This window comes from Halorubrum alkaliphilum (genome assembly GCF_017873815.1).
Lineage (GTDB): Archaea > Halobacteriota > Halobacteria > Halobacteriales > Haloferacaceae > Halorubrum > Halorubrum alkaliphilum.
This window is the reverse complement of record NZ_JAGGKQ010000005.1, coordinates 57672-114504: the sequence shown is the minus strand read 5'-3', so window position 1 is coordinate 114504 and position 56833 is coordinate 57672. Positions and strand designations below refer to the sequence as shown.

The window sequence follows — 56833 nt, the reverse complement described above, 5'->3', positions numbered from 1 at the left end:
GCGGCGACCGTGACGGTGAGCTCGTCGCCGCGATCACGAGCGGCGCGAACCGGCTCGACCTCGACGCCGCCGCCGAGCAGTTCGGGGTCGAGGAGGCGTCGATGGGCGATCCGGACCGGATCCGCGAGACGATCGGATGGAGCATCGGCGGCGTCCCGCCGATCTGTCACGAGACGGCGGTTCCGGCCCTGATGGATCCCACGCTTCAGGAGTACGAAACGGTGTACGGCGCGGCCGGCACGCCGAATGCCCTGTTCGCGATCGATCCCGACGAGCTCGCGGCACTCGCCGATGCGACGATCATGGACGTGACCGAGACAAATTAATAACACCGCCTGACTTAGAGCGTCGTTAATAATAACCAAAAGAAAGAATATAATAACACTTATTCCCGGTAACGCCGTATGACCGTGTATGGAGAGGGAATCCCGGTTCAACGCATCGCGTCGGCGAGTACTCCTCGGCACTGCTACGCTCGGTACCTTGGCGCTTGCCGGCTGTGCGGACGATGAAGGGGACGAGCCGGACGACGATCACGACGAGGACGATCATGACGACGACGACCACGACGATGACCACGCTGATGATGACCACGACCACGACGGGACCTCGTCGATCGCCGAGTTCGAGCTACTCGATTCCGACGGCGAGGACGTCCTCGCGTGGGTCCACGACGACCACTGGGACGGTGGTCTCCCGACCATCGAGGAGGGCCATAGCCTGACTGTGGAAGCCAATGTGGAGGATGAAGAGGGCCACGCACTGGATCTCGGCGGCGACGCGACCTACGAGATACGAGCGGAGGTCTTGGACGCGGCCGCCGACGGGGTCGTCTCGCTGGATAACCACGGGGACCACGTCGACATCCACGGCGAGGAGGAAGGGGTTACCGAGCTCGAGTTCATGCTCTGGCACGACGACCACGCCGACTACACCACCCCGCCGATCACGGTCCAGGTCGCCCACGATCACGAGGACGGTCACGAACACGGCGATGACGGCGACGTCGACGAACTCGAGATCGTCGATCGCTCGACTGACGAGGTCGTGGCGAACGCCCACGACGGCCACTGGGACGGGTCGCTCCCGGGCGTCTCCGTCGGCGACAACCTCTCGCTCGGCGCGAACTTCTACGACCACGACGGCCACGAGTTCCACCTCGGCGGGGACGAGGAGTACGAGTTCCGCGCGCGCCTTGCCGACGGGGCCGACGAGCTCGTCACCTTCGAGTTCCACGGCGACCACCTCCACGTCGAGGGCGAAGAGGAGGGACATACTGATGTCGTCTTCCAGCTCTGGCACGACGACCACGCCGACTACGAGTCACCGGCGGTCCACCTCGACGTCGTCGCCGACGACGAGGAAGTAGGGTCCGGCGGGTACTGAGCTGTTTTATTAACTTGTAGAACTTATATAACAACCCATTTATTCACACGACACATGAATTCGGATATGACGCTGTCACGTCGAACGCTGCTCAAGACCGGTCTCGGAGCGGCCGGGATGGCGGGCCTCGCGGGCTGCTCCGCGGCTGGGGGATCCGGAGATCCCCGCGGCTACGGGGCGTTCTTCACGCTCTGGGACTGGGGAAACGAGGTCGGTGGCGACGAGTTCCCGCTCGAGAATCCCATCGATGTCGGCGAGATGGGTCACGGGTGGGAGCCCGAGGGCGACCTTCTCCGAAACGTCGCCGGAACGGAGCTGTTCGTCTACCTCGACACGCCCGATTTCTCATGGGCACAGACCGCTGCGGACCAGATCCGGGACGATTACGACGACGTCCACGTCGCTGATGTCATGTCGGGTCTGGAGGGCGATCTGCTTCCGTGGGACGGCGGGGACGACGGGGACGACTCCGACCGAACTCCCGACCGCGACCACGACTGGGATCCCGAGACCGTCGAGGTCGCCGAGTTCGACGTGATCGACCGCCGAACCGGCGATTCAAGCGCGTACTGGCACGGCGGCCACTGGCACGGAGCAGTCCCCGATGTGCCACTGGACGGATCCGTCGTCGTCGAGGGCGTCTTCGAGGACCCGGAGGGGCGTGTTCTCCCGCTCGGCGAGGACGATCCGTTCCAATTCGGCGCACGCTTCTTCAGCGGCGCGACCGAGGACCCCGTTTCCCTCGACACACAGGGGGATCGCGTGGAGATCACTGGAGACGCTCTCGGGCGGACCCAGTTCGTCTTCGAACTCCGCCACGACGGGACGGTGCTCTGGGACACCGAGGCCGACGCGATCAGCGTCTCCGTCGTGGAGGAGCTGGCCGGTGCGACGGAGTTCGTCGATCCGCACGTCTGGGTCGACCCTGTGTTGGCCGGCGAGATGGTCGAGAACATCGCGGACGCGATCGTGGAGGTCGATCCCGACAACGAGGAGACCTACCGTGAGAACGCGGCCGCGTATCGGGAGCGACTCGACGCGGTCCACGAGTCGTTCTCGGAGATGACGGCCTCGGCTGACCGCGACGTCGCGATCCTCGCCGGTCACGACTCGTTCGGGTACTTGGAGGAGCGATACGACTTCGAGCTGTACACTCCGGTCGGCGTCTCGCCGGAGGAGGAGCCGAGCCAGAACGACATCGCCGACGCCATCGAGTTCGTGAACGAGCACGACATCGATGTCGTCCTCTACGACCACTTCGAGTCGCCGAATCTCGCGGAAACCATCGTCGAGAACAGCCAAGCCACGGAGACGGCGACCGTCACGCCCGCAGAGGGAACGACTTCGGAGTGGGCCGATGAGGGATACGGATGGGTCGAACAGATGACGGAAGTAACGCTCCCGTCGTTCGCGCGAGCGTTGGGTGCGGAGTGAATCGGCGGATTAGTCGGCGGCCGGCGGACGGATCATCCCCGTCGACCTCCAGTGGGACAGTGTGTCGTACGGTCGCCGGCGGACCTAAAGAGGTAAGTCACGACGCTTCCAAGCGGGGTCGTATCCAGTGACCCCCGTCGTCGAGCTCGATTCCGTTTCGTTCGCGTACGGCGACTCGGTCGCCGTGAGAGATGTCTCACTAACGATCGAGGCGGGTGACTTCCTCGGACTCGTCGGTCCCAACGGCTCCGGGAAGACGACGCTGCTCCATCTCATGTTGGGCCTTCACACGCCGGACGAGGGAACGATCCGACTGTTCGGCCGGCCGGTCGAGGAGTTCGATGCGGGCGGCCGCGTCGGCTACGTCTCCCAGCAGGCGACGAACCGTGGCGGCACGATGCCCGTGACGGTCCGCGAGTGCGTCACAATGGGGCGGTTCGCCCACGTGGGGCACGGCCGACTTACGGAGGCGGATCGGGACGCGGTCGCGAACGCGATGGAGACGGTTGGAATCGTCAACCTCGCGGACCGGCTGATGACGGAACTCTCGGGCGGGCAGAAACAGCGGGCGTACATTGCCCGTGCGCTCGCGTCCGAGGCCGACCTGCTCGCGCTCGACGAGCCGACCGTCGGCGTCGACGCGGAGTCACGGGACGCGTTCTACGCACTTCTCGACGGTCTGAACGACGAGGGTATCACAATCGTCCTCATCGAACACGACATCGGCGTCGTCACCGATCGTGCCGACCACGTGGCGTGTATCAACACGGAGCTGTTCCACCACGGGGACACGGAGTCGTTCGTCGAGAGCGACGCTCTGGAAGACGCCTACGGCGCGACCGGACAGGTCGTCCACCACCATCACCCATGAGCGGGGCGGACGGCGCTCACTCCGAGTCCGACACGCGAGTGGCGAATCCCGCGACGCCGGCCCGTGATTCACGCCATCTCGTCGAGTTGGCCGGCGTCGGGATGACCGCGCTCCTTGCCGCCGTAATGGTCGCGTTTCTCGTCCTCTACTGGGCGCAGGACCTCCCGGTCGCGAGCGGGCTGTACGACGCCTTCCGCTCGTTCGGCCGGGACATGGACGCGGTGCTCGGTACGAACGTATTCCAGCACCCGTTCATGTGGCAGTCGATCGCCACCGGCGTGTTGATCGGCGTGGTCGCCCCCCTCGTCGGGTCGTTCCTCGTCCATCGCGAGATGGCGCTGATCGGCGAGACGCTCGCGCACACCGCCTTCGCCGGGGTCGCGCTCGGGTTCCTCGTCAACGCGACCACCGCGTGGGACGGGCCGGTGTTGGTCGTCGCGCTGGCGGTCGGAATACTCGGCGCGCTCGGCGTCCAGTGGCTCACCGCGCGGACGAACACGTACGGCGACGTTCCCATCGCGATCATGCTCAGCGGGAGTTTCGCGATCGGGACGCTGATCGTCAGCTACGGTCGGGGACTCACCGGGATCAACATCGAGGGCTACCTCTTCGGGAACATCGCGGTGGTGACCGTCGAGGGCGCGCGGCTGATGGGGGCGCTGTCGATCCTCGTCGTCGGCGCGGTCGCGTTCACCTACAAACAGCTGTTGTTCATCACCTTCGACGAGCAGGCGGCCCGGGTCGCGCAGTTGAACGTCACCGGGTACAACACGCTGCTCATCGTGTTGACGGCGGTCGTCGTCGTCGGTGCGATGCAGGTGCTCGGCGTCATCCTCGTCGCGGCGATGCTCGTCGTCCCCGTCGCCGCCGCCTCGCAGGTCGCCCGTAGCTTCCGGGAGACGACGTACCTCTCCGTGATCTTCGGCCAGCTGTCGGTCATCGGTGGGTTCGCCTTCTCGATCAGTCAGGGGCTCCCCTCAGGCGGCTCCATCGTCGTCGTCGCCATCGCGATATATCTGGCTGCGATCGCCGTCTCCGGGTTCTCGGTGAAAGCGATCTCGACGCGCGGGTGACCGCTGATACCGACGGCGCGGTGACGGGGCGGCCGCCGCACCCGGTTTCCACAGACCCTTATGTCGCGGCCGCGACGATCGGATATGGGAGACACAGAGACCTACACGGTCAGCGGTCCCGACGGCGACGAGGAGTCCTTCGAACTGCCTGCCGGCCTCGTCGACGTCCTCAGCGAGCAGGGCGAGCCGTCGACCCGCGTCGTCACCGACGTCGTCGTCCAGGCGATGGCACAGCAGGCACACGTGATCGCCCACCACAGCGAGGGTGAGGTACCCGAGGACATCGCCGAGATGAACGAGACGGCCGCCGAGTTATTCGAGGAGCGCTTCGGACAGTCGCTCGAGGACGCGCTCGGCCACTCGCACTGACTCGCGGTCCCGACACACCCACACGCCGACCGTCCGACCTTTTTATACCGATTCCGTTCCGGTGAAACCCTCAAAAGTCCGTTTGGCGTCGGTCTGGATCAGTGAACTGCGTCGCCGCTCGACTCCGAGTGTGCGTTTCGTACGGCGTTGCGTTGGTTGTTTATAAGCGATCGAGTGGTGTTGCGAGCGGCTGTTTATAAACGGTCGAGTAGGTGGTGAACGACTCCAACGCACCAGTCGTTCTTCACCGACTGGCTATCCTGCTACCTTCGCGGCACTCAGCCGAGCACGACGACGTCGACGTCGTGTGTCTCGGTTCGTTCGTCGCTTTCGGCATCCGCTCGACGGACACTCGAGTCGCGCCGGCGGCCGATCGGGATCGAGACCGTTCCACCGACGGCTTGGCGGACCTGCTCGCGCCACGTCTCGACCGCCTCAGCGTGTCGCTTTCGCCGCGTTTCGAGGTCCGAACCGGGGCGCTCCGCGGTCGTGTCGTCGACCTCGGGGTACGCCGGGATCGTCTCGACGAGCTCGCGGGGATCGAGGTGGATCGGCCCCGACGAGCCGTTTTCGTCCCCGCCGGCTATCCCCGACCCGCCCTGCTTCGCCGTCTCGACGCGGTGGATCCGCGCGCGCATTCGTCCGGCGTACGGCGGCGTCACCCGGAGCACTACGGTTCGGTCGCTCCGCAGAGTCGCCTCCAGCGCGTTCGCGACGTCCTCGCGGTGGACCGCCACGGACCGGATCCGGGTCGGATCGGTTTCGGGTCCCGGCTCCCCCGTCATCGACGGATCACTCCTCCCCCGGCGACCACCGGGCGTCCGAGAGCGTTCGCTGGACCGCCTCTTCGCCGACGGCGGCCGCGAGGTGTTCGAAGCCGCCGCGGACGCTGCGGTCGGTCGCGTTGGCGACGAGCCGCGAAACGATGAACTCCGGCGTCGACTTGCCGAGCGTCCCGAACCGCGGCTGGTAGTCGACGCGCAGTTCGAGGTCGTTCGTGAGTCCCTCGGCGAAGATGCCGTCTATCCGCGCGGTGTCCGGTAGCGGACTGAGATCCTCAGCGAGGTGCGTGACGTACACGCCGAGTGCCCCGCGGTCGACGGTGAGATCGACGAGCCCGTTCAGGAGGTCCGCGGCCCGGCCAGGCTCCGTGATCGCCTCGAACTCGTCGACTAACATTAGCGTCCGACCCTCCTCGACGAGCGGGGGGACGACCGACCGCAGCGTCGACTCCAGCACGCCGGCATTAAAGGAGGCGTGCCGCCGGTGGAACACGATCCGGTCGAACGTTCCCACCTCGGCCTCGTCGGCCGGGACCGGGAGTCCCATCGACGCGAGTAGCGTCACCGCACAGACGGTCTCCAAGAGGGTCGTCTTCCCGCCGGAGTTGGCCCCCGTAAGCACGCTCACCCGGTCACCCGAGGGCGGCCGTTCCGAGTCAGCCCTTCCGCCTCCAGTTCGCCCGGCTCCATCCCAGCCGTCCGCGTCGAGCGCGTGCTCGCCGACCGCGTACGACACCGGCTGGACCGGCTCGTCGATGAACGGGTTTCGGGCGTTCCGGACGGCGACGCCGTCGTCGACGAGCCGCGGCCGGACCATCCGTCTCTCGGCCGCGAACCGCCCGAGCGAGAGGTCGACCGCCACGTCCGAGACGGTCTCGACCGCGCGGGCGACGTCGCCGTCGGCGTCGCCGATCCGGTCGCGAAGGTCGGCGGCCACGGTCGCCTCGCGTTCCTCGACGGCGGTCTCCAGCTCCTCGACGAGCCCCCGGAGGGTCGCGGAGACGAAGTCGGCCGCGTCGAGCGCGTCGTCCGGTACGACCCCGCGGACCGTTGCGGGCTCGACGCCGGTCTCGGTCGCGACGTGGTCGACGGTGGCCGATTTCAGCGCTTCGAAGTCTCGAAGCGACCCGTCTCGAACGGCTTCCAGTACGTCGAAGGCGGCGTCCGAAAGCTCGCGTGCCGCGTCGAGACGTTCGCGCCGGCGATCAAGTTCGTCGTCGGCACCGGACGCCACCGTTACGTCGTCGCCGTCGATCGACCCCCGAACGTCGCCGAGGGCCTCGGCGGCCTCCCGGAGCCTGTCGTCGTCGAGCGCGTCGAGGGCGTCGAACGTCTCGCCGGTGAGCCCGACCGCTCGGAGCGCGAGTGCGGTCTCGACGGCCGCGCGGTCGGTACCGCCCGCGGCGTCGTACTCCGCGAACGCCTCCTCGACGCGCTCGCGGTCCGCGTCGCTCAGCCCGGACCACGCGTCGCGGGCGGCGACGACACGGTCGAGCCGCTCCTCGACCTCCGGGCGGTCGAGATACGGCGTGAGCACGCGGATCCGGTCCGCGGCGTGGTCGGTGAGAGCGTAGCCGGCCGCGAGCGTCAACAGGTCGTCGTACACCGCGCGCGTGTCGCTCGTCGCGAGGACGTCCATCGCCGCCGCGCCGTTCGCGCGCCGGAGGATCCGAGTCGCGCGTCCGCGATGGAGTCCGGCGTCGACGAGTGCGCGCACGTCGGCCGACTCGATCGCCTCGACCGCCCGCTCGGTCCCGAGTTCGGCCGTCAACAGCTCGCTCGTCTTCGGGCCGATCCCCCAGTAGTCCTCGAGTCGCATATGTCGGTGTGTCGGCGCGGCGGCTTGGTGTTTTCGTCCCGACCGCTCTCTCCGTCAGTCTGCGGTCGCCGCCGCGCCCGACTCCACGCGTGACTCACGGAGGTATCCCTGTAGATACGCGCCGAGGAACATCCCGGCGACCCCGTAAAGGATGACGACGTTGCCGATCCCGAGGCTGGCGTACGCCGCGCCCGGGCAGATACCGGAGAGTCCCCAACCGACGCCGAACACGCCGCCGCCGACGATCACGTCCCGGTCCATCGATTTGAGTCGCCGCCCGAACCGTTTGCCGGTCAGTGGTGCGCTTCGACCCGACAGCGTGAGCGCCCAAAAGGTCACCCCGACGACGACGCTCGCGCCGCCCATCACGAACGCCAGTCCGAGATCGCGGAACTGGAGGAACTCTAAGACGATCTCGGGACGGGCCATCTGGCTTACCGCGAGACCGACCCCGAACACCGCGCCGCCGATGAAGACGAGCGGGAGGAACAGGGGATGGCTCTCGTGGTCGGCGACGACGCCGGCACCGCTCATGGCGTCACCCCCGCGGCCATGACCAACTGTGCGACGCCGATGGCGACGAGCATGAATATCCCCACGTTGAGTATCGACGTCCGAGACCCGGAGCCGACGCCACAGACGCCGTGGCCGGAGGTACATCCCTTTCCGAGTCGCGTCCCGATCCCGATGAGGATCCCGCCGACGAACAGCCGCCACGGCTGGACTTCCGTCGTCCATCCGAAGTCGCCGAGAGCGATCGAGTAGCCGGCCGCGCCGGCGACGATGCCGAGCGTGAACACGACCCGCCAGTCACGCGAGGAGACGAATCTTGGCCGTTGGAAGCGTTTGAGCTTCGAGGCGTACGACAGCGTCGATTCGAGGAACGTGCTCGCGCCGGCGTGTATCCCGGTGCCGAGGTAGATGATGACTGTCCCGAGTCCGATGAGGATCCCTCCCAGCAGGTACTGGGTGATGCCCCGCGGGAACAGGGCATCGACGAGCAGGACGGGTTCGTTCATACCGTTCGTGAGCGACGCGGCGGCCTAAACCTCCCGCTCCCGGACCGGAATTGCCGGTCTCCCGGATCCGATCCGCAATGCGCGACCTCGGTCAGTCGACCGTCGTCCGTGCTTTCGGCTGACCGTCATCCATGCTTTCGGCTGACCGTCGTCCGCACTCTCGATCACTTATCGTCCACGGCGCTCCCAAACCGGTCGGTCGTCCTCGCGTGAGTCGGCTCCCCTCGGATCGGAGCCGTCGGAGGAGTTCTCGATGCGGACGCGCTCGCGCAGCGCCGGGAGGAACTCCTCGGGATCGACCCGGATGAGCGTCTCGTCGAGCGCCCGGAGTCTGTTGTTCGGTCGACCCTTATTTATCGGGACTCTAATCGATTCGATGATGCCTCGGTTCTCAAGAGCTCTTCGAGCGTCGCTGAAACGCTGTTTCTCGACAATATCGACGTCATCGGCCCACTCCCGAACGTCGGTGAACAGGTGGTCGTGACGGGCTGCCAGCGCGACGAACAGCGTCCGATCGTCTATTACGTCCGATCGGTCGAGACACGCCGGGTCAAGGTCGATCGAGTCGAGGACAGTCGCGAGGTCGTCCGCGAAGCGGTCATCGAGCGTCTCGCCGGCCGCCGCGAGTAACTCGGTTCGGCCGGGCATCCGGATCGAGGTCGGGTCCGCGCGCCCGAACCGTCGGGTAGCGGTCCCGTGGGCGGCGGCTGCTCGATCCGGTTGCGTTTCAGTAACCAGCGTCCGACGATCGGGAGGACCCGCGAGCGCGTCGACCCGGTCGGGCGTCGCGAACAGCGGTCGATCGGGACGAGATCCGCTCGCCGTTCGGATGTCGATCTCGTCTCGACTGCGGGCCTCAACGACCGCCGTGCCGAGCGCGAAGGTCCGGCCGAGTTCGTCGACGACGCCAGGCGGACAGGCGATCCGCCACCGACCGCCGTCCGTGCGACGGCGAGCCGAGACGACGGCGGGGAGCAGATCGAGACCGACGCCGACGGCGACGAGATCGGGTCGCCCGGCGAGCGTGTCCTCGATATTCTCCTCGACAGGGACTGACATACACGAACTGGCGGTCGGTACCGGATGAACGTTACGGCGCTCGCGCTATCACGAGATAGCCTGTGTGACCGACGCCACCGGTGGAGGGACGAGAGCCGCGGTCGGAGAAGTCCATCTCGCGCTGGATCGTTTCCAGCGTCTCGACCTCCGTTAGTCCGGCTTCCCGAGCCGCCAGAACCACCTCACGAGTCCCCTCGACGAACGGCGAGTAGACGGCGAGATGGCCGCCGGACACGAGGAGATCGGTCGCCCTCTCGACGACCGCGGGCGCGTCGCCCGTATCGAGCGTGAGAACGTCGAACGGGTCGCTCTCCGCCAACGTGTCCAGCTCCTCGGTGAGATCGCCGGTTCGGACCTCGACGTGCTCGTCGACCCCGGCAACCGTCATGTTCTCACGGGCGACGGCGGCGAACTCGGCGTCTATCTCGTAGGTTGTCACGTCCGCGCCGACCCGACCGAGGTGTGCCGAGAGGATCCCGGTTCCGGTTCCAGCGTCGAGCACGCGGTCCCCGGCACTCACGCCGGTAAGTCCCATTACGAGCCCGATATCCCGCGGCATCATCGGCGCGCCGGTCCGCTCGAGGTGGTCGAACAGGTCCGGACCGCGGAGCTCGCGAACCTCGAAGACGGTGCCGAGATGCGTCTCGACGCTGTCCCCGGCGGCGACGTCCTCAGGGATATCCAGCACGCCGAGGTCGGTGCCGAACTCCGTTCCGGGTTCGAGGAGGTACTCGCGGTTCCCGTGGACCAGCAGATACGCGGCGTCAGTCACTCGAGTTCCGCGATGGCGGCCGCAAGGTCGCCGTCATGGGATTCGAGCGTCTCTCGGGCCGTCGACTTCGGAACGCCGGCGCGCTCGGCGACGAGCGCGACATCCTCGTCGGGGATCCCGTCGTCATCCGCGGGATCGGCACCGGACGCCGTGGCGTCGTCGCCGGCGGCACCACTCTCGATCGCGTCGGCAGCTCCGCCGGCACCAGCGTCGGCGACCTCCTCGGGTTCGCCGACGATCTGGTAGGTCTGCTGGCCCTGCGCGTCCATCTTGGTTACCTGCGGGCCATCGAAGACGAGGTCGCCGTCGGCCGTCTCGACGACGACTCGCTCGGCGTCGAGCTCCTCGACGTCGATCCCCATCTGTTTCATCATCTGTTTCATCTTCCGCGGGTTCATACCGCCTCCTCCGAACATACCCGGGGTTTCGGCCGCGCGATACAAAAAGGGTGACGACACGCGTCGTCAACGGGCGTCCCGCCACTCGTCGATCCGCGTCGTCCCGGACGGATGGTTTGATGTCGTCTCCCGACCGATAGTCTCCCATGTACCTCGCGGACCACACTTGGCCGGACCTTCGTGACCGCCTCACCGAGGAGTCGACCGCGATCGTCCCGCTCGGATCGACGGAACAGCACGGCCCGCATCTCCCTCTCGCGACCGACCACCTGATCGCCGAGGCGCTCGCGACCGCCGCGGCCGAGGAGACGGGGATCCCCCGAACGCCGACCGTCGACATCGGCGTCAGCCCGCACCATCGACAGTTCCCGGGAACGCTATGGGTCGACCCGCCGGCGTTCCGCGACTACGTCGAGAGTTTCACGCGCAACCTCACGTACCACGGGATCGATCGCGTCGTGTACGTCAACGCCCACGGCGGCAACGTCTCACACCTCCGGGAGGTGGGCCGACGGCTCCACGAGGACGGGACCGCGTACGCGATAGAATGGATGTGGGACGAGTCGATCCCCGAACTCGTCGACGACCTCTTCGAACACAACGGCCCGCACGCCGGCCCGAAGGAAACCGCGATGATCACGCACATCGCGCGCGAGTTGGTCGATACGGAGCAGTTCGAGAACGCCCGTGACGGCGGTCTCGTCGATCTGGCGGACTCCGATGCGGTCGTCCACGGCGCGCGGACCTACTACGATGCGATCGACAACTCCGCGAACGGAGCGTTCGGTGACCCGACCGACGTGACCCCTGAAAAGGGCGAGCGGCTGTTCGACGCCGCGACCGACCAGTTGGTCCAACTCGTCGAGTGGCTCGACGCGCACGAACTCGAAACGCTGCTGCCGGAGCCGCGCGTCGACTGACGAGTACAGATCGGGCGTATCGAGGCCGTCAGAGTATAAAAAAAACCCGCTAGCGACGCCGTTCGATACTCACGCCGGTCGTCGATCGGGATCCGGAATTCACTGAAGGAGCGTTGAGATCCGGAACGCTCGCCACAGTTGGACGACCGTCACGGCCGCGAACACCGCGAGCGACCCGCTGGTCCAGAGTATCGGGTCGATCGCACTAATAAGGGGAGCGTCGAGCTGGGCGGCCAACACGACGAGCAGCGTCACGACGCCGAGCACTTGGTACAGCTCCGTCCACGTGACGCCGTAGCCGGAGATGACTTCCATGTAGCGTCCCACGTCGCGCGCCCCGCGACACGTCCGGACTTCCTTGCGCGTCCGGTCGTATTCGACGACGCCCAGCTCGTGGAGTCGCGGGAGGTGCGTCTGGTGGAGCGAGGCGTACACGCTCTCGCGGACGCAGGCGGGTGCCGGACTCGTTCCGGTCTCGGCGGCGGCTATCGCCTCTGAGAGCTCCCGGACGGTGACCGTCCCGCCGCGGGTCCGCAGCTCGCGGAGCGCGTTCTTTCGGCGGCTGTTCGAGAGGAGATCGTGGATGACGGTCTCCGGGAGCGTTTCGGATCGGATCTGCATTGAGCGGTATAACACCTCGATACCGGGAGCCACGACTGGAGGGGAGATATCTATGTACCGCGTACTGGTATGTGTCATGATACCACGCCTGTGCTTGAGTCGCCGGTAGCTCTCCCCACGCGATCCGGTAGGGTGGCTCGGACGACACGACAGGCACACCCACACGCGAGCGGTATGGGTCGCGAACCGCGGCGGTAGGCGACACCCCCTCGGGCAGTACCGGTCCCCATCCGGATCGGGAACGTGGGATCTGATCGCTCGAAAACACCCGTTTCAGTCCGAACGTGTCGTTAGTCTCGTCGATGGCGGCGTTAGGATCCGACGTGTCGAGTCGTAACTATCCCCCCTTCCGCTAAGGAGGGGGTACTGGCAGTACCGCCAGCGACCATCATGACTAACGACGACACCACTTCGGACTTCGGACTCTCGCGGCGACAGATGCTCGGCGGACTCGGCATCGTGGGCGTGGCCTCCGCGGGTGCGGGACTCGGAACGACGGCGTATTTCAGTGACGAGGAAAGCTTCGAGGAGAACACTCTCACGGCGGGCGAGCTCGATCTGTTCGTTCACGTCGACTACTCGGAGGACCAGGGCTCGTTCGCACAGTATTCCACTCCCGCAGGTACGTTCATCAACGGCGGTTTGGCCGGTGTGAACGGTGAGGATACCAGCGGAGTCGTCCCCGGCGAACCGCTCAGCATCCACGTAGAGGACCTGAAGCCCGGCGACTCCGGCGAGGGGGAGTTCTGTTTCTCCATCGTCGACAACCCCGCGTACATGTGGATGTGCGGGGAGTTGACCGCGAACGACCAGAACGGAACGAACGACCCCGAGGAGGCCGCCCTCGATGAGCTGTTCGGCGAGATTCCGGAGGACGGCCAGCTCGCGGACGCGATGGAGATCACCGTGTCGTACTGCGACGAGGACGGAAACACCGGCGCGGAGATCATCTCCGGCTCGCTCGCTGAGGTAATGGCAGCGCTCCAGACCGGCGTTTCACTCTACGGCGACGGCAACCCGGACCAGCCCGTGGCGAACCGCCCCGCTTTCGACGGCGTCGAAGAGCCGTTCGTTGACGGTGAACCGAACGTTCACGAGACGTGCGTCTGCTTCGAGTGGGAGGTTCCCACGACGGTCGGCAACGAGATCCAGTCAGACTCCGTCGATTTCAACTTCGAGTTCTACGCGGAACAGGAGCGCCACAACGACGGGACGAACAACCCGTGTGCGGACGAGTCGTACGCGGCGGACTACGTCAACCGCGACGGCATCAGCCAGCCCATTCCGGACGGCATCGCCCGCGTAGACGTCTCCTACGGCGACGAGCAGGTCCTCTACGGGATCACCTTCGACGAACCCGCCGGGAGTCAGTACAGCCTCGCCGACCCGAACTTCGCGGCCGCCAACTTCTCGATGCCGTTCGACCTCGACGACAGCGGCAACTACGACTACCAGGTCGCCTGGAACGCAGAGGGCGGGGATGACTTCCTCTACTCCGAGGTGGACGGCACACCCAACTGGGAGAAGGACGTTGGACCGTGGTCGCCGGTTCCGTCGACGATCACTGCCGTTAAATTCGGTTCTCAGGCGGTCATCGCCGTCCCGCGATCCGACCTCGAAACCGGCGGCAACGACTACGTCTTCGGCTTTGGCGCGAGTGCCGGTGGTGAAGCGCCGTCCGTCGGTATCCCCGTTGGCGGCCCCTACAACGCCAATGACAACTTCACCAGTAGCCAGAGCGGGCAGAGCGCGACGCTCCAGTAGCCTCGCCTGACCGAGTTCGGTGGCGCGTCATCGCCGAACTCACCTTCCCACAGTGGCGTCCGACGGTTCGACTCCGTCGGTGGGAGTTCCCCACAGGGGATGATACACAATGGAAGACACAAACATCGGACTCTCGCGGCGTAAAGTGCTGGTCGGACTCGGGGCAGTCGGCGTTGCCTCCGCGGGTGCGGGACTCGGAACGACGGCGTTCTTCAGCGACGAGGAGTCGTTCCAGGACAACACGATCACGGCCGGGCAGTTCGAGCTACACGTCACCCAGTCGACGCACATGGTCGACCAAGACGGGATCGGCCCGGACGAGGGGAGGTTCGACGAGATGCTGGCGGCCGCCCAAGCGGAGGACGAAACGGTCGAAGTCCTCGACGGGTTCCTCGACATCGAGGACGCGAAGCCCGGCGACTCCTACAAGTACTGCTGGGACATCTGTGTGAAACACAACCCCGGCTACGTCCAGATCACGCTCGACGGCGATGAATCGACCGGAAACGACAACGGCGTCACCCACACCGACGCCTCCGGCCTGCTCAGCGAGTACATGCTCGCGGTCGTCACCATCGACGACCAGCAGGCCGGCGACAGCGAAGAGATCGTGTTCCAGGGCACTCTCGGTGGCCTCATCGACGAGTGGGACGAGGGCGGTCTCGTTCACGCGCTCGCGACGACTGAGACCGATCCCGAGACCGAGGAACAAGTCGAGGTCGTCGAGTACTGCCACCTGCCGTGTGAATCCGACGTCGAGGACGCCGAACTTGCCGAGGACACCGTCGAGGTGTGCGTCTACCTGTACCTCCCCTCGCATGCGGACGTCGGCGAGGATGTCGAAGTCGACGGGACCACGTTCGCGGTCGATGCGTCGATGTCGCCCGGCAACCTCGTACAGGGTGCCTCGTTCAGTGGTGACGTTCACTTCGCCGCAGAGCAGTGCCGCCACAACGACACGCCGTTCGAGAACGACGTGGAGGACGAGAACGGAGATGACGAGAACGACGATCACGATGATGACGACGACCACGACGACAACGATGACGAGCTGGTGGACGACATCACCCCCGAGTGATCGGATCGGCTGACACGTAGACGAACAACTTTCGACCAATCATACACCAATGACAGACGACAACACCAACAACTTCGACCTCTCCCGCCGAAAACTGCTCGGCGGTCTCGGGGCTATCGGCGTCGCGAGCGCCGGCGCGGGCCTCGGCACCACTGCGTTCTTCAGCGACGAGGAGAGCTTCACGGACAACACGATCACCGCCGGGGCGGTCGAACTACGGATGGACTGGCAGCAGAGCTACTACACCGGAATTGACGGACAGGAGCCGGACGACCACACCACGTGGGAGCCGATCAACGCCTACCCGGATCTGGACGGCGACAACCTCCAAGACCCGATATACACGCGGTTCCAGCTACAGGATGACCCGACGCTTGTCGGCCTCCCGGTGGACGCGAGCGACGAGGAGATCGAGGCCGGCTACCGCGGCCAGTTCGCGAGCTTCGACGGCACGGAGACCGACGGCACGGGCAACCACGAGTTCGTCGGCCCCGTGATCGACCTCGACGACGTGAAACCCGGTGACAAAGGCGAGATCACGATCAGCAAACACGTCTTCGACAACCCGGCGTATCTCTGGGTGAACGCGAGCAACTACCAGCACACCGTCGGCGGGCTGAACGACCCCAAGCGCGAGGCACTTCAGGAAATATACGGAGACGATCTGTCCGACCAGGAGCTCATCGACGCGGCCGACGCCGAGATGCAGTTCGCCAAGGAGATCGACGCCACGCTCTGGTACGACGACGACTGTGACAACTTCTTCGACGAGGGCGCTGGTGCCTGTATCCAGCTCGTCGTCGACAACACGGATTCGATGGGGAGTCAAGCGCCCGGTTCGACCGATGAGCTCAAAGACGAACTCCTGATCGAGGCACTTGAGGAGTACGTCGGACGGCTCGACACCAAAGACGGTGCGGAGTCTTCCGACGGCGACACCAGCCCGTTCAGCGTCGGGCTGACTAACTGGACGACGGAGACGGATACTGTGCTCCTTCCGACCAGCGATGTTGACGACATCATCGGCAATGATGGCGGGAGCTACGACGACTCCACTGGTCTCCAGACGATCAACTACCAGTCACTTGACGGGGGGACCGATCTGCCGTTAGCGATCGAAGCCGGTGCGGACGCACTGAGCAACTGCCCGGAAGACGAAGACCGGATCATGGTCCTCGTGACGAACGGGATCAACGTCGACCCAGGTGACTTCCTCGCCCCGGCGAGCGCCAACCTCCGACAGAACGGCGGTGAAGTCGATCGGTACCTCGTCATCGGCTTCGGTGTTCTCGGGGACGATATCAATACCCTTGAGCAGATCAGCACGCTCCCGGGCAACCACAAGTTCATGCTCGTCCCCGATCCGGACATCGACCAGGCGATCAACGGCCCGGCCGACCCAAACACGGACCCGGTCACGAGCGTCGCCGAGGAAATCGGCTTCACCGCGGGCGGTGAACAGGCGATCTTCCAGGGCTCGCTGTACGATCTACTCACGGAGGGGGCGGACATCACCGACGACGGCTTCGTCGACGACTACGAGGTCGACGGCATCGCGGGCGGCTACCCGCTTGATTCGGACCGGAACCGCGACGGGCGACAGTGCTACCCCAACTCCGACACGCGTTGTATCGCGTTGGAATGGCACCTTCCGTTCGAGGTTGGCAACGAGATTCAGGGAGATTCGATCGTCTTCAACCTGGACTTCTACGCCGAGCAGTGCCGCCACAACGAGGGCTCGCACAACCCGTTCGAGGAGCCGCAGCAGCCAGCCTAGACGGCTGACTTCGAACAGTTCCGCTGTTCGCGTCCCGCTCGAACCCTCATGGGGTCGGTCGTTGGCGGCGGTTCGACTCCGCCAGCGGGCGTTCGCCGATGAAGAACAGTTCAGAAGCAATATCCGACGGTGACGGACGAAACGAACCCGTTTGAACAACCCGCCCAGGGACCGCTCCACGGAGGTCCCGACAGGCCCCGAGCTTCGACCCAGTAGGGACTGGTAAGACGGGGTTTCCGACCGGTTCGGTCGTCGGACCGCTCGGGTAGGCGGCGCATACATACGTACTGCGGTGACGTGAGGACTTTCGACGAACGGCCGTCCGGAGCCGACCAGACACACGAATGAGTAACCGAAACAACGAGGTGACACGTAGGCAAGCACTCGCGGGCGTCGGAGCCGTCGGCTTCGCGACCGTGGGGCTGATCCGCGGCCGTTCCACGGGCAGCTGGGGCGACTACACGAACTACACCTACGCCGAGAGAGACGGGCGGCGACTGCTCGTCGGCTGGCAGACGACGTACAACGGCTTCAGATCCGCGGACGTGATCGTCGACGGCCCGACGGACGAGGAGGACTTCGCCGACGGAGTCGCCGACGTCCGTCTGATCGACCTCGACGACGTGCTCCCCGGCGACGAAGGAGCCGCGAGCGTTGGACTACGAGTGGAGGACGACATCGAGGAGGGCCTCCGCGCGTGGCTGCGCCTAGTTCCCACGATCGGCACCGACGCGGCGAGCCGGGACCTCGCCGACCGACTCCACGTGGACCTCCGATATGACGACGGTCTCCTCGGATTGGGGGGTTGTGAGGGTGCGGATGGCGACTTCTCGGGATTCGGTACGCCGATCTACGAGGGAAGCTTCGCCGACCTCGTCGACGACGACCTCGCTGAGGGGGTTCTTATCGACCCAGGATTGTTCGACAACGGTTGTCTTACGCCGGACGCACAGCGCTGCCTAGTGCTCTACTGGAGGTTCCCGACCGGTAGAGGAAACGCTGGCAGTGGTGGTTCCGTCGACTTCGACGTGACGTTCGGGGTCGATCCGTGCGGTGCCGGGACAGAGAGTCCGTTCAGTATGGAGGGATCGTCATGACCGCGGATCGACGCCGAGACTCCCGCGACCGCGGCTCCGGAAAAGGCCGTGGTTCGGCATTCGGGTTGAGTCGTCGTCGACTGCTTGCGGGGCTCGGCGGCATCGGCGCGATTGGCGCGGGAAGCGGTGCCGGGACCGCCGCGTACTTCACCGCCGGGGCGTCGCTTACGGACAACGAAGTCGGAGCCGGCGAGGTGACGTTTCTGATCGACGGCGAACCCGCGCCGAGCGGTACTCTCAGCTTCAGTGTCGCTGAGATCGACCGTGGCGATTCACGGACGGAACAGTACGAGATCGAAGTGGTAGACAACCCCGCGCGACTCTGGCTCGCCGCCGAGTGTCCCGCTCCCGGAGATCGCCTTGCGGACGCACTGGAAGTGAACGTACGGGCGAACGGCGAGTCCGTTACGGTCGGATGGCGGACGCTAGCGGTCGCACTACGACATCTCGTCGCCGGCGAGCGGATCGATGACGGCTGTCTCGAACCGAACGAGTCCATCGACCTCGAGATCGCATGGCGACTCCCCGATGACGTCGACGACTCGTTCGCAAACACTTCGGCGTCGCTTACGCTCCGGCTCTACACCGAACAGTGTCGTCACGTCTCCGAGGCGGCAGCGGAGCACTCGAACCCCTTTGCCGGGCGCGTCTGTGATAAGCCCGAGAAGCCCGACTGCGTGCTCTGTGAGGACGAGAACGGGACGAAGATCGGCTCGCTCACGTTCGAATACCTCGGACGAGAGACCGCAACGATCGTCGCAGCGGCAACAGGTGGTGGTGCTGGCGGCGTCGGAAACGGAGGAACGGTCGTGTTCGACGACACCGTCGATCCGGACCAGACGTTCACGGTCGACGCAGGCCCGATCGACGTGGCCGATACCGACGGGAACTGGATCGGTCCGAACCTCTACGTCGACGACGGATCCGATCCGGGTAGCTCGGGCAACTCGGATAAGCCGGACGGGGTGAAGATCCACACCAGTTGCTCGAAGCCGCTTGTGCCCGGCATGGTCTTCAGGAACTTCGAGCTCGTGAGCGGTACGACCGTCGACGGGGAGCAGCTCTGTGATCCGGCTGACGGGATCGAAGACGACCCACGTGATCCGGACCCTGACGAGCCGGACAAACCCGGCAAGCCGGACGGCCCTGACAAACCGGACAACCCCGGTAAGCCGGATAAGCCCGATAAGCCGGACAACCCCGGCAAGCCGGACAACCCCGGTGAATCGGGTCTGGAGGAACTGTAATGAATTCACACGTACCAATTAGAAGAATCGCTAACGTTCTCGGTATCGTTCTGCTGATCGCGGTCGTCGCACCCTTCGTGGTGTACGCGGTCCCGGCCGTCGTCGGCGCGGAATACAGCTTCGTCGTGCTCACGGCGAGCATGACGCCCGCGATCGCGCCGGGCGACGTCGTGATCGTCGACGAGCGCGACCCGTCATCGATCGCCGAGGGCGACGTGATCACGTTCGTCCGCGGCGACAACGAGGTGCCAGTGACCCACCGTGTCATCGGCGTGATCGCCAGCGGGGACGAGGTGGCGTTTGAGACCCAAGGAGATGCGAACGATGCGGCAGACGCCGGACTGGTTCCGGCAGCAAACGTCCTCGGAGTCGTCGCGTTCACGATCCCGTATCTCGGATACGTGATCCAGTTCGCCGACTCGCCCGTGGGGTTCATCGCGCTCGTCGTGGTTCCGTTCGGGCTCCTCGCGCTCTCAGAGGTGTGGAACCTCTATCGGGCGCGAACCCGAGTCGAGAACGACGGAGGCGACGGAAACGGTGGAGACGGTGACGCTGACGAAAGCGCGACCGAGACGCCGGAATCCGGAAGGACCGGCGGCTCCGGGCTCGTGGTGACCGAGCGGACCGTTCAGGGGGCCGTCGGAGTGCTGCTCGCGTTCGTACCCTACGCCGGGTACGTAGCGTACACGCTTCGAAGCGGGCTCACGATAGCCGTCGCGACCGGTACGTCGCTGGGACTACTCATCGGCCTCGTACTGCTCGTCACCGGTGGCAACGAGTCGAGCGCAGCCACGCCGGAGACGACTGATGTCGTCGAGGACGCCGATCTCGGTGGTCGAGACGACGATCCGGGCGAACCGATGGCCACCGATGGCGTGACTCCCACGGACGACGACGGACCGGCAGAGAACGACGACCGTTCCTCGAGGCGACCCGGGGTGTTCGATGACCCAGTCATAGAGCCCGCGATGGACGGTGGACGGGCCGATGAGGCGGAGCGATGACCCGAATCCTAGCGGTCGTAGTCGTCGCAATCCTCGTCTGTTCCGTCTCCTTCGGGGGCGGGTACGGGACGGTCGCGTTCTTCTCGGACGAGACCACCATCGACGGGAGCTTCACGGCCGCGGACGGGTTCCACGAGTACGAGATGGAGTCCAACATTGTCGACCCCGACGGTGCGGGTCCGGACGGTTCCGAGAGCGTGGAGGCGGAAACGATCGACAACGGGACGGTGACGCCACCCACAAACGAAACGGTGACGCCACCCACAAACGAAACGGTGACGCCACCCACAAACGAAACGGTGACGCCACCCACAAACGAAACGGACTCGACGGACGAGGGTAGTGTCGAATCGGCACCGGATGAGGAGATGCCGTCCGATCAGGGCGATTCCTCGCAGTCGACGGTTGGTAACGAGAGCGACGACGAGACCGTGGCTGGGAACGCGACCGGCAGTAAATCGGCTCCGGAACCAGCAGTTTCGGACCCCGATTCGGATCCGACACACCCGGAGGATGACGCCTCCGATGACGAAGTCGATCCTAGTGACGGCACCTCGGATGAGGGTATTGACGACTCCGACGAGGATGATGGTCCCGAGATGGGCGACGACCACACTGACGAAGGGACTCAAACCGGCGACCACGCTGACGAAGGGACTCAAACCGACGACCACACCGACGAAAGTGCCGATGCGGAACAAGGGGCTGACACAGCCGGTGACGATCAGAGCGATGACGAGTGGAACGAGGGTGGAGACGACGGCGACGTTACGACCGGATCGAATGGCGATGAATAGCGATCCGACCAGGCCACCGGTTCGATCCCTTTCGGGACGGTACTGATGCGAAAGAACGGAGCCCGGAACGATCGAGTTCCCGATCCCGGTCCGCGACGGAACCGGGTGACGAAGCGACGCGTTCTGATCACGCTGCTTGCCGTGCTACTCGTTCTGTTCGGGTACGGGATCATCACGATGTTCTGAGCCAGGAGAGTCGGCCGTAGGAGTCCCGATCCGCCGGCGAGACTTCGGTCACTCGTCGAGTAGCGCAGCGAGCTCCCGCTCGACGCGCTCGCGACGATCGTCGAGAACGGCGAACCGCTCCCCGCGGCGACGTTCGAGCCAGCGAAGGAGACGAGCGGCCCATTCGAGTTTTCGCGCCTTCATCGGGCCCACCGCGGGGTCGTCGAAGTTCCACCCGGGGAACGTCAATCGATCCGCACCGACCTGGTCCGCGAAGAACGCAGCTCGATCGCCGTCGGTGAACCCCCCCGTGTTGCGGACGGGACCGACGGGTGACGCCTGCGTGGTCGTCAGCGTGTTTGCGGCCTCGAACCGCGGGAGCCACTCGCGGACCGCGGGGACGTTGTCTCCGTGAGCGTGTGCCGCGACCGGCACTCCGTTCCGGGTCAGATACGCCGCAGTCTCCGGGTTCTTGTCGAGATCAGTGACCATACAGTCGAGGTCGACGCCGGCGTCAAGGAGGACGTCCGCCGCGGTCGAGGCCGCGACGACGACGTCCGCCTCGCGAGCGAGAGCGATCGAGTCCGCCTCGTGAAGACACGGCGCGGCACCCACGACGGCGACCGTCTTGCCCTCCCAGTCGTCGAACCGCGACAACGGGAACGGCGTCGACAGTTCTACGGCGACATCACGAGCGTGCTCGTCGGCCTCGCGGCCGAACCCGAAGTCGGCGAGGATCGCCTCGTAGATCGGCTCGAACGTCTCGAAGTTCATGTCGGCTCCATTTTCTGTGGAACGATCGCCGCCACCCCCGGTCGACGGAGCCGCGGCTGGCGGTGCGTAATACGGTATGGGCCGGAGTGGCACAGAGTACCCCTACCCGAGTGCCCTTCCGGCGTCCGGTTGAACCGTTGTCCACACGAGGGCATAAACTTTCTCTTACTTTGAGATCATGCCGATCTCGTCGAACACGGCAACTAGATCGTCCGAAACGTCCGAAACACGCTGAGAAACCCGCTCTAGACCGTCTGACGTTCCGATCAGGATCCCACGACCGCGTTCGCCGTCGGTTCGCTCGCTAACCGCGAACGCTGCCGTCACGCCGTCGGGCTCCCGTTCGGAGGTGGCTCCGTCTCTCCCCCCATCAGTCGCAGCCGGATCGGTCGTGGTCCCCCCTGCCGTTACCGCCCTGAGCGCCCCGATCGCCTCCTCGGAGAGGCCGCCGAGCTCGTAGCTGTGGACGACGGACCCGCCGGCCAGATCCGCCGACACACCGAGTCGGTCCAAGTGTCGGCGTGTCTCCCGAGTCGTGGTCACGTCGAGCTCCTCGACAGAGATGTCGCCGGCGGACGATCGGACCCGATCCCGAGTGAACTCCGCGCCGATCAGCGCGGCGTCTCGCGTCTCGGACACGTCGTGGGTGCGGACCACGTGTGCGCCGCGTTCGACCGCCATCGATGTCGCCGCCAGCGACACTGGAAGCGCTTCCTCCGTACTCCGACCGGCGATCGTTTTCAGGAAGCTCTTGCGGTTGATCGAGACGAGAAGGGGGCGACCGTAGCCACGGAACTCCCGGAGCCGATGGAACGTCTCCCGGTCGTCGGCGTGGGTTTTCGCCTCGGACCACCCGCCGAACGCCGGGTCGAGGATCGTCTTGTCGGTGAGCCCGTTCATCGAAAGCGCCTCGTAGATGTCGTCGACGTCCTCGATGGCCCCCGGACGCTCGAGATCGGGGGGCGAGGCCATCTTCGAGACGGCGGCGTCGTGCTCGCGACAGACGCGGGGCATCTCCGGGTCGGCGAACCCGCAGATGTCGTTGACCATGTCGAACCCACGCGAGAGCGCGGCGTCGGCGACCTCGTGATAGCGGGTCTCGATCGACCACACCGCATCGCCGGAGGTGGATTCAAGGGTCTCGATCGCGGTGTCAAGCCGTTCGAGTTCCTCCTCGGCGGAGAGCACGTCGAGGTCCTTGTTCGCCGATTCCAGGCCGACATCGACGATGTCCGCCCCCTCGCCTATCAGCTCCTCGTCGACGTACGCCGCGGCCTCGCCCGGATCGTCGTACACGCTCGGATCGTACGGCGACTCTGCGGAGACGTTCAACACGCCCATGATCCGCGGCGGGTGATCGTCGCCGATCCCGAGGCCCGCAGCATCCACGTTTCGCATACCCGTGACAGGGGCCGAACCCGTAAAGAGGACGCGGAACCGGCGGGCGCGACGATATCGTTTTGTAGCCACCGGGAGACACTGTGTGGTATGAACGCGCCCTCCCCGCGCGAGCGTGCTCGACGGAACGCGACCGGGATCGTCTCGACGGTCGTCACCGGAACGTGGCTCGCGGCGCTGTTCCTCGGCTTCGAGTGGTGGCTGGCGCTGCTGCTGTTCGGCTACGTCGTGGTCGTTCCCGTCACCACGATGCTGTTCGGCGACGAGGACGACTGGGAGGAGTGGGTCGACGAGGGAGACGACGAGGAGACGATGGCCGAACCCGAAACGGACTACGAGGCCGAGAGCAACGCCGATGCCCTCGAACGCTTGCGGACCCGATACGCGAACGGCGAGCTAACCGACGATCAGTTCGAGCGAAAGCTCGACCGCCTGTTGGAGACGGAGACGCCGGAGTCAGCCGAGGAGTGGCGTCGACGAGAGCGCCAGCGCGACGTCGAACGTGAGCGGGAACCATGACCGTCCGGCACCGGCAGTCACGCGGAGGTAGCCGGCATCGCTCAGCTCGGCGTGATACCGTCCTCGGCTTCGAGGAGTTCGTGGTACCGGTTTCGGATGGTGACCTCGCTGATGTTCGCGACCTCGCTCACCTCGCTCTGGGTCACCTTCTCGTTGGTGAGCAGCGAGGCGGCGTAGACGGCGGCGGCGGCGAGCCCCACCGGCGACTTCCCGGAGTGGATCCCCTGTGACTTCGCGGTCTCCAGCAGCCCTCGTGCGCGTCGCTCCGACTCGTCGGAGAGTTCGAGATCGCTCGCGAACCGGGGGACGTAGCTCTCGGGGTCCGCCGGCTGGATCTCCAGTTTGAGTTCGCGGACGACGTAGCGATACGTCCGGGCGATCTCGTCCTTCTCGACGCGGGAGACCGCGGCTATCTCGTCGAGGCTCCGGGGGGTGCCGGCCTGCCGTGCGGCGGCGTACAGCGACGACGTGGAGACGCCCTCGATGGAGCGCCCGGGAAGCAGGTCCTCGTCGAGCGCGCGACGGTAGATCACCGAAGCGGTCTCGCGGACGTTGTCCGGCAGGCCGAGCGCGCTGGCCATTCGGTCGATCTCGCCGAGCGCCTGCTTGAGGTTGCGCTCCTTCGAGTCCCGGGTGCGGAACCGCTCGTTCCAGGTGCGGAGCCGCTGCATCTTCTCGCGCTGGCGGCTCGACAGCGACTTGCCGTAGGCGTCCTTGTCCTGCCAGCCGATGTTCGTCGAGAGCCCCTTATCGTGCATCATGTTCGTCGTCGGGGCACCGACGCGGGACTTCTGGTCCTTCTCCGCGGAGTCGAACGCGCGCCATTCCGGTCCACGGTCTATCTCGTCCTCCTCGACGACGAGCCCACAGTCCGCACACACGGTCTCGCCGTGTTCGGTGTCGGTCGCGAGCTGGCCGTCGCACTCGGGGCAGCGTAGCTCCTCGTCTGCCGACTCGGATTCGGTTTCGGCGCTGTCCTCGACGTGTTCCGTCGTATAGGTTCGAACGTTATCGCTCATTGTGTCGTATTCGCATGGAGGGAATCGGGGGGACCGAGAGACGGGTCTGTCGTTGCGTTCCTCACCAGTAGGTAAGGAGGCAAAATACTTAAAACCTTATGGCCATATCAGATATGAAAAACGATTGCTCCACGCACTGATCCTACGTTGAAAGCGGTAGTTTCCACCGACAATTACGCCAAACTCGCGTGATCGTTCGTGTCGGTTCCGCGCCGATCGGAGATATATATCCGTTTCGCATTCATAGGAGTGGTTGATCGGGTACTCAGCCGACGGCGCACCAAGTTGATGGCACACCCGGTCGACGACACACCCGGTCGACGACACACCCAGTCGACGGTTCCGCGAGGACAACCGATTTGGTGGTCCGTCGGACACTGAGCTACATGCATCGAGACCGACTCGACGAAACCCTCTCCGGGATCGACGCCGACGGCTACTTGCTCGACGCCTCACAGGACAACGCCAACCAGCTATACCTCTCGGGGTTCACCGGCCCGGACCCGTTCCTGACGTTGTACGCCGACGGTCGGGTACACCTCCTCGTGAGTGGGCTCGAGTACGGCCGCGCCAGATCGGAAGCCGATGTCGATACCGTCGAACGACACGCCGACTACGACTACGAGTACGGCGGCCGCGAGGACCGAAACGACATGTACGCCGCGTTCGTCCGCGACAAGGGCGTCGATTCCGTGTTGATGCCGCCGCGCGGCCCGGTCGGGACCGCCGACGCGCTCCGCGACCGCGGAATAGGGGTCGGCGTCGACGCCGACGACCTCCTCCGAGAGGTCCGCGCAGTGAAGACCGACGAGGAGGTCGCGGCGATCCGCGACGCACAGACGGCGAATCAGGCCGCGATGCGTGCTGCCGAGTCGATGCTCTCCGCCGCCACCGTGGCCGGCGCGGACGACGACGCGGACGCGGGAGTCCTCCTCCACGACGGCGAACCGCTCACCAGCGAGCGGGTGTCGACGGCCATCGAGACGACGCTGCTCGAACACGGCTGTGCGCTCGACGAGACGATCGTCGCCGGCGGCGAGCAGGCGGCGGACCCCCACGACCGCGGCTCCGGCCCTCTCCGGGCGAACGAGCCGATAATCGTCGATATCTTCCCGCGCTCGAAGGCGACGAAGTACAACGGCGACATGACCCGGACGTTCTGTGTGGGCGAGCCGGGCGAGACCGCCCGCGAGTGGTACGACCTCACCGAGCGTGCGTTCGAGGCCGCCCTCGACGCGATCGAACCGGGGGCGACCGGCGAGGACGTCCACGCCGCGGCCTGCGAGGTGTACGAGGAGGCGGGCGAGCCCACGTTTCGGACCGATCCCGAGACGGAGACCGGGTTCATCCACTCCACCGGCCACGGGATCGGCCTCGATGTCCACGAAGCCCCGAGCCTCTCCTCGGGCGGCGAGGAGCTCGAACCTGGCCACGTGATCACGGTTGAACCCGGACTCTACGATCCCGCGGTCGGCGGCGTTCGGATCGAGGACCTCGTCGTCGTCACCGAGGACGGCTACGAGAATCTCACCGACTATCCCGTGGAGTTCGTCGTCGACTGACCGAGATTGGGACCCGTCCTTTCGGCTCGGCCGGTCGCCTCCGAGGTCGGCTTTCGCGGCCCGACCGGCCGCGATCGGAACCCGCTTTTATACGCGACGGCTACGGCGCCCGTGAACTGGCGGTACGCTCACACGGCGCTCGCGCTCTGTACGCTCGCGTTCACCGCCACGATGGTCGCGCGGCTGGTCATCAGCCCGCTCGTCCCGCGGATCACCGAGACATTTCAGGTGTCGAACACGACCGTCGGGCTCGCGCTGTCGGGGATGTGGCTGGCGTACGCGCTCGCGCAGTTCCCCTCCGGCGTCCTCGGCGACCGATACGGCGAGCGAGCCGTGATCCTGACAGCAGTCGGCTCGACGATGCTCGCCTCGCTGCTCATCGCCGTGTCCCCGTCCATCGTCGCGTTCATGCTCTTCACCGTGGTCCTCGGTGCGGGTGCGGGGCTCCACTACTCGGTCGCGACGACGTTTCTCACTCGACAGTTCGACGACATCGGGAGCGCCATCGGCGTCCACGTCGCCGGCGGACCGCTCGCTGGTCTCGCCGCGCCGCCCGCGGCCGCGCTCGTCGGGTCGCAGTACGGCTGGCGGATCGGAATCGGGCTCGGTGCGATCGTCGCCCTCCCCGTGTTCGTGCTGTTTGCGTGGCGGATTCGACCGACCGAGCCGAGACGCCCCGACCAGCCGATGGGCGAGCGGTTCGCCGTCGGGCCGCTCGTCGAACTCCTCTCGCGGCCGCCGATCCTCTACACGACCGCACTGGCGACGCTCGGGGCGTTCACATGGCAGGCGACCGCCTCGTTCCTCCCGACGTTCCTGGAGGTCGGCGGCGGGCTCTCGACCGCGCTCTCGGCGCTATTGTTCTCTGTATACTTTCTCGTTCACGGCGGCACCCAGCCCCTGACAGGGTCGCTCTCGGACCGGATCGGCCGCGACGGGGCCGTGACGCTGACGATGGCGACCGGCGTCGCCGGATACGGGTTGCTCGTCGTCTCGGCACGGAACGGAACGGGACTTGCTCCGGTCGTTCTCGGCGTCCTCCTCGTCGGACTGGCGATGTCGTGGGGCGCGCCGCTCCAGTCACGGTTCATGGATCTACTGTCGGACGCCGAGCGCGGGGCCGGGTTCGGACTCGTTCGCACCGTCTACATGGTGTTCGGCGCGTCCGGCAGCGTCGTCGTCGGCGCGGTCTCGGACCTCGCGGGCTGGGCGGTCGCATTCGGGCTACTCGCGACGGTGATGGGCGTCGGTCTCGCCGCGTTGCTGGCGAATCGCGCGCTCGGATCCAGATACTAGAAGGGTCGGCGAGCCGTTTATAAGATGATTCTGGGGTATTTATAAGATGATTCTGGGGTATTTATAAGATGATTCCAGGATATTTATAAGAGGATTCTAGGGTGTTTATAAGTAGATTCCGAACTCGTATAAAACGGCCCCGAGTGTATATAAAACGGCCCCTGAGAGCTTATAACCGATCGTCTTCAAGGCTACCCGGATCCTGTGCGGTGTCGAACATATTGTTCTCCGCACCGTCGAGCATCTCGTCGCGGGGGTCGTCGTCGACGACGCTGACGTTGTACGCCTCGATTCCGGACGCGATCAGGTCCTCGGCGGCCTGTTCCTCGGTGACGAACTCCTGATCCGCGAGCTGCTGGAACTCGGCGTACACGTCGTCGGACAGGTTCAGTTCGAACGTGGGCATACCCGTCCGTTCCGGCCGGACGTTTTTAAGTGTTCCCTCGCCGGTGACCTCGCCAACTCGCCCCGGCGTGAGTCGAAAGTCACTGACTCGTTCCGATGTGGGTCACAGATCGCGCCACGCGCCGAGGAACCGCTGGAGGGCGGTCAGGTGGCCGATAACGGCGAACAGCACGAGCAACAGCGCGACGACCCCGAACTCGGCCACGAGCGGGTCGGGGTAGGCGGCGGCGACGACGCCGACGATCCCCATCAGCGCGAGACGGTCCGCCCGCCCGAGAAGCCCGCCGTACGCGCGGCCGATGCCGACCGCCTGGATCTGGGTGCCGAGATACGACGTCATCAACACGCCGGTCACGGCGAGAAATCCGAGCGCGTACGCGCCGATACCGACGGTAAAGCCTGCGATAACCGCGATATCGGCGTACCGGTCGAGGACGTGATCGAGCAGGTCGCCGCCGTCGGAGGCGACGTTCTGCTCGCGGGCGAGCGCACCATCGACGAGGTCGAGCCACCCGTTGAGCAGGACGAGCAGCGCGCCGCCTATATAAAAGGCGGGCTCCGCGACGGCGAACGCGACGGCGGCGAGCACCGCCGCAACGAACGCGAGGACGCTCACTTGGTCCGGCGAGAGGCCGAGCCGGTCCGCCGCGCTCACCCACGGCCCGAGCAGTCGGTCCGCGACCGACCGGAACTGATCGAGAGTCACGCGAGGTCACCTCTTACGCTCGTGACGTGCGCAACGTGGATCCCGTTTGCCGTCTCCATGCTACGCCGTGTCGCCTCCATGCTACGTCGATCCGACTCTCTCGGCTCCCTCATAAATAGTCGGTGAAGTCGACGGTTCCGGCGCTGGGTCCCCGATCGCCGTCGATGGTCGCCCGGATCGCGTCGGCGACGGCGTCCGGCTCCCGATCGGTGGTGTCGATCTCGTAGACGGACTCGATCCCGTGTGTCGAGACCGCCTCCGAGAGCACCACGTCGAGCGCCTCCGACTCGGCGTTCTCGGTCGCCGTCGCCGGCGACTCGCCGCGGTCGAGAAGTCGTTGCTCCACGTGCTCGGGATGACACCGCAACACGACGACTCGGTCGACGTCGAAGTGATGCGCGAGATGCGAGTCGAGCACGCCCGACCAGTCGCCGAGGTGGTCGCGTACCGCGTCGAGGTCGGCGACGAGAGTGTCGCGGTCGGCGTCGTGTTCGGTCCACAGGTCGTCGTTTCCCTTTATCCGGTCGTTGAGATGGATCACGTCGTACTCATCACCGAGCAGCGCCGTCGCGGTCGACTTCCCGGTTCCGGGCGTGCCGGTGACGGCGACGCGGTCGACCGGGCCGGAACCGCCCGTCACGCTTCGACCCCGAGTTCGAGGTCAGCTAACGTCTCGTTGAGCCGGTCGACCGCTTCGGGGGTCTCCTCGCGGGTTCCCGTCGAGATCCGAACGCATTCGGGAAGTCCGAAGGACGTACAGTCGCGGATGATGACGCCCTCGCGTTTCGCGGCCTCCGCGACCGCGCTCCCGTCGCCCACCCTCGCGAGCACGAAGTTGCCGGCGGAGTCGAACGTCTCCGCGTCGAGCTCCTCGCTGATGTACTCGCGGGCCCACCGGGCGGTCTCGACGGACTTCTCGACGTGTTCCTCGTCGTCGAGCGCGGCCAGGGCAGCCCGACACGCGAGTTCGTTGGCTGCGAACGGCGTGTTGACGCGGGCGTACGCGCCGCCCCACTCCTCGGGGACGACGCTGTAGCCGATCCGGAGGCCGGCGAGCCCGTACGCCTTCGAGAACGTCCGGAGGACGGCGACGTCGTCACGCTCGGTCACGAGCGGAACCGCGCTGTCGACGTCCGAGAACTCGCCGTACGCCTCGTCGACGACGACGAGCGTCTCCTCGGCCGTCGCGTCCGCTATCGTCCGGATCGAGTCGAGCGAGATCGTCGAACCTGAGGGGTTGTGTGGAGAGGTCAGATAGACGATCCGCTCGCCCCCGTAGGCGTTCAGGACGGTCTCGGCGGTCTGGAGGAACCCGTTCTCGGCCGAGAGCGCGTACTCCGAGACGGTCGCGTGGTGGTATCGGGCGGACATCGCGTAGTACGCGAATCCGGGCGCGGGAACGAGCACCTCGTCGTCGGGCTCCAGCGCGGCCCGTGAGAGGTAGTCGATCGAGCCGTCCGCACCGGGCGAGACCCACACCTGTTCGGGGTCGACCTCCCACTTCTCGGCGATCCGTGCCGTGAGATCCGTGTGGGAGGATTTCGGGTACTGGTGGACCCGGTCGGCGTGCTCCTCGATCGCCTCGACGGCCGCCGGACTCGGGCCGTGTGGGTTCTCGTTCGAGGAGAGTTTAATGAGCGAGTCGGGGTCGATCCCGAGCTCGCGGGCGACCTCCTCGACGCCCCGGCCGGGGACGTACGGCGAGTGATCCGAGAGATCCCGTGGTTGCATGCCCGTTTCTGGGCGGCGGCCGACCTTAAGCGTGGCCGAACCGGACCGCCGTCACGACCGCTCGAAGCGGCGCGTCGCCTCCGCGACGACCGCCGGTCGACCGGCGAGCACGACGCGGACCCCGTCGGCGGTGTACGTCGTCCCGTCGACGATCCCGCGGTCGTACGCCCACGAGAGCGCTGACTCCGTGTGGCTCCCGTTCGGGGCGTTGACCGTCTCGGTCGCCGTCGGGAGGGCGTCCGCCACGGTCGCCCGGAGGTCGCCGACTCCGCGTCCGTCGTGGGCACTGGTCGGAACGGGTGGTCGGAGGGAGCCACTCACGGGCAGCCCGTCCCGACGCGCCCCGTCGACGACCGTCTCGACGGATTCGACGACGGTTCCGAGCTCTGCCGCGTCGAGGCGGTCGGTCTTGTTTAATACAGGAACGACGGGACCGGCCGTCTCTTCCACCGTCGACAGCGACGTTCGCAGTTTCCGACGGATAGTGCCCGGCTCGTCGTTCGCGTCGACGACGAGCAGAACGCAGTCGGCCTCGCGGGCCGCCTCGACAGTCGTGCGGAACGAGCGGATCGCGTCGTGTGGCAGGTCGTCGACGAACCCGACGGTGTCCGTCACGAGCGTCCGCCGGCCGTCCATCGTCGCCTCATGGGTCGTCGTCGACAGCGTCTCGAAGGGGCGGTCGCCGGTCGCGAGGACGGTATCGAGATCGTCGTGGTTCCCGTTCTCGCCGTCGTTGGGGTCACCGTTCTCGCCGTCGTTACACTCGTCGCTCTCGGCCACGCTGCTCTCTCCGCTCCCGTCGACGTCGTCCGCGAGACGCCGACAGAGCCGTGATTTCCCGGCGTTCGTGTACCCGACGACTGCCACGAGGTCGAAGCCGGCCTCCCGGCGGCGCGTCCGACGCTCGGCCCGGTCGTCGGTGATACCGTCCAGCGCGCGCTTGGCCGACTCGATCCGGCGCTCGACGTCGAGAACGCGCCTGTCGCCCTCCGGTCGAAGCCGGATCTCCTCGGCGTCGTCCCGGGCTATCGCCTCCCGTAACCGGGGAAGTTCGTACCGTAACCGGGCGAGTTCGAGCTGGAGGTCGGCCGCCCGGGAGTCGGCGGCGTCGGTGAACCGCTCCATGACGAGTCGGGGGCGGTCGACCACCGCGGTTCCAGCCGGCAGCAGCTCGCCGAGCGAGTACGTCTGTCCCGGGGAGAGCTCCCCGTCGTAGATCACGGCGTCAGCGTCGCGTTCGGCCGCCAGCCGCATCAGGTCCTCGGCCTTTCCGCGACCGAGTCCGTAGGTCGGGTCCTCGCGCCGGCGTTGGGTGATTTCGCCGACGACCGTATAGCCCGTGGCCGCCGCAAGGCCGCGGATCTCCGCCGTGTCCGGCGTCGTGTCCACGTCGCGAGCGGCGACGATCGCGCGGAGACCCTCTCCCGTCGGTGTTTCGTCGTTCACTCGGTGTGTTTCGTCTCGTGACATTCAGTCCGGGTGCCCACGTCGACCCGTAGAGGGGAGCGGTCGACCACTGCCGAGTGGTCCCGCGATTCGGCGGCGGTACGGATGCTCCGATACATAGTCGTCAGCAGTTCTCGCGTGATCCCGGAGCCAGTCCCGCGAGCCGCGTCCACGGTGAGACGAAGGGCGGGATCAGAACGAGGCGAAAACGGTCTTCATGCGCCATACTACCGAACCGAGCAACATAAGCGTTCACCGGAAACGCGGTGTGTGATCACTCCCCGCGACGTTCCAGGAACGACAGCGTTACGCGGAGCCCGTTAAGGGATCCGAACCGTGTGTTCGAGCGTTCCGACGCCCTCAATCTCGATCGCGACCGCGTCGCCGTCGGAGAGCCGGCCGACCCCGTCGGGAGTTCCGGTGGCGATCACGTCGCCGGCTTCGAGAGTCATGTACGTCGTTATCTCCTCGATCAGCGTCGGTACGTCGAAGGCGAGTTGCGAGCGGTTTCCATGCTGTTTCCGCTCGCCGTTCACGCGGAGTTCGACGGTCGCGTCGTCGGGAACCTCGTCGGGCGTCGCGAGGACCGGGCCGAGCGGGGCGGCGTTGTCGAACGCCTTGCCACGTACCCAGTTCTGCTCGCGGTGCTGGTCGTCGCGGTTCGAGAGGTCGTTCATACAGGTGAAGCCGGCGACGACGTCCATCGCGTCGTCGGCGTCAACGTCCGCACATGACTCGCCGATCACGACCGCGAGCTCCGCCTCCCAGTCGAGACGGTCCTTGCCGCCGGGAAGCGTCACCGTCGATCCGTGGCTCGCGAGCGCGTTCGGGGCCTTCAGGAACAGTAGCGGTCGGTCGGGAACCTCGTTGTCCAACTCGGCGGCGTGGTCGGCGTAGTTGCGGCCGACACAGGCGATCTTCGTCGGCTCCGCGGGCGGGAGCACGTCGATCGCGGGATCGTCGAAGGCGTACTCGTCGCTGCCGAACGAAACGGTGTGATCGTCCGGATCGTATCGTCCCTCGCGGACGGAGCCGGCGGGGTCGCGGAACCGTGCGTGGTACATGTCCGACCCCTCGCCGGGGTCCGCAAAATGACTACCGGAGTGTCTCTCACATCTCGCTGCCAGCACGACGGCCGTGGGACGCCACCGGAGTCCCGACGACCGCTACTCAGAAGCCCGGTGACGAAGTCGGATCGAGACATCGTTCCCGCCGAGATCGCTCGTGTCGAAAGTGAGATCGCCGCCGAACGTCTCGACGGTCAACTGCGTCAACCAGAGCCCGAGTCCGCTCCCGTGGTGTGTCGGTGTGATCTCCTCGCCATCCCGAATAACGTCCCGTTCGTGCGGTGGAATCCGCGGCCCGTCGTCCTCAATGTGGATGATAACCCACTCGTCCGAAGAGATCCCGTCGTGGCCGTGATCGTCGGTTTCGGGCGCGGTCGGATTCGTTTCGACAGAGTCGGTTGCCCGTTCGATCCGGACCCGAACTCGTGGTGTCGCACTCGGGTTGTGTTTGATCGCATTGTCGACGAGGCTCTCCACCGCGTACCGGAGGCGGCTATCGGCGAGAACAGTCCCTGATCCGGCGATCTCGACCTCGATCGTCGCGTTTGGAGACCGTTTACGTCGGTCGTCGACGACCGACTGAACCAGCGGTGCCGGATCGACGTGTGTGTCCTCGTCGGGTCGCTGTTGAAGCACCGTTCTGATGTGTCCCGCCTCGTCAGCTAGCCGTTCGAGTTCGTGTGCCGCGCGCTCAACCGTCGCCGCGGCCTCGACGGTTTTCTCGTCCCCGTCTGGGATCGCTGCCAACAGCCGGGTCGTGTGGCCGGCGACGACGTTCGCGTTGTTTCGGAGGTTGTGTCGCAGGATCCGGTTGAGCACTTTCAGCCGGCGCTCGTTTCGGGATATCTCCGTGAGATCCGTGTAGACAGCGAATCCGCCGGTTCGGTCGCCGTCAGCGTCGTCTCCGCCACTGATGGCCTCCCTGTCGTCAGCGTCGTCTCCGTTAGCAGCATCCCTTTCCCCGCCAGCGTCTTCCTCGCTGCGTGTATTATAGGGGACTCCACGATAGAGGAACTCTCGAAGCCCGTGTTTCGTCTTGCGTGTGACCTTTTGGTAGTTGATCTCCCCCGACGCCGTGTTCTCGTCGAGTGCCGCCGCTTCCGACCGGTTCCAAGCAGGAACGACCCACTCGTTGAGTGATTCACCACGTATCTCATCGGCTGAATAGCCGAACACGTCGACGAACGCACGGTTCGTATCCCGAACTATCGGCGTCCCGTCGACGAACTCGAACTCGACGACCGCATCCTGTACGTGCTCGATGAGATGCCGATAGCGGTCGGCGTCGGTATCGTCACATGCCGACTGTGGGTCGCCGATCCGAGTCGACCCGTCACGTCGTTCCGGATCGTCATCCCGTGTCGACCGTGACCCGTCAGTCGATCCCGAAGCGTTCTCACGAGTCATGTCGAGAGGTGACCATCGTGACTTCTATACGAGCATCGCAGGCATAAGCGTGTACCCGATGGAAGGTATTGCGAGGGGACGCACGAAACTGATCGATCGGCGAAAAGCGGGAGCAGTCCCCCGGGTCGAACGCGTCCACGGTCGGAATCGGAACCCGCGATCCGCGGTGTCGACTTTTATTATCGTCCGTCGAGACGTATCGGCCGTACCATGGAACTCACCTGGCACGGCCACTCGACGTGGCACGTCGTCGTCGATGATACCGAACTGCTGATCGACCCGCACTTCGACAACCCGAAGACGGATGTCGACCCCGAGGAGCTCGACCCCGACTACCTCCTCCTGACACACGGTCATACCGACCACATCAGCGACGCCGATCGCTACGAGGGAGCGACCGTGGTCGCCACGCCGGAGCTGACGAGCTACGTCCAGGACACCTTCGGCCACGACTCCGCCGTCGGCGGCATGGGGATGAACATCGGTGGCACCGTCGAGTGTGGCGACGCGTGGGTGACGATGGTCCGCGCGGACCACTCGAACGGGATCGACACGGGCTACGGCACCTCCGCCGGAATGCCCGCCGGGTTCGTGATCGGCGACAAGAAACCGACACAGGAGGCCGATCCCGACTGTACGACCTTCTATCACGCGGGAGACACCGGGCTGATGTCCGAAATGGTGGACGTGATCGCGCCGTACCTCGAACCGGACGCCGCCGCGCTCCCCGCCGGCGACCACTTCACGATGGGACCGGCCGGTGCCGGCATCGCCGCCGACTGGGTCGGTGCCGACGTCGTGTTCCCGATGCACTACGACACGTTCCCGCCGATCGAGATCGAAACACGGGAGTTCGTTAACGAAGTGAAAGCCGCGGGGGCGAACGCCGAGCCGGTCGTGCTCGAAGGCGACGAGACGTACGTTCTCGACCCCTGAATCCCGGACCCGGACCCACGTCGTAGGCTCGATCGACCCGTTTCGGATTTTTATACTCTCGATACGTCAGGGTATAGCAACCTTTAGGCCGTCGGGAACCGTCCGTAGATACGTCATGTCCGACATCGAAACCACCACCGTTTCAGAGGCGGGCTACGCGTGTACCAGTCAGGTCGGCGACTTCGACCTCCAGATCGACGCGACCGACGAGACCGGCCCGAACCCGAACGCTGCGCTCGTCGCGACGTACGCCTCCTGTTTCATCCCCGCGTTCCGCGTCGGCGGCAGCCAGCGTGGCGAGGAGGAGCTCGGCAAGCTTCAGATCGACGCGAGCGCCGAGCTCGACGACGAGGACGACCTCTCCGCGATCGCGTTTGACCTCCACGTCGAGGCCGAGCTCGACGACGAGCAGGTCGACGAGATCGTCGAGCGCGCGGAAGGGATCTGCCACGTCCACGCGGCACTAAAAGACGAGCTTCAGGCCAACGTGAACGTGTATCCCGGCGCGTTCTAACGGAGACTATTCGATCGACTCGCGGATGTCACGGATCCGTTCCGGCTCGTCGATTCCGGACCGGACGACCACCGCGAAGACCGCCTCGCTGTCGGGGACTGGGGCGTCGCCGCTCAGGATCGCGCCGGAGCCGGTCTCCTCGGCGATCCAGCGTCTACCGTCGGCGATCGCCTCGCGGTTCAGCCACGCGGGCGGACCCCCGACGACGAGGAGCGTCCGGTCTGCCCGTCCGTTCGGTACTTCGATGGTCCCCTTTCCGCGCGTCGCCTTCCGGATGACCGTCTCGACCGCCGACACCGCGGCACTCGTGTCCACCTCCGGCGGATCCGACGATCCGAACAACCCAAGTCCGAACCGTGACTCCCGTTCCGGCGGCTCAACCGGCTGTGTCGCGTAGCCGAGCGCTGCGACCGCCCCTTCGTTACCGACCGCACGAGCGACGTCGCTCGCGTCGAGCACCTGTTGTGGCGTGACCGCGTCCTCATCGCCCTCTCCGGCTCCGAACAGTGCGGTCAGCCGCTCGACGACGACGCCGTTCACTCGCTCGTGAGCGTCCACTATCGTCTCGTCGCTCCGGAGCCACGCCGCGTTGTCGAAGGGGAGCACGGCGTCGACAGCGTCTGAGAGGGCCGAAAGAGCCCGTGCCGCGTTCTTTTCGGCGAGCGGGCGTCGCGGCGGTTCGTCGTTCGACGTCGAGGCGCTTTCCGCCGGTGTCGGGAGCACGCCGACCGCGTAGACGGGGGCGTCGTAGAGGCGGCCAAGTTCGGCCGCGAGTGCCGGGGCGACACCTGCGCCGGCGGCTCCACCGAGGCCGACGACGAGCACGAACGCCTCGGCGATCGACGGGTTCTGGTCATCCATGGCGCGACCGAGCTCGTTCGCGTGAGCCTCTCCTAACTCCCGTCCGGCTCGAAGGTCGCCATCGAGCCCGTCGCCGCCGGCAGCGTCGCCGAACCGATACCGCCGCTCCTCGTCGAGCGACCGGAGGGCGTCGAGCGACGCCATGTCGGTATCGAAGACGGAGATCCCGTGGAGGAATCGGTCGTCGTCGTGGTCGGCGGCGAGTCGGTCGACGATCCGGCCCCCGGCACCTCCGAGACCGATGACGTGCACGCGCATACGTCCATCCCGTCGGCGACCGGGGAGTTATCTCCTTCGGCCGGGGGGTTCCGGGAAGACGGCAGCGGCCCGGATCGGTGGCCGCTAGAACTCGTCGAGCCGACGCTGGCCGCGCGGCACGCTCGACTCCGCCGACTCGGCGTCGTCCCGGTCCGCACCGAGCAGGGGTGGAAGCGCCGTGTCAGCGAAGGTGAGCGCCACCACCAACACGATCGGCGCGAGGAAGAGTCCGTGAAACCCGAAGACGACGGGGCCGAAGATGTACGCGAGCATGAGGAGGCCGACGTGCGTCGTCTTCCCGCTGAAGTACGGCCGCAACACGATGTCCGGGATGGTGTCGACGACGACGATGGAGACCGCGAGGAAGCCGGCGACGTAGACGAGGAGATCGAGTTCGTTGGCCATGATCATCGGCGTCGCGGTGGCTGCCGCGACCGGGACGTACACGATCTTCATGCCGATGACGGGAATGAGGCTCGCAACTCCCGTGATCGCACCGGCAAGCGCCGGATACGGGACCTCCGCGGCCGCTGGTACGAGGAGGTTGTATCCGGTGAACGTCGCCACCGCGATGATCGATATCGCGATGACGTTGAGCAGGTTCCCGTAGAGGACTGCCTCCAACTCGGCGTCCGCCGCCTCCAGATACTCCCGCACCACCGCGTCGTCGTCGAACGCGAGAACCCAGTCGTGGAACTTCGATCCGTCGAGAAGCAGGTAATACGTGACGATGATCGTGATCAGGAGGTTCAACAGGAACCCGGTGACGGTGTTGGTCAACAACGAAGCGTGTTCGGCGAGAAACTGGATCAGCGGGTCGAACTCGCCGGACCGGTACGCCTCGATAATGCCGTCGACCGTGAGATCGGAGAGTCCGACCAACCCCTCCAACCACGGCTCGTCCGTGTCAATCGTCTCCGTAACCGGATACTGTTCGAGGAACCGCCTCGCCTCCACTACGAGTAACACGACCGTCGAACTCAGGAGTAGTATAAGCGGGAGTCCGATCAACGACAGCGAGGCCACCGCGCGGACCCTAGCGGGAAGTCGTAGGCGTTCGAGATCGTGGTAGAACCGCCGAGTCGAGTAATAGAGGAACACCGCAACCGTGAGCGCGGCGATGAATCGATAGGCGATGTATCCGACGATGACCGCGATCGAGAGGCCGAAGAGGGCAACGACGAAGCGCTTCTCGTCCATGCGTGCCGGTCTCCCGGGCCCGGCATAAACCATGTGGGGCTCCGGACCCCGGATCCGTGTTTCATCTCCCGTCTTCGCCCTCGTCGACCGCGTCGTCCTCGCCAGCGGCGTCGACCGCGTCGTCCTCGCCGGCGGCGTTGACCGGGCCATCATCGCCGGCGGCGTCGATGGCGCGATCGTGACGGACGAGTTGCTCGCGATGGAGCGAGAGGATCATGTCAGCGAGAAAGCCGAAGACGAGCAGTTGGATCCCGAGAATCGTCGCTCCCGCGGCACCGACGGCGATTATCTCGTGGCCGACCCCGTGGACGAGCCACCGATACAGGACGTATGCGGCCATCACCGCTCCGGCCGCCGTCACCGTCGCACCCACGCTCCCGAAGTAGAACAGGGGGTTGTTCGTCTTCGCCTTCCGGTACAACTCGAGGAATATCACGCCGCCGTCGCGGATCGGGTGGAGGTTGGTCGATGAGCCTCCCGGACGCGGTCGGTACGTGATCGGCACGACCGCGACGTCGACGCGGTTCTTCGCGCACTCGACCGCCATCTCCGTTTCGATGCCGAACCCGTCGGCCGAGAGGTGGAGTCGGCGGAACGACTCGCGCGTGAACGCCCGGTATCCGGAGAGGATGTCGCCGTAGTCCTCGCCGTGTATCAGGCGAAACGACCGGTTGATGAGTCGGTTCCCGACCCGATTCAGTCGAGTCATCGCGCCCGGCCGCATATCAGCGAACCGGTTCCCGATGACGTGCTCGGCGTCGCCAGATCTGATCGGTTCGAGCATCGCGGCGGCGTCGGCCGCGTCGTAGGTCGCGTCGGCGTCGGCCATGAGGACGTAGGGAGTATCGACGTGATCACGAACCGCCTCCCGGATCGCCTGTCCTTTGCCCTCGCCCGACTGTCGAACGACGCGAGCCCCCGCATCGCGGGCGGCCTCACGGGTCCCGTCCGTCGATCCGCCGTCGATCACGAGGACGTCACGAAGACCGACGTCACGGAACGACGAGACGACGGTCTCGACGGTTTCGACCTCGTCGTAGGTCGGTAGGAGGACGCGGACGTCGTCGTACTCGCTCATTGACGGAGCGATACGGGGCGCGTCCGTAAACCCTGCCATTCCGTTCAGTGACGCGGCAGTCAAGACGTGTGCGACCACGTTCACCACGCCATCAGCCCCCATCGACCCATACGCTCATATATGATCGTGGTATATATGGTAGCATGTCGCATTCAGTGGAGACACACACGGACGAACTGCTCAGCGCGTCGCGAACGGTGATCGGGGACGAACTACGGAGCCTGACGTACTTCACCGAACGGGACATCGACCAAGTCTACCTCAGGAGCGATCTGGATCAAACGGCGGATCTGCTCGGGTTCGCCGAGAACGAACGAAACGGGTTTCATGCGCAGTCGCTGTACGCCAACAGCGAGCTCGGCGACTACCTGTTTACCGTCCGGATATTCGAGAACGGATACCTCACTCGGGTGATCGCGAACGGACACGGTGTCTGGGTGACGGCCGATTCGATGGAGATGGACCGATTCGAGGAACTCGCAAGCGCGCTCGCGACGATCCTGAGATCGTTCGAGCCGATGGAGTAGCCCGTGTCGACTTACCGGTACGATGACGACCGCTGACGGCCGTCGACCACTCACTCGAAGTGACGCTGGAACTCCGGCACCAGCTCGTCGGCGTCGACCGGCTTCGTTACGTAGCCGTCGGCACCGGCTTTCACCGCCTCCATCATCTTCTCCTCCTGATCGACGCTCGTACACATCACGATCACGGCGTCTGGCCATCGATCCTTGATCGTGGCGGTCGCCTCGATTCCGGTCATCTCGGGCATGACGACGTCCATCGACACCGCGTCCGGCTCGTACGCCTCGAACAGCTCGACCGCCTCCGCACCGTTTTCCGCCTCGCCGATGACGTCGAACGGCCCCTCCAGCGCGTCTCGAACGACCGTCCGCTGGAACGAGGAGTCGTCGACGACGAGGACTCGCTCAGTCATGGACAGATATCAGTATCTGGAGATAATAAGCGCCCGGATCCGTCCACGACGAGGCGGACTGGGGAACCGATCGACGGTGGTCGAAGCGATGAAATTCCTTGTATTTCACTGCGCGCGTATAATGAACATAGGAACAAGGTTAAGGTATATCCCGCGGTATTCTCTCGCATGGAAACGCGGAAAGTCCAGCGGCTGGGTCCATCGACGTTGGCGATGACCCTTCCCGCGGAGTGGGCGAAGGAGCACGGCGTGAACAAGGGTGACGAGGTATCGTTACGGATGGGTGGGAAGGGGACGCTGACGGTGCTTCCCGAGTCGGTGAGCACCGAGGAGTCGGAGGCCGTGATCAACGCCGACGGCCTCGACGCGCGCTCCTTGGAACGGGCCATCGTCGCCCAGTACGTGCTCGGTCGGCGCGTGATACACGTCCGGAGCGAGGGAACCCTCGACAGCGAACACATCAACGCGGTTTATAAAGCGGAGACCCAGCTGATGGGACTCGGCGTGATCGAGGAGACGCCCTCGGACATCTCGATCCGGTGTTCGGTCGATCCGGAGGACTTCACGCTCGACAACCTCCTCGAACGTCTGGAAAACACGGGGTCGACGATGCGCGGGGAGGCAGTGAAGGCGCTCGCCCACGGGAATCCGGACCTCGCACAGCGCGCGCTCAATCGCGAGCGGCAGGCGAACAAGATATTCGTGCTCCTCCTGCGGCTGATCTTCACGGCCTACCAGAACCCGAACCTCGCACGGGCGGTGGGGTTGGAGGAGGGCTTCCCGCTGATCGGTTATCGGTCGGTCGCGAAGAACCTCGAACTCACCGCCGACAACGCGGAGGACATCGCCGACATCGTGATGGAGGCCGACGGTCACACGCTCAACGTCGACAGCGCGACGATGCGACAGATCCGAGAGTTCACCGATCAGGTCGACGATCTGACGGCGCTCGCGGTCCGTGCCGTCGTCGAACGCGACTACGACCTCACGGTGGAGTGTCGAAACCTCTTCGGACGACTGGAGGACCGCGAACAGGAGATACTCGACGAGCTGCCCGACGACCTCGACAACGAGACGCTGTTGATGACCCGAGAGGTCCTCGTCAGCCTCCAACACACCGCGGAGTACGCGATGCGAAACGCGGAGATCGCCGCGAACCTTGCCCTCAACGAGGCGTCGGATCACGTCGAGATCATCTGATCGCGAATCACGTCGAGAGCACCCGATCGGCCGTCCAGACGACCCCCGGTTCGTATGAATTAAGTGGCCACCCGCGAACCGACGGACATGAGCGAGGCTTCCATCGGGTCGGACAAGGGAATCGGCATGACGCTCGCGTTCGGGGCGGTCGCGGTGATCGGCGCGATCGTGTTGTTCGGCTATCCGACGCAGATCGGTCGAGCTTGGGGGTTCGCGGCGGCGTTCGTCTTCGCGCTGCTCGCGATCGTCACCGTTCAGGTCTTTGATTGACGTCGTCCGATGGGAACCCGCGACCGTCGAGACGAGAAACCGTTAAGAACGTCAGACGCCTAGCTGAAAGCGATGACCGAGTACACCGAGGAAGAACGGCGGATCCTCGCGTACCTCACCGATAGCGTCACCCGTGGCGAGCGGTACGTCCGCTCACGAACCATCGCGGACGCGATCGGTCTCACCGCCAAAGAGGTCGGAACTCGGCTCCCCCGTCTCGCGGAGAAGGCCGATGACGTCGAGATCGAGAAGTGGGGTCGTGCCCGCTCGACGACGTGGCGGGTCACGCAGGGTTGATCGCGGGACGAACGCCGACTCCAGTCCTTTTAATTCTCCCCGGCTCCATAACAGCGTATGACCGTCCGAGTCTCCCGGACGTTCGAGTTCGACGCGCCCGCCGCCGACGTGTGGGCGTTCATCTCGGACGCGGAGCAGCGCGCCGGGGCCATCAGCGTGGTCGACACGTTCGACGTACACGACGACAGGAACGCGACGTGGCACGTTTCGCTTCCGATCCCGATGATCCGCTCGACGATCTCGGTCGAAACCGAGGAGGTCGAGCGCGACCCGCCGAACCGAGTGAAATTTATCGGGAGATCCAAGGCGTTCCGGGTGACGGGTGAACACGTCATTACGGAGACATCGACCGGCTGTGAGCTCGCGAACGAGTTCGTCGTCGACGGGAAGCTACCGGGCGTCGAGTCCTTCTTCAAGCGGAACTTCGACGCCGAGCTCGACAACTTGGAGAACGCGCTTCGACGCTCGCTCGCTCCCGGCGTATGAGACTCGCCTGTATCCAACTCGACGTCGAGGCCGGAGCCGTCGAGGACAACGTCGCTCGTGCGCTCGACCGGGTTCGGGAGGCGGCTGCCGCCGGAGCCGATCTCGTCGTGCTACCGGAGCTATTCGACGTTGGATACTTTGCGTTCGACGCGTATCAACGGGCGGCCGAGAGCGTCGCCGGCGAGCGCCTCGGACGCTTCGCCGAGATCGCCGAGAATCTCGGCGTCGCCGTGCTCGCCGGGACGGCCGTGGAAGATCTCGCGGCCTCCGCGGCGGACGGGATCGAGACGCCCGAGAGCGACGGGCTGGCGAACACCGCGGTGTTGTTCGACGCGGACGGCGACCGACGGCTCGTCTACCGGAAACATCACCTGTTCGGCTACGGCTCCGAGGAGACGGACCGGATGGTTCCGGGTGACTGGCTCCCGGTCGTCGAGATCGAGGGTATTCGGGTCGGCGTCACGACGTGTTACGACCTCCGGTTCCCGGAGCTATACCGGGAGATGGTCGAGGAGGACGTCGAGTGCGTGCTGGTGCCGAGCGCGTGGCCGTATCCGCGGGTGGAACACTGGCGAACGCTGGGTCGGGCTCGTGCGATCGAGAACCTCGCGTACGTCGCCACGGTCAACGGAACGGGAACGTTCGGCGACGAGTCTCTCTGTGGTCGGAGTGCCGTCTACGATCCGTGGGGAACGACGCTCGCGTCCGCCGGTGCGAACCCAGCGACGGTGACCGCCGAGATCGACCCCGCCGACGTCGCCGCGGTTCGCGAGGAGTTCCCGGCGCTTCGGGACCGTCGCTGAGTCCCCGAAGCCGACGTCCAAGCTCGCCACGGTCGAGGACCGGACCCGAATTCTCGTGGTTTTATGTTCGGTGAGGCCGTACTGTCACTTGCCGGAGTCCGACGCTTTTCTCGTCGGAGTTCGGCGACAACGACCCACGCCCGTCCCGCCCACTCGGGCGGCGTGCCGTATACAGCCTGGGGGTCCGCTGTTCGGCTCGCGCCGCCCGCCAACCCGCCTCTCTCCTCGTCCGTTTCGGTCCCGATCATGAGCTGCGAGCGCGTCCGCCGACGCCCACGTATCAGTTCGGATAATTCGGCCGATGGGTTCTTATTCCCTTTCGACTTGTCCGTAAACGCCGCGGGCGTACGTCTATCGACCACCCGTTTCGGGCATGGTCGACTCCCACTCGCTTCCACCGTCCGTCGTCCGTCGGCATTCCGGTCCGGGCCCACCCGCTCCCACACCACACCCGGACCGTCTCTTCGAAGTCCAGAGAAGCATCCGCTAACCACTGAGAGACACGAAACGCAAGGACGAAACCCCCGCCCCGTGAACCGACGGTCGAATGTCTTCCCGCGAGTATCGCGGCGTCGCCTTCGTCGTCGTGCTGTTCGTCGTCGTCCAACTGGGGGCGTTGGCGTTGGTACCCTCGTTCGAGGCGAGCGGCTACCAGCCGGTCGAGAACCCGCAGGACCCGACGAACAGCCTGATCTACATCGTCGCGATCGTCGTCATGACCGGGTTCATGCTCGCGGCGTTCCGATACGAGTTCGACTGGGCGATCCGTCTGCTGATCATCGGCGTGTCCGCGTGGCTCTCGTGGTACGTCTTCGCGGCGTTCGTCTCCCCGCTTCTCGCCGCGATCCCAGCACTCGCCGTCGGCATCGGCCTGCTCGTCCATCCGGAGTGGTACGTCATCGACACCGCCGGGGTGTTGATGGGAGCGGGCGCGGCCGGGTTGTTCGGCATCTCGTTCGGGCTCCTCCCCGCGCTCGTGCTCCTGAGTTTCTTGGCCGTCTACGACGCGATCTCGGTGTATGGAACCGAACACATGCTGTCGCTGGCGGAGGGCGTGATGGATCTGAACATCCCCGTGGTGTTGGTGATCCCGCTCTCGCTATCGTACTCGCTACTCGACGACGACTTCTCCGGTGCGAACGACGTTCACGAGGACGACGCTGCCGGCGATGGAGCGGAACGGAGCAGTGGCGGAGACGACCACGCGGACGCTGACGGCAATGCGACCGAGGACGCAGTGGAAGGGGGGGATGCGGACGAGGAAACCGACGGCAGCCGCGACGCCTTCTTCATCGGGCTCGGCGACGCCGTGATCCCGGCAGTGCTCGTCGCCAGCGCGGCGCGGTTCTCGCCGGCCGACCCCCTTTCGATCCCCTTCTTCGAGGTCAACCTCCCGGCGGTGCTCGCGATGATCGGGACGATCGCCGGGCTGCTCGTACTGATGCGCTGGGTGATGAAGGGTCGGGCGCATGCCGGGCTCCCCCTTTTAAACGGCGGCGCGATCGGCGGCTACCTGATCGGATCGTTGCTTGCGGGCGTGTCGCTCATCGACGCGGTCGGTCTCGGCGTCGTGTTGTGATCGCCTGGTACGGAAGCGGTGGTCGGTCGACCCGCCACTGAATTCGCCTTTTAAACCTTCATAATCATACTTAACTTTCGTTATCTTTTCGCTCGGCGCTACTGTTGTTGATGCCTGAACCGCATGAGAAATACGAGATCCCACTAGCACGACGGCTCGCTAGTATTTCGACTATCAACGATACGACATTCGACAAATGTATGAAACTACCAGCTCTGATGGGTACATAACGTCATGTCAGGACCAACCATCGTGGTCGGCACGATCGGATCTGACGCACACGTCATCGGCGTCACGCTGCTTGAACACGCGCTTAGGGAGGCCGGGTTCGAGGTACGCAACCTTGGAGCCCAGACGCCTGCCGAAGAGTTCGCCGCTGCGGCCGACGAGGTGGACGCGAACGCCGTACTCGTTTCCTCGCTGTACGGCCATGCCGAGCAGGATTGTGAGGGACTTCACGAGACGCTGGCCGAGGTTTCCGCTGACCCCGTCACATACATCGGCGGGAACCTCGCAGTCGGGCAGACGGAGTTCGAAACGGTACGCCGTCGGTTCCGCGAGATGGGATTCGACCGCGTGTTCGAATCTGAGACCGACATCGACGCCGTCGTCGAGGTCCTTCGAACAGAGTTTGGAACGGACGAGCAGGTCAGCCAACCGGTTACGCGAGTTTCGTCGTAGATGGTGAGAGACGTTACGCTCAGCGAAGCGGAACTGAGACGGATCGATCAGAAGGTGTGGGACAGGTACCCCGGCGGCGACCCCGCGGAGTTCCGGGACGCGGTCGATTTCCACGAGTCGTTACCCGCAGAAAAGCAGTTTGCTCGCGTATTGGAGGGAGCCGAGGATGTGCTGACCCAGCCGCGGGCAGGGGTTCCTCTACTCGACGACCAGATAGAACTCCTCGACACTCTCGTCCGTGACGGGAACGCCGACCTGTTGCCGACGACGATCGACTCGTACACTCGTGATAACGCGTACGAGGAGGCTCGTGAGGGACTGAATCGGTCACGAGAGACCGGTACCGACGAACTGAACGGGTTCCCGGCGGTGAACCACGGAGTTGAGCGCTGCCAGCGGCTCATCGAAGCTACTGACGCACCCGTACAGGTCCGACACGGAACGCCGGACGCTCGGCTACTAGCCGCGGTAACGCTCGCTGGGGGGTTCCAGAGCTTCGAGGGGGGCCCGATCACGTACAACCTTCCGTACACCAGCAAGTACGATCTCGCCGAGACAATCGAGTACTGGCAGTACGTCGACCGGCTCGCTGGTGCGTACACCGAGCAGGGAATACGGATCAACCGCGAGCCATTCGGACCACTGACGGGGACGCTCGTTCCCCCCTCGATCTCGATCGCCATCTGTCTCATCGAGGGGCTGCTCGCGGCCACGCAGGGGGTCCGAAGCATCACGCTGGGGTACGGCCAAGTCGGGAACCTCGTTCAGGATGTGGCTGCGATCCGGGCGATGGAAGCGCTCGGTAGGGAGTTCTTGCCGAGAGAGGTGACCGTGACGACCGTGTTCCACCAGTGGATGGGTGGGTTCCCGCGCGATGAGGCCCGGGCACACGGCGTGATCGGTCTCGGTAGCGTTACGGCGGCGATGGCCGAGCCAGACAAGATCATCACGAAGTCGCCGCAGGAGGCGCGTGGTGTTCCGACCGCGGAAGCGAACGCTGCCGGGTTGCGAGAAACAGATCAGCTGCTACGAATGCTTGAAGATCAGGACATTGTGCTCGACGGCGTCGACCGCGAGCAAGAGCTAATCGAGCGCTCGGTCAGGTCGCTGATAGGCGCAGTTCAAGACGCCGGGAACGGAGATATCGCTCGCGGTACCGTTCGCGCGTTCGATCGCGGACTCCTCGACGTGCCGTTTCCACCGAGTGAAGCGGCCGCAGGCGATGTTCTCCCGGCGCGAGATGACGACGGTCGCGTCCGTCTGTTGAAATCCGGCGAGCTGGCGATTCCGGACGATGTCGTGGAGACGCATCAAGCTAGGCTGGAGGAGCGGGCGGTCGCGGAGGGCCGCGATCCGTCGTTCAGGATGGTCGCCGACGATGTCTCGGCCATAAGCAACGGGCGACTCGTGGGTCGCCCGGAGGAAAACTGATGGAGATCGTCCGTCTCACCGCGACGCCTGCGATTTCGGCGTTCTTCGCGGACGATCAGGCGGCGATCACCGCGGGCGCGGAGCCGGACGGGTTCGCGTACGATGCCGAGCCGGTCACTCCCGGGTTCGATCGGGTCCGAGAACCCGGAGAGGCACTGATCGTCGAACTCGAAACGAGCGACGGTCGAGTTTGTCGGGGCGACTGCGCAGCGGTCCAGTACGCCGCCGCAGGAGACCGCGATCCGGTGTTCCGAGCGTCCGATCACGTCGAAACTGTCGAGGGACGGGTCGCGGACGCGCTCGTTGGTCGAGACCCATCGGCCTTTGCCGACAACGACGCTGCGCTCCGCGCGCTCGACGGGATTCACTCTGCCGTTGAGTACGGCGTTTCCGCCGCGCTGCTCGATGCGGCTTCGAAGGCTCGTCAGGAGACACGCACACGCGTTCTCGCGGAAACGCTCGGAACCGAACCGGCAACAGAGCCCGTGCCGGTGTTCGGTCAGTCCGGTGACGATCGTCGACGTGGGGCCGAGAAAATGCTTCTCAAGCGTGTCGACGTGCTCCCACACGGGCTGTTCAACAACGTTGAAAAGGTTGGTTCGGACGGTGAGCGACTCATCGAGTACCTCTCGTGGCTGTCCGAGCGTGCGGATGAACTCGGCACGACGGAGTATCAACCCAGGTTTCACATTGATATCTACGGGATGATCGATGAGCTGTTCGGTCCGCCGTACGACCGCGCTTCGGTTGTTGACTACGTAGACGAGTTGGAACGCGCGGCGGCACCGTATCCACTACAGCTTGAGGAGCCGGTGATGGCCGACGACTGCGAGGGACAGATCGTGGCGATGGGAGCGCTTAGAGATGGGCTCGCCGATGCAGGTGTGGACGTCGACCTCGTCGCTGACGAGTGGTGTGACGACCGCGAGGACGTACTCGCGTTCGTCGACGCTGTTGCCGCCGATGTCGTCCAAATAAAAACGCCGGATGCTGGGAGCCTCCTCGAAAGCGGTCGCGCGGTTCGGTACTGTCAGGGGACGCCGGTCCGGGCGTATCTCGGTGGGACGTGTAACGAGACTGCGGCGTCCGCTCGGGCGAGCGCCCACGTCGCACTCGCTACCGACGCAGCTCAGATCCTCGCGAAACCCGGCATGGGGTTCGACGAAGGATACTCCATCGTCACGAACGAAATGTACCGGACGCTCGCGCGCCACCAACGGTCGGACCAATGACGGGGCCGACGCTGGGCGAGCCGAAACGAACCGCCACGATCCGATCACATACGTGACAATGAGAAACAACGAAACCGACAGACGGCTCGTCTCCGGATGGGAAGGCCGCTACTACGAGGACTTCACGATCGGGGACGTGTACAAACACCCGTACGGACGAACGGTGACGGAAACGGACGACGTCTGGTTCACGAACCTGACGCTCAACACGAATCCGATGCATTTCAACGAGGCATACGCTTCGGAAACGGAGTTCGGGGAGCGTCTCGTCAACGGACTGTACGTGATTGCGCTCGCCGTCGGGATGAGCGTGATCGACGTGAGCGCGAACGCAACCGCTAACCTCGGGTACGACGACGTGACCCACCACGCCCCCGTCTTCCACGGTGATACGATATTCGCGGAGTCGGAGGTGATCGCCAAGCGGGAGTCGGAGTCCAGAGACCACGTCGGGATCGTCTCGACGGAGCTGCGGGCGTACAATCAGGAGGGCGACCTCGTGCTCTCGTTAGAGCGGACACCGATGGTCCGCAAGCGGGGCAGCGCAGAGCCGACCGCCGCCCGCCCGACCGGCTGGCCAGAGGGAATCGGTACGCAACCGGAGGACCTCCAATGATTCCGAGTCCGCTCCGTCGGCGTGGGAGGTGGAGCGCGTGACCACCGACCCGCCCACGCGTGAGGACCCAGTCCCCTCGGCTCGCGTCGTCGGCGACCTCCCTACCGTCGACGCCGCCACGGCCGCCGAAAAGGTCCCCGCGGAGGCGACGTTGTTCGTCAGTGGCTTTGGTGGTGTCGGCTACCCGAAAGTGGTTCCGGAGGCGATCGCGCGTGGTGACGACCGGACGCTGACAGTCGTCTCCGGCGGTGGTGTCGGCGACGAGATCGACGCGGCTCTCGTCGAGAGCGGCGACATGGCCCGCCGATATCCGTTTCAGACCCGCCCCGCTGTCCGCGAGGCGATCAACACCGGAGAGGTGATGTTCCATGACAGACACATCGCGGGGGTAGCCGATGATCTCCGGTTTGACGGGCTCCACACCGGTCTCAGGGGCGAGCGCGTGGCCGTGGTCGAGGCGGTCGCGGTGGGCCCGGACTGGCTCGTTCCCACGACATCGGTCGGAAACACTCCGGCGTTCGTTCGAGCCGCCGACCGGCTCATCGTCGAGGTGAACGCCACCCAGCCGCTGGACCTTGCCAGGGTCCACGACGTGTACACGCGCGGGGATCCGCCGGGGCGCGATCCGATTCCGCTTTCCACCCCGACAGAGCGGATCGGCTCTCCCGCGATCCGGTTTGATTCCGACGACCTCGCTGCCGTTGTCCGGATCGATCGCCGCGACGATCCGTACGAGTTCCGCGATCCGGACGACAGCGACCGAGCGATAGCGGCCAATCTTAGGCGGTTTCTCGACGCGGAGATCGGTCGCAACCCCCTGTTCGCCGAAGCGGTCACGCTACAGTTCGGGGTCGGAAGCCTCGGCAACGCACTGATGGGCGCGCTCACAGAGCTTGAGGTCGGTGACCGGCCGCTCGTGTACTTCGGTGAGGTAATTCAAGACGGGCTGTTGGACTTGATCGACGCCGGCAGGCTATCGGGGGCAAGCGCCACGTCGCTGGCGCTGTCGGCGGACGGACAGGACCGATTGTTCGCGGACATATCGCAGTACGCCAACGAGATCGTCCTGCGGCCGGGGGACATCTCGAACGCTACCGGCCCGATCGAGCGGTTCGGAGTCACCGCGGTGAATAGTGCCGTCGAAGTCGACCTCCACGGAAACGCCAACGCGACCCACATCCGTGGCACCCGTGTGGTCAATGGGATCGGTGGCAGCAACGACTTCGTCCGTAACGCACGCTTGAGCATTATCGCACTGCCTTCGACCGCTGCTGACGGTGACGTGTCACGTATCGTTCCTGCGACGGCACACGTCGATCACACCGACCACGATGTCGATATCGTCGTTACTGAACACGGGGTCGCTGATCTCCGAGGGCTATCGCTACGGGAGCGACCGGACGCGGTGATGAGCGTCGCCGACCCGGCGTACCGCCCGAGTTTGCGGTCGTATCTGGATCAGGTTTCCGAACGAACGGGTGCTACACCGATCGCCGAGGACACGGGCGTCGATCCGTGACGATACCCCGTCAGCCGAACGGATCGTCGCGGTCAGATCTCAAAAGGGTATGCTGAGGTTCAGCCAGCTTCAGGATGGAGCATTTCGGTCACCCCTGAGGAACTCAACTTGATCCGTCTGTGAGAGGAATACTCGCGCCTTCGGCGGCGGGAGCGCGTCAGAGATCCTCGGGGAGGGTTTCGGCAGGTACATCGTTACCGACGCCGTGGCGGACCTTGACGGCGACGCCGCTCTCGAAAGCGAGCGCTTCCGCGCCCGATAGTTCGGCGCGCCCGACGGCGAACAGCGTGTCGTCGCCGTCGACGACGAGCACCTCGTCGCCGGGGCGGATCCCCTCGTCAGCCGCGGTTACGAACTTCGCGAAGGTGTTTCGGCCGTCCCGCACGTACGGCTCGCTCTCGGAGCCGACGACGATCCGGTGTGTCGAGTCCGGGAACGCGGCTTGGAGCCGTTTCGCGCCCGTGATCCCGAGGGTGAACCGCCCGTCGGTGCCGTACGACACCAGCCTGTCCCCTTCGGGACTGCCGGGCGTGTCGTCGACGTCGCCGTCGATGATCTGTCGCGGTCGTCCGCCGCTGGACCGCCGGATCGTCACGGTCCCCTCCGACGGGAACAGCGCTTCGCCGGCCCCCGCACCGAACTGGTAGTCGGCACCCGTCCGCAGGTCGGCGAGGTCCTCGCTGTCGCTCATACTCGCGCTACCCCTGCCGCGCGGAAAGCGATTGCGACACGAGCCGCCAGCGTTCGGCCAACTCGCGACACGCGTCGTCGTCGATCTCGATCCCGGAGCCGACCGCCTCGATCGCCTCCCGAACGACATCCGCTCCGGTCGCTTCCCGGTCGGCTCCCGGCAACTCGTGATCGGGCACCAGCGACTCCAACGCGTCTGACGCGTCGGAGAGGCCCGTTTCACACTCGTAGACCGTCCCCTGCTCGATAGCGGTCACGAGCCGATCGACCGCGATCCGGTTCTCTCCCCGCTCGGCAGCGATCTGGCCGAGCGTAGCGAGTATCCGCGTTTTTAGGTCCATAAATCCGCCTGATTCGGCGTCCTCGAGAGCGGACGAGAGCGCGCGTTCGGCCGCGGGGAGGTCCCCTTGTAGCCTGAGCTTCCTGCCGCGTACGTGGTTGAGGGCCGCAGTACGTTTACGACCCGCGTGGTCGTCGAGCAGCTCCGCCGACCGGGAGAGCCATCGCTCGGCCTCGTTGGCGTCGCCTCGCTCGACGGCGATCTCCGCGAGTTGTGTCGACACCATGGCGGTTCGGTGGTCGGCGTCGATCCCCTCGAAGGCCGCCAGTGCGTCCCGCGACAGTCGCTCGGCCTCGTCGAGCGCGTGCTCCCGGAGCGCGACCGATCCGAGTCCGTTCAGGGCGAACCCCCGGTGGGGTTCCGAGCCGGTTCGCTCCGCCAGCGACTCGACCGTCCGGTATCGCTCCCGTGCCGTGCCGAGTTCCCCCCGCTGTTCGGCGATCGCGCCGAGGTTCACCAGGACGATCGCTTCCCGGTGGGTGTCACCGACCGTCCGGTACCCTTCGAGCGCTCGTCTCCCAGCCCGTCTTGCCCCGGAGAGATCGCCCCTGCGTCGGAGCGCCACGCCGAGGTTCGTCGACACGTTCGCCTCGCCATGGACGTCATCGTACGTCTGGAACAGTTCATGTGCGAGCCGGTAGTGGGCGATCACGGTCTCGGAGTCGCCCATGGCGTCGAGCGCGTTCGCCACGTTCATCAGGCTCTTCGCGACCGCGATCGGATCGTCGAGCGATGCCGCGAGCGCGTAAGCCCGAGAGCTGGCCTCGTACGCGGTCTCGAACTCGCCAGCGAAGTGTGCGGCCTGTCCCCGGCCGCGAACGGCGTCGGCGAGCCCCTCCCGGTCTCCGGTGTCTTCAAACAGGGTTATCGCCCGATTGAAGTGGTCCAGTGCCGTGTCGTGCTCGCCTCGACGCCGGGCCACGTCACCGAACCCGCGCTGGCGCTTCGCCTCTCCGGCCGCCGAGGCGGGCCGCCACGCGTCAAGCGCCTCCGTCGCGCGGTCGAGGTCGCCGGCATCGATGTACATCCGCGTGATCCACTCCGGCGGACGCTCCCGGAGGTCGTCGGGGCAGGCCTCGGGGAGATCGATCCACGAGTACCGGACCCGGCCGTACAACCCCGCAAGACGAGGATACGACCGACCGACGTCGTACACCGCGGTGACCGTGGTCTCCGCCCACGAGACCGGGTCCGCCTCGATGTCGTCGATCGCAGGGGCGTCACCGCCGAAGGCGCGCCGGATACGCGACCGTCTCGCGGGTTCGTCGGCCAGCGAGAGGAGACGACTCAACACTCGACCGACGCGTCTGGCGACGACCGGCTCCGGCTCTCGGTCGAGCAGTCGCTCCAAGAACAGGACGGACCACTCCTCATGAACCATCCGGGTCGATCCGTCGGATTCGGGGATCAGGACCGTGCCCTCCAGCCGATCAAGCGCACGACGAACCGCCTCCGAGTCGGTCGGTTCGGATCCGGCGTCACGGGCGGATCCCGTAGCACGGGAGGGTCCAGCGTCACGAGCGGATCCGGCGTCCAAGAGCACGTATGCGAGCGAGCGGACGTCGTCGAATCCGGCGACGTTGAGCAGGTTGATGAGGACCGCGACATCCATCGTGGGGGGCGGTCGCTCGTCGAGGTCGCTGACGATCCGAGCTATCTCGCCTTCAAGTGAGCTTAGCGTTCCGCGCTCGTCGCCGGGGCGAGTGGCGGCGGAGGCGAGCCGGTGGATCAGTCTGGAGACCTCGCCTTGGCCGTCAGTGGCAGGTGCGGTGGCGGGGTCGTCCGAGTCGTCACGACCGCCGGGGTCGCTGCCCGGTTCGCCGGCGTTACGGCCCCGGATCGTCCCGAGTAGGGCCGCCGAATCCGTCGCGAGCGACGCCCCGGTGACGTCGGCAACGTGGTCGATGAACCGTTCGACTTCCCCCTCGTCGAGTCGTGGCATCCGGATCGTCTCGATACGCCGCCGGTACGCTAGGTCCGCCGGCGTGAGCGGGAGTCCGTCGGGGTCGTCGTACGCGTCGCGCCGTGCGTCGAACAGGAAGGAGACGTTCGATCGGCCAGCGAGTCCCCTCGCGACGGCCATCGTCCGGGCCGCTGCCGGGGTGACGGCGTCCTCGACGACGACGAGCACGTCGCCCTCGGCGTTCGATATCCGTTCTCGAAGGCTCTCGACCGCGGTAAACGGTTCCTCGGAATCGCCTCGACGGTACAATACCGGTCCGCGGCCGGATCGGTGCCATCGAACCGCGACGCTCCGACAGACCGTGCTCTTTCCGCTCCCCGCGGGACCGACCAGCAGATGGTCTCGTCCGTCCGAGAGCCCCTCGAACAGGCGGTCGTCGAGCGAGTACCGGCCGGTCTCTCCGGGGACGGTACGGTCGAGGACGTATCCGGCCGCGACCTCAGCGAACGAGGCGGGGGCTCTGAGCGGACCGATCGGCTCCGGGTTCCCGTCGAGCCGGTCGTCGTCCAGCGTCAGGAACCCCTGGCTCGCGAGCGTCTCGGAGCCCACACTACCGGTCGTTCCGACGAATCTCCTTCCAGCCGTCCTGCCGTCCCTCTCGCCGTCCCCCCCGTCGGCTGCTCCGCCAGCCGCACCGTCCTCGGTCCCACCGACCTCGCCGGCGTTGCTCGCCGACGCCAGCCCCGCGAGCTCGTCGCCCACGTTGTCACCGGCGTCGGCGAGCGACCGGATCCGATCGCGACCCCACGAGACGGCTTCGGGACTGCTCGACTCCGTGATGCCGTGGAGGCTCCTCTCCTCATCGAAAACGAGGGTGATGACGGTCCCGTCGGCGACGACGAGGCCCACGTCGATCGTCCCGCCGGCCCGTATCTCGACGCCGTCCTGACCCGCGAGCGACGCTACATCGGCCGGGAAACGCGTCCGAGCGTGACGATACAGCTCGTCGTCCATCACGAGACGGACGGCACCACCGCCGGCGGCGACCGCTCGGCACCGGTCGAGCAGCCGGGGATACGGAAGGGTCGGAAGGGCGGCGTCGACCGTATCGGCGTCGACGACCGCCCGATCCAGTCGTTCGAGCGGTCGGTACGGGTCGGGACCCGCCGCTCGGTACGTGTCGGCGCTGCGAAGGACCGTCGGCGAGAGGTCCGCGTCCGCCCCGAGGGGCGAGAGTACGTCGCGAGCGGCGTCGACATCGGTCGCGGCGGTGAGAAACCGCCGATAGCCCGTCGATAGGAGCTGGCCGGTGAGCGTCGTTCGATAGCCGTCCGTTTCGCGAGTCACGAGCGTCTCGGCTTCGAGCTCGTCGATCGCGCGATTCACCGTCGACCGTGAGCAGTCGAGCGCGTCGACCAGTTCGTGCTTTCGGAGGGGCTCCCCGACCAGAGTTTCGAGGAAATCGAGCCGGCGTTGTACCACCTCGACCAGCGCCGGGAGGTCCTCCATAGGTACGTTGGTCGGTAGCAGTTCCCACCTTCATAACTGTTTCTTCGCCGAGGTGATGGGTCGAGCCCTGACACAATCCGTCACGGGGTGAGAATATGGGTGCGGGTGAGCGAGAATCGGGCATGAACGGGGACGCTACCACGGAGACCGGATCGGACGGCCGAGTCGCGAGCGTGGTCGCGGACGCGCGGTCGGCCGGAGCCGAGTTCGCGAACGCGGACGAGCGAACGGTATTCCGGGTCGTCGACTCCGTCGGGGAGACGCTGGCGGATCCGGAGACAGCGGCCCGGTTCGGCCGACTTGCGGCCGACGAAACGGGACGGGGACACCCGGGCGCGAAGGCCGAGAAGATCGCGACCGCGATCGGCGGTGCTCGGCGGGACGTCCGCACGGAGTCCACGGTCGGCGTCGTCGACCGCGACGACCGGGCGGGGACCCTGACGATCGCGCGACCCGTCGGCGTCGTGGGTACCGCGGTGCCGAGCACGCATCCGGTCGTCGTTCCGGCCGTCGTCTCGCTGTTCGCACTCGCCGGACGGAACCCGATCGTGTTCGCGCCGTCGCCGTCGACGATCGAGACCTGTGACGTCGTCGTCGGGACGATCCGGGACGCGCTGGCAGACGTCGGCGTTCCGCCGGAGCTCGTCTCGACGGTGCCGGCACCCCCGTCCAAGCCCGCGACTGACTCCCTGTTCGAGTCGGCAGATATGGTCTGTGCGCCCGGTTCGGCGGCGACCGTCGCCGCCGGACAGCGGTGTGGGACTCCCAACTACTGTACCTCGGCGGACGGGCTCGTCGCCGTCGCCGACGGCACCGTTCCGGCCGCCGAGGTGGCGACGAGCGTCGCGGTCGGGGCGACGTACGACTTCGGTGCCCACCCCGCCGCCGACGCCGCACTGGTGACGACGAGCGACGCTCGCGCCGACGTGATCTCCGAGCTTCGATCGGAAGGGGGATACGTCCTCTCGGAGCGCGAGACGGACGCACTCCGAACGCTGGTCTCACGCGACGGAACGGTTCCGGAGTCCACACGCGGGTGTTCCCCGCGGTGGCTTACGACGGAACTCGACGTCCCGCCGGACGCGCGGACCGCGGCGTTCCTCGTCGTCGACCCGGTCGATCGCGACGACCCGCTGGCGACGCTGCCGGGGATCCCGGGAATCACGGTCCACGAGCGGGACGGGTTCGGGTCAGCGCTGTCGCTCGCGGCCGACCTCGGGGGATCACACGCGGCGGCGGTTCACACGACCCGTCAACGACGCGTGAAACGGGCGGTAGAGGTCCTCCGTGTCGGCCGTATCGTCGTCAATCAGCCCGGGATCGCGACCATCGGATCGCCGGAGAACGGGTTCGCGTTCGCGCCGGTGATCGGCGGCGGTGCCGACGAGGGAAGCCAACTCGACGGCGGACTGACCGTGGACGATTTCGTCGAGACGACGCCCGTGGCGACCGACGTCGAGCCGACGGAGCGGAGCGGCCGATCGGGCGTGAACGAGACGTGGCGAGGGCCCTGAGCCGCGACAGCCGTCGCTACAGCTCGATCCGTTCGACGATCGCCTCGCCGCCGTTCTCCTTCGTGTTGATCGCGACGATGCGGACCTCGTCCTCCAGCAACGACCCCTCGACTTTGGCTTTCAACAGGGAGTCGACCTGATACACGCCGGCAGCGTTGTTCATCCGGATCTCCACCTGTGCGGAGGTTTCTTCGTCC

At 65.7% G+C, this 56833-nt stretch carries 57 protein-coding genes and 1 pseudogene (2 of these 58 only partly in view); 33 read left to right on the top strand and 25 right to left on the bottom strand.

Going from position 1 to position 56833, the window contains the following annotated elements; genetic code table 11:
• The 6 genes from J2751_RS05265 to J2751_RS05240 all read left to right on the top strand — a co-directional run.
• On the top strand, positions 1–326 hold the 3' portion of the coding sequence (locus tag J2751_RS05265; RefSeq protein WP_209483878.1) for a YbaK/EbsC family protein. The gene continues 166 nt to the left of window position 1, outside the view; the window shows 326 of its 492 coding nt (coding positions 167–492); the start codon falls outside the window, past its left edge; its stop codon occupies positions 324–326.
• An 88-nt stretch (positions 327–414) separates the two neighbouring features.
• Positions 415–1386 (top strand): hypothetical protein, encoded by a 972-nt coding sequence (locus J2751_RS05260; protein WP_209483876.1) that lies wholly within the window; start codon positions 415–417, stop codon positions 1384–1386.
• A gap of 66 nt (positions 1387–1452) precedes the next feature.
• Entirely contained in the window at positions 1453–2820 is a 1368-nt protein-coding gene (locus J2751_RS05255; protein ID WP_209483874.1) for a metal ABC transporter solute-binding protein, Zn/Mn family, read from the top strand.
• Positions 2821–2947: 127 nt separating this feature from the next.
• Positions 2948–3691 (top strand): metal ABC transporter ATP-binding protein, encoded by a 744-nt coding sequence (locus tag J2751_RS05250; RefSeq protein WP_209483872.1) that lies wholly within the window; start codon positions 2948–2950, stop codon positions 3689–3691.
• Entirely contained in the window at positions 3688–4764 is a 1077-nt protein-coding gene (locus J2751_RS05245) for a metal ABC transporter permease (protein ID WP_209483870.1), read from the top strand. The genes J2751_RS05250 and J2751_RS05245 overlap by 4 nt, the downstream gene beginning before the upstream one ends.
• A gap of 84 nt (positions 4765–4848) precedes the next feature.
• The gene (locus tag J2751_RS05240) at positions 4849–5133 is read left to right on the top strand and encodes a DUF7545 family protein (RefSeq protein ID WP_209483868.1); all 285 of its coding nucleotides are present in this window, start codon (positions 4849–4851) and stop codon (positions 5131–5133) included.
• A gap of 278 nt (positions 5134–5411) precedes the next feature.
• Here the strand turns inward: J2751_RS05240 and J2751_RS05235 are convergent, their stop codons facing one another.
• The 7 genes from J2751_RS05235 to J2751_RS05205 all read right to left on the bottom strand — a co-directional run bounded on the left by J2751_RS05235 (position 5412) and on the right by J2751_RS05205 (position 11000).
• The gene (locus J2751_RS05235) at positions 5412–5918 is read right to left on the bottom strand and encodes a hypothetical protein (protein WP_209483866.1); all 507 of its coding nucleotides are present in this window, start codon (positions 5916–5918) and stop codon (positions 5412–5414) included.
• Between the two features lie 7 nt (positions 5919–5925).
• Entirely contained in the window at positions 5926–7734 is a 1809-nt protein-coding gene (locus J2751_RS05230; RefSeq protein ID WP_209483864.1) for a MutS-related protein, read from the bottom strand.
• 54 nt (positions 7735–7788) lie between these two features.
• Positions 7789–8268: a DUF6691 family protein gene (locus J2751_RS05225; RefSeq protein ID WP_209483862.1), complete on the bottom strand. Its 480-nt coding sequence runs from the start codon at positions 8266–8268 to the stop codon at positions 7789–7791.
• Complete coding sequence (locus tag J2751_RS05220) at positions 8265–8753, bottom strand: YeeE/YedE family protein (protein WP_209483860.1); 489 nt, start codon at positions 8751–8753, stop codon at positions 8265–8267. The genes J2751_RS05225 and J2751_RS05220 overlap by 4 nt, the downstream gene beginning before the upstream one ends.
• 168 nt (positions 8754–8921) lie before the next feature.
• Positions 8922–9812 (bottom strand): transcriptional regulator TbsP domain-containing protein, encoded by an 891-nt coding sequence (locus tag J2751_RS05215; RefSeq protein WP_209483857.1) that lies wholly within the window; start codon positions 9810–9812, stop codon positions 8922–8924.
• Between the two features lie 31 nt (positions 9813–9843).
• Positions 9844–10584, bottom strand: coding sequence for a methyltransferase domain-containing protein (locus J2751_RS05210; RefSeq protein WP_209483856.1), 741 nt, complete (start codon positions 10582–10584; stop codon positions 9844–9846).
• Positions 10581–11000, bottom strand: coding sequence for a nascent polypeptide-associated complex protein (locus tag J2751_RS05205; protein WP_209483854.1), 420 nt, complete (start codon positions 10998–11000; stop codon positions 10581–10583). The genes J2751_RS05210 and J2751_RS05205 overlap by 4 nt, the downstream gene beginning before the upstream one ends.
• Before the next feature lie 128 nt (positions 11001–11128).
• On the opposite strand from J2751_RS05205, the gene J2751_RS05200 reads away from it, so the two are divergent.
• Positions 11129–11902 carry a creatininase family protein gene (locus J2751_RS05200; RefSeq protein WP_209483852.1) on the top strand — a complete coding sequence of 258 codons (774 nt, stop codon included), beginning with the start codon at positions 11129–11131 and terminating at the stop codon, positions 11900–11902.
• Between the two features lie 99 nt (positions 11903–12001).
• Here the strand turns inward: J2751_RS05200 and J2751_RS05195 are convergent, their stop codons facing one another.
• A complete protein-coding gene (locus J2751_RS05195; protein WP_209483850.1) occupies positions 12002–12523 on the bottom strand; it encodes a DUF7344 domain-containing protein in 522 nt (173 codons plus the stop codon).
• A 390-nt stretch (positions 12524–12913) separates the two neighbouring features.
• Between J2751_RS05195 and J2751_RS05190 the strand changes: the two genes are divergently transcribed.
• The 8 genes and pseudogenes from J2751_RS05190 (at position 12914) to J2751_RS05155 (ending at position 21473) form a co-directional block, all read left to right on the top strand.
• Entirely contained in the window at positions 12914–14287 is a 1374-nt protein-coding gene (locus J2751_RS05190; RefSeq protein ID WP_245202631.1) for a SipW-dependent-type signal peptide-containing protein, read from the top strand.
• 109 nt (positions 14288–14396) lie between these two features.
• A pseudogene (locus J2751_RS15860) lies at positions 14397–14550 on the top strand (SipW-dependent-type signal peptide-containing protein); the annotation flags it as partial.
• A gap of 864 nt (positions 14551–15414) precedes the next feature.
• Positions 15415–17142, top strand: a complete 1728-nt coding sequence (locus tag J2751_RS15500; RefSeq protein WP_245202630.1) for a vWA domain-containing protein — start codon at positions 15415–15417, stop codon at positions 17140–17142.
• A 344-nt stretch (positions 17143–17486) separates the two neighbouring features.
• Positions 17487–18239, top strand: a complete 753-nt coding sequence (locus J2751_RS05175; protein WP_209483846.1) for a hypothetical protein — start codon at positions 17487–17489, stop codon at positions 18237–18239.
• Entirely contained in the window at positions 18236–19486 is a 1251-nt protein-coding gene (locus J2751_RS05170) for a DUF7467 domain-containing protein (protein ID WP_209483844.1), read from the top strand. The genes J2751_RS05175 and J2751_RS05170 overlap by 4 nt, the downstream gene beginning before the upstream one ends.
• On the top strand, positions 19486–20490 hold the full coding sequence (locus J2751_RS05165) for a signal peptidase I (RefSeq protein WP_209483842.1): 1005 nt from the start codon (positions 19486–19488) through the stop codon (positions 20488–20490). The genes J2751_RS05170 and J2751_RS05165 overlap by 1 nt, the downstream gene beginning before the upstream one ends.
• Complete coding sequence (locus J2751_RS05160; RefSeq protein WP_209483840.1) at positions 20487–21287, top strand: midas domain-containing protein; 801 nt, start codon at positions 20487–20489, stop codon at positions 21285–21287. Before J2751_RS05165 ends, J2751_RS05160 begins: the two co-directional genes overlap by 4 nt.
• A 45-nt stretch (positions 21288–21332) precedes the next feature.
• The gene (locus tag J2751_RS05155; protein ID WP_209483838.1) at positions 21333–21473 is read left to right on the top strand and encodes a hypothetical protein; all 141 of its coding nucleotides are present in this window, start codon (positions 21333–21335) and stop codon (positions 21471–21473) included.
• Positions 21474–21521: 48 nt separating this feature from the next.
• Here the strand turns inward: J2751_RS05155 and J2751_RS05150 are convergent, their stop codons facing one another.
• Complete coding sequence (locus J2751_RS05150) at positions 21522–22226, bottom strand: 6-hydroxymethylpterin diphosphokinase MptE-like protein (protein WP_209483835.1); 705 nt, start codon at positions 22224–22226, stop codon at positions 21522–21524.
• 165 nt (positions 22227–22391) lie between these two features.
• Positions 22392–23624 (bottom strand): dihydropteroate synthase, encoded by a 1233-nt coding sequence (gene folP, locus J2751_RS05145; RefSeq protein WP_209483833.1) that lies wholly within the window; start codon positions 23622–23624, stop codon positions 22392–22394.
• Between the two features lie 90 nt (positions 23625–23714).
• Between folP and J2751_RS05140 the strand changes: the two genes are divergently transcribed.
• Positions 23715–24143 carry an SHOCT domain-containing protein gene (locus tag J2751_RS05140; RefSeq protein WP_209483831.1) on the top strand — a complete coding sequence of 143 codons (429 nt, stop codon included), beginning with the start codon at positions 23715–23717 and terminating at the stop codon, positions 24141–24143.
• Positions 24144–24184: 41 nt separating this feature from the next.
• Here J2751_RS05140 and J2751_RS05135 read toward each other — a convergent pair whose 3' ends face one another.
• Positions 24185–25162: a transcription initiation factor IIB gene (locus tag J2751_RS05135; protein WP_209483829.1), complete on the bottom strand. Its 978-nt coding sequence runs from the start codon at positions 25160–25162 to the stop codon at positions 24185–24187.
• A gap of 386 nt (positions 25163–25548) precedes the next feature.
• On the opposite strand from J2751_RS05135, the gene J2751_RS05130 reads away from it, so the two are divergent.
• Both J2751_RS05130 and J2751_RS05125 read left to right on the top strand, forming a co-directional pair.
• Entirely contained in the window at positions 25549–26724 is a 1176-nt protein-coding gene (locus J2751_RS05130; RefSeq protein WP_209483827.1) for a M24 family metallopeptidase, read from the top strand.
• Between the two features lie 111 nt (positions 26725–26835).
• The gene (locus J2751_RS05125) at positions 26836–28020 is read left to right on the top strand and encodes an MFS transporter (RefSeq protein WP_209483825.1); all 1185 of its coding nucleotides are present in this window, start codon (positions 26836–26838) and stop codon (positions 28018–28020) included.
• A gap of 169 nt (positions 28021–28189) precedes the next feature.
• Here J2751_RS05125 and J2751_RS05120 read toward each other — a convergent pair whose 3' ends face one another.
• From J2751_RS05120 to J2751_RS05090, 7 genes are all read right to left on the bottom strand, one after another.
• A complete protein-coding gene (locus J2751_RS05120; protein ID WP_209483824.1) occupies positions 28190–28426 on the bottom strand; it encodes a hypothetical protein in 237 nt (78 codons plus the stop codon).
• Positions 28427–28528: 102 nt separating this feature from the next.
• On the bottom strand, positions 28529–29131 hold the full coding sequence (locus J2751_RS05115) for a CDP-alcohol phosphatidyltransferase family protein (protein ID WP_209483822.1): 603 nt from the start codon (positions 29129–29131) through the stop codon (positions 28529–28531).
• 109 nt (positions 29132–29240) lie between these two features.
• Positions 29241–29771, bottom strand: coding sequence for an adenylate kinase family protein (locus tag J2751_RS05110; protein WP_209483820.1), 531 nt, complete (start codon positions 29769–29771; stop codon positions 29241–29243).
• Positions 29768–30862 (bottom strand): histidinol-phosphate transaminase, encoded by a 1095-nt coding sequence (hisC, locus tag J2751_RS05105; protein ID WP_209483818.1) that lies wholly within the window; start codon positions 30860–30862, stop codon positions 29768–29770. The genes J2751_RS05110 and hisC overlap by 4 nt, the downstream gene beginning before the upstream one ends.
• Positions 30863–30913: 51 nt before the next feature.
• A complete protein-coding gene (locus tag J2751_RS05100) occupies positions 30914–32332 on the bottom strand; it encodes an HflX GTPase family protein (RefSeq protein WP_209483816.1) in 1419 nt (472 codons plus the stop codon).
• A 296-nt stretch (positions 32333–32628) separates the two neighbouring features.
• On the bottom strand, positions 32629–33372 hold the full coding sequence (locus J2751_RS05095) for a fumarylacetoacetate hydrolase family protein (RefSeq protein ID WP_209483814.1): 744 nt from the start codon (positions 33370–33372) through the stop codon (positions 32629–32631).
• 102 nt (positions 33373–33474) lie between these two features.
• Positions 33475–34782 (bottom strand): PAS domain-containing sensor histidine kinase, encoded by a 1308-nt coding sequence (locus J2751_RS05090; protein ID WP_209483812.1) that lies wholly within the window; start codon positions 34780–34782, stop codon positions 33475–33477.
• Positions 34783–34992: 210 nt separating this feature from the next.
• Between J2751_RS05090 and J2751_RS05085 the strand changes: the two genes are divergently transcribed.
• Positions 34993–35718, top strand: coding sequence for a metal-dependent hydrolase (locus tag J2751_RS05085; RefSeq protein ID WP_209483810.1), 726 nt, complete (start codon positions 34993–34995; stop codon positions 35716–35718).
• A 115-nt stretch (positions 35719–35833) separates the two neighbouring features.
• Positions 35834–36232, top strand: coding sequence for an OsmC family protein (locus tag J2751_RS05080; RefSeq protein ID WP_209483808.1), 399 nt, complete (start codon positions 35834–35836; stop codon positions 36230–36232).
• A gap of 6 nt (positions 36233–36238) precedes the next feature.
• On the opposite strand, the gene J2751_RS05075 is transcribed toward J2751_RS05080, so the two are convergent.
• The 3 genes from J2751_RS05075 to aglJ all read right to left on the bottom strand — a co-directional run bounded on the left by J2751_RS05075 (position 36239) and on the right by aglJ (position 39629).
• Complete coding sequence (locus J2751_RS05075) at positions 36239–37351, bottom strand: FtsZ/tubulin family protein (RefSeq protein ID WP_209483806.1); 1113 nt, start codon at positions 37349–37351, stop codon at positions 36239–36241.
• Positions 37352–37435: 84 nt separating this feature from the next.
• Positions 37436–38551 carry an AI-2E family transporter gene (locus tag J2751_RS05070; RefSeq protein WP_209483804.1) on the bottom strand — a complete coding sequence of 372 codons (1116 nt, stop codon included), beginning with the start codon at positions 38549–38551 and terminating at the stop codon, positions 37436–37438.
• Positions 38552–38612: 61 nt separating this feature from the next.
• Complete coding sequence (gene aglJ / locus J2751_RS05065) at positions 38613–39629, bottom strand: S-layer glycoprotein N-glycosyltransferase AglJ (RefSeq protein WP_209483802.1); 1017 nt, start codon at positions 39627–39629, stop codon at positions 38613–38615.
• Between the two features lie 143 nt (positions 39630–39772).
• Between aglJ and J2751_RS05060 the strand changes: the two genes are divergently transcribed.
• On the top strand, positions 39773–40156 hold the full coding sequence (locus J2751_RS05060; protein ID WP_209483800.1) for a DUF7522 family protein: 384 nt from the start codon (positions 39773–39775) through the stop codon (positions 40154–40156).
• Positions 40157–40206: 50 nt separating this feature from the next.
• Here J2751_RS05060 and J2751_RS05055 read toward each other — a convergent pair whose 3' ends face one another.
• Entirely contained in the window at positions 40207–40566 is a 360-nt protein-coding gene (locus J2751_RS05055; protein ID WP_209483798.1) for a response regulator, read from the bottom strand.
• Positions 40567–40734: 168 nt separating this feature from the next.
• Here J2751_RS05055 and J2751_RS05050 point away from each other — a divergent pair, with 168 nt between their 5' ends.
• The 11 genes from J2751_RS05050 to J2751_RS05000 all read left to right on the top strand — a co-directional run bounded on the left by J2751_RS05050 (position 40735) and on the right by J2751_RS05000 (position 50680).
• Complete coding sequence (locus J2751_RS05050; protein ID WP_209483797.1) at positions 40735–41766, top strand: phosphate signaling complex PhoU family protein; 1032 nt, start codon at positions 40735–40737, stop codon at positions 41764–41766.
• 87 nt (positions 41767–41853) lie between these two features.
• On the top strand, positions 41854–42036 hold the full coding sequence (locus J2751_RS05045; protein WP_209483795.1) for a DUF7525 family protein: 183 nt from the start codon (positions 41854–41856) through the stop codon (positions 42034–42036).
• 72 nt (positions 42037–42108) lie between these two features.
• Positions 42109–42333 carry a DUF7123 family protein gene (locus J2751_RS05040; protein WP_209483792.1) on the top strand — a complete coding sequence of 75 codons (225 nt, stop codon included), beginning with the start codon at positions 42109–42111 and terminating at the stop codon, positions 42331–42333.
• Between the two features lie 57 nt (positions 42334–42390).
• Positions 42391–42819 carry a CoxG family protein gene (locus J2751_RS05035; protein ID WP_209483790.1) on the top strand — a complete coding sequence of 143 codons (429 nt, stop codon included), beginning with the start codon at positions 42391–42393 and terminating at the stop codon, positions 42817–42819.
• On the top strand, positions 42816–43622 hold the full coding sequence (locus tag J2751_RS05030) for a carbon-nitrogen family hydrolase (RefSeq protein WP_209483788.1): 807 nt from the start codon (positions 42816–42818) through the stop codon (positions 43620–43622). Before J2751_RS05035 ends, J2751_RS05030 begins: the two co-directional genes overlap by 4 nt.
• Before the next feature lie 547 nt (positions 43623–44169).
• Positions 44170–45201 carry a presenilin family intramembrane aspartyl protease PSH gene (locus J2751_RS05025; RefSeq protein ID WP_209483786.1) on the top strand — a complete coding sequence of 344 codons (1032 nt, stop codon included), beginning with the start codon at positions 44170–44172 and terminating at the stop codon, positions 45199–45201.
• 234 nt (positions 45202–45435) lie between these two features.
• On the top strand, positions 45436–45882 hold the full coding sequence (gene glmS, locus J2751_RS05020) for a methylaspartate mutase subunit S (protein ID WP_209483784.1): 447 nt from the start codon (positions 45436–45438) through the stop codon (positions 45880–45882).
• Positions 45883–47313, top strand: coding sequence for a methylaspartate mutase subunit E (locus J2751_RS05015; RefSeq protein WP_209483782.1), 1431 nt, complete (start codon positions 45883–45885; stop codon positions 47311–47313).
• Positions 47313–48545 carry a methylaspartate ammonia-lyase gene (locus tag J2751_RS05010; protein WP_209483780.1) on the top strand — a complete coding sequence of 411 codons (1233 nt, stop codon included), beginning with the start codon at positions 47313–47315 and terminating at the stop codon, positions 48543–48545. The genes J2751_RS05015 and J2751_RS05010 overlap by 1 nt, the downstream gene beginning before the upstream one ends.
• Before the next feature lie 58 nt (positions 48546–48603).
• Positions 48604–49161, top strand: a complete 558-nt coding sequence (locus J2751_RS05005; RefSeq protein ID WP_209483778.1) for a MaoC family dehydratase — start codon at positions 48604–48606, stop codon at positions 49159–49161.
• Between the two features lie 37 nt (positions 49162–49198).
• Positions 49199–50680 carry an acetyl-CoA hydrolase/transferase C-terminal domain-containing protein gene (locus J2751_RS05000; RefSeq protein WP_321168592.1) on the top strand — a complete coding sequence of 494 codons (1482 nt, stop codon included), beginning with the start codon at positions 49199–49201 and terminating at the stop codon, positions 50678–50680.
• Positions 50681–50837: 157 nt separating this feature from the next.
• Here the strand turns inward: J2751_RS05000 and J2751_RS04995 are convergent, their stop codons facing one another.
• Positions 50838–51371, bottom strand: a complete 534-nt coding sequence (locus J2751_RS04995) for a PUA domain-containing protein (protein WP_209483774.1) — start codon at positions 51369–51371, stop codon at positions 50838–50840.
• Positions 51372–51378: 7 nt separating this feature from the next.
• Positions 51379–55122 (bottom strand): tetratricopeptide repeat protein, encoded by a 3744-nt coding sequence (locus J2751_RS04990; protein WP_209483772.1) that lies wholly within the window; start codon positions 55120–55122, stop codon positions 51379–51381.
• Between the two features lie 122 nt (positions 55123–55244).
• Between J2751_RS04990 and J2751_RS04985 the strand changes: the two genes are divergently transcribed.
• Positions 55245–56636, top strand: coding sequence for an aldehyde dehydrogenase family protein (locus J2751_RS04985; RefSeq protein WP_209483770.1), 1392 nt, complete (start codon positions 55245–55247; stop codon positions 56634–56636).
• A gap of 16 nt (positions 56637–56652) precedes the next feature.
• Here J2751_RS04985 and J2751_RS04980 read toward each other — a convergent pair whose 3' ends face one another.
• Positions 56653–56833 carry the 3' end of an HD domain-containing protein gene (locus J2751_RS04980; protein ID WP_209483768.1) on the bottom strand. It continues 641 nt past the right edge of the window, so 181 of the gene's 822 nt are visible here — the last part of the coding sequence; its start codon lies off the right edge, out of view — the gene reads right to left on this strand; its stop codon occupies positions 56653–56655.

Coding starts and splice junctions, on each gene's coding strand:
- J2751_RS05030 (WP_209483788.1), top strand. CDS start 42,816: ATGAGACTCGCCTGTATCCAACTCGACGTCGAGGCCGGAGCCGTCGAG.
- J2751_RS05080 (WP_209483808.1), top strand. CDS start 35,834: ATGTCCGACATCGAAACCACCACCGTTTCAGAGGCGGGCTACGCGTGT.
- J2751_RS05175 (WP_209483846.1), top strand. CDS start 17,487: ATGAGTAACCGAAACAACGAGGTGACACGTAGGCAAGCACTCGCGGGC.
- J2751_RS05195 (WP_209483850.1), bottom strand. CDS start 12,523: ATGCAGATCCGATCCGAAACGCTCCCGGAGACCGTCATCCACGATCTC.
- J2751_RS05245 (WP_209483870.1), top strand. CDS start 3,688: ATGAGCGGGGCGGACGGCGCTCACTCCGAGTCCGACACGCGAGTGGCG.
- J2751_RS05130 (WP_209483827.1), top strand. CDS start 25,549: ATGCATCGAGACCGACTCGACGAAACCCTCTCCGGGATCGACGCCGAC.
- J2751_RS05160 (WP_209483840.1), top strand. CDS start 20,487: ATGACCCGAATCCTAGCGGTCGTAGTCGTCGCAATCCTCGTCTGTTCC.
- J2751_RS05090 (WP_209483812.1), bottom strand. CDS start 34,782: ATGACTCGTGAGAACGCTTCGGGATCGACTGACGGGTCACGGTCGACA.
- J2751_RS05035 (WP_209483790.1), top strand. CDS start 42,391: ATGACCGTCCGAGTCTCCCGGACGTTCGAGTTCGACGCGCCCGCCGCC.
- J2751_RS05050 (WP_209483797.1), top strand. CDS start 40,735: ATGGAAACGCGGAAAGTCCAGCGGCTGGGTCCATCGACGTTGGCGATG.
- J2751_RS05005 (WP_209483778.1), top strand. CDS start 48,604: ATGAGAAACAACGAAACCGACAGACGGCTCGTCTCCGGATGGGAAGGC.
- J2751_RS15500 (WP_245202630.1), top strand. CDS start 15,415: ATGACAGACGACAACACCAACAACTTCGACCTCTCCCGCCGAAAACTG.
- folP (WP_209483833.1), bottom strand. CDS start 23,624: ATGCGAAACGTGGATGCTGCGGGCCTCGGGATCGGCGACGATCACCCG.
- J2751_RS05055 (WP_209483798.1), bottom strand. CDS start 40,566: ATGACTGAGCGAGTCCTCGTCGTCGACGACTCCTCGTTCCAGCGGACG.
- J2751_RS05240 (WP_209483868.1), top strand. CDS start 4,849: ATGGGAGACACAGAGACCTACACGGTCAGCGGTCCCGACGGCGACGAG.
- J2751_RS05220 (WP_209483860.1), bottom strand. CDS start 8,753: ATGAACGAACCCGTCCTGCTCGTCGATGCCCTGTTCCCGCGGGGCATC.
- J2751_RS05015 (WP_209483782.1), top strand. CDS start 45,883: ATGGTGAGAGACGTTACGCTCAGCGAAGCGGAACTGAGACGGATCGAT.
- J2751_RS05200 (WP_209483852.1), top strand. CDS start 11,129: ATGTACCTCGCGGACCACACTTGGCCGGACCTTCGTGACCGCCTCACC.
- J2751_RS05140 (WP_209483831.1), top strand. CDS start 23,715: ATGAACGCGCCCTCCCCGCGCGAGCGTGCTCGACGGAACGCGACCGGG.
- J2751_RS05205 (WP_209483854.1), bottom strand. CDS start 11,000: ATGTTCGGAGGAGGCGGTATGAACCCGCGGAAGATGAAACAGATGATG.
- J2751_RS05075 (WP_209483806.1), bottom strand. CDS start 37,351: ATGCGCGTGCACGTCATCGGTCTCGGAGGTGCCGGGGGCCGGATCGTC.
- J2751_RS05150 (WP_209483835.1), bottom strand. CDS start 22,226: ATGAACTTCGAGACGTTCGAGCCGATCTACGAGGCGATCCTCGCCGAC.
- J2751_RS05070 (WP_209483804.1), bottom strand. CDS start 38,551: ATGGACGAGAAGCGCTTCGTCGTTGCCCTCTTCGGCCTCTCGATCGCG.
- J2751_RS05085 (WP_209483810.1), top strand. CDS start 34,993: ATGGAACTCACCTGGCACGGCCACTCGACGTGGCACGTCGTCGTCGAT.
- J2751_RS04990 (WP_209483772.1), bottom strand. CDS start 55,122: ATGGAGGACCTCCCGGCGCTGGTCGAGGTGGTACAACGCCGGCTCGAT.
- aglJ (WP_209483802.1), bottom strand. CDS start 39,629: ATGAGCGAGTACGACGACGTCCGCGTCCTCCTACCGACCTACGACGAG.
- J2751_RS05010 (WP_209483780.1), top strand. CDS start 47,313: ATGGAGATCGTCCGTCTCACCGCGACGCCTGCGATTTCGGCGTTCTTC.
- J2751_RS05190 (WP_245202631.1), top strand. CDS start 12,914: ATGACTAACGACGACACCACTTCGGACTTCGGACTCTCGCGGCGACAG.
- J2751_RS05100 (WP_209483816.1), bottom strand. CDS start 32,332: ATGTCACGAGACGAAACACACCGAGTGAACGACGAAACACCGACGGGA.
- J2751_RS05135 (WP_209483829.1), bottom strand. CDS start 25,162: ATGAGCGATAACGTTCGAACCTATACGACGGAACACGTCGAGGACAGC.
- J2751_RS04985 (WP_209483770.1), top strand. CDS start 55,245: ATGAACGGGGACGCTACCACGGAGACCGGATCGGACGGCCGAGTCGCG.
- glmS (WP_209483784.1), top strand. CDS start 45,436: ATGTCAGGACCAACCATCGTGGTCGGCACGATCGGATCTGACGCACAC.
- J2751_RS05045 (WP_209483795.1), top strand. CDS start 41,854: ATGAGCGAGGCTTCCATCGGGTCGGACAAGGGAATCGGCATGACGCTC.
- J2751_RS05025 (WP_209483786.1), top strand. CDS start 44,170: ATGTCTTCCCGCGAGTATCGCGGCGTCGCCTTCGTCGTCGTGCTGTTC.
- J2751_RS05235 (WP_209483866.1), bottom strand. CDS start 5,918: ATGACGGGGGAGCCGGGACCCGAAACCGATCCGACCCGGATCCGGTCC.
- J2751_RS04995 (WP_209483774.1), bottom strand. CDS start 51,371: ATGAGCGACAGCGAGGACCTCGCCGACCTGCGGACGGGTGCCGACTAC.
- J2751_RS05225 (WP_209483862.1), bottom strand. CDS start 8,268: ATGAGCGGTGCCGGCGTCGTCGCCGACCACGAGAGCCATCCCCTGTTC.
- J2751_RS05215 (WP_209483857.1), bottom strand. CDS start 9,812: ATGTCAGTCCCTGTCGAGGAGAATATCGAGGACACGCTCGCCGGGCGA.
- J2751_RS05170 (WP_209483844.1), top strand. CDS start 18,236: ATGACCGCGGATCGACGCCGAGACTCCCGCGACCGCGGCTCCGGAAAA.
- J2751_RS05255 (WP_209483874.1), top strand. CDS start 1,453: ATGACGCTGTCACGTCGAACGCTGCTCAAGACCGGTCTCGGAGCGGCC.
- J2751_RS05095 (WP_209483814.1), bottom strand. CDS start 33,372: ATGTACCACGCACGGTTCCGCGACCCCGCCGGCTCCGTCCGCGAGGGA.
- J2751_RS05230 (WP_209483864.1), bottom strand. CDS start 7,734: ATGCGACTCGAGGACTACTGGGGGATCGGCCCGAAGACGAGCGAGCTG.
- J2751_RS05120 (WP_209483824.1), bottom strand. CDS start 28,426: ATGCCCACGTTCGAACTGAACCTGTCCGACGACGTGTACGCCGAGTTC.
- hisC (WP_209483818.1), bottom strand. CDS start 30,862: ATGCAACCACGGGATCTCTCGGATCACTCGCCGTACGTCCCCGGCCGG.
- J2751_RS05040 (WP_209483792.1), top strand. CDS start 42,109: ATGACCGAGTACACCGAGGAAGAACGGCGGATCCTCGCGTACCTCACC.
- J2751_RS05060 (WP_209483800.1), top strand. CDS start 39,773: ATGTCGCATTCAGTGGAGACACACACGGACGAACTGCTCAGCGCGTCG.
- J2751_RS05165 (WP_209483842.1), top strand. CDS start 19,486: ATGAATTCACACGTACCAATTAGAAGAATCGCTAACGTTCTCGGTATC.
- J2751_RS05155 (WP_209483838.1), top strand. CDS start 21,333: ATGCGAAAGAACGGAGCCCGGAACGATCGAGTTCCCGATCCCGGTCCG.
- J2751_RS05260 (WP_209483876.1), top strand. CDS start 415: ATGGAGAGGGAATCCCGGTTCAACGCATCGCGTCGGCGAGTACTCCTC.